A 46862-nucleotide genomic window follows, 5' to 3' on the forward strand; every position below is an offset into this window, starting at 1 on the left:
CAGTGGGCCGATGTATGATGCCATAGTTATAGGGTATATCAACCCCTCTGTTTGTGAGTTCTTCTGAAAGGAGCGTATCTAAAACATCAGGGTTAACTCTTGAAAAGAGGTTGTTGCTACCTAAGAGGTGGTTGAACCAACTTTCTTTCATTAGTTCTACCCGTCTATTCATTTGACGTTCCATATCAATCTGCCTAGCTGGAGAATTACCAAATTGACTTGAGTTAAAGCCACCTTGCTGCATTATTGACTCAAAGCCAAATTCAAAAACAACTTGACCAGTGGTCTCGTCAACCAATTGAAAGGAACCTTTCATGAACTCTTCCGAAGGAGCGATTTCTCCCTGAGGCATGGCCTCTCGATTGCTAACCAAAGTACCCATGGTGTCAATCACATTTCTTCTCGGTCCGGGGCGAGTGTTTGAAGCCATTCCCCGTTGCAGAAAACTAATGTCGTTTTCTATGGCTAATCTTTGGGTCACCTCATTAAGTGCCTCATTTACATTTTGGCTGAATCGCTCTTTGTTTACCTTGTTTACCTCGGTAATCCAATAGTACTGAAAGGCCACCAACCCAAGTAGGGCGCAGCTCAGTAAACCTATCAACCAACGAATTCGCACACGGCTCATGCCCAAAAGTACTCTAAATAACTACCTAGAGATGCATGGTTAACAATTATTAACATCGTTTAACCACCCTTTAACATCCTTTTGCAGTACTTCTAACTAAGTTTGAATCAGTACTTTAAAAGATGTCAAATATGAATTGGTCAAAACAACTAAAAAAAGCAATTACTCCACTCGGGTTGGCACTCGTCCTTACTTTGGGAGTGCTCCACAGTGCTAGTGCACAGGATGAAAATATCAAGGAGAGCCAGTCTGTCTCAATTTCCAATACCGAGGATGGCAAAGTCAAACTGAAGGTTATTATTAAGAAGGGTAATGACGAAACAACCTTCGAAAAGACCTATGATTCACATGATGAGATGAAGAATGATCCGGATTTGGAGAAATACGGAATCAATGTCGACTCATTTGGATTTGGAAGAGGGTTTGGGGGTCAGCCTAAGTTCTTTTTCCACAATGGCCCAGGCAAAAGCTTCTGGGATCACGATGACTTCGATATGGATATTGACTCACTAAGAAGTAGTATTAGAGGGATGATGCGCGGGTTTGGACCAGGGTCATTCTCTTTCGGTTTTAATGATGACGATACTTTTGATATGGACTCGCTGATGCAGCGTTTCAGTTTCGGAAATAACAATGGGCGATTTTCTTTCAATGGAGAAGAAATTGAGGATTTAGATTCCTTAAGAGCCGCTTTGAAAGACAAGTTTGGCAATATGATGTTCGACTTTGATTTTGGAGATGATGATGCTTTCAGCTCATTTAGTTTTGGAGGGGATGATGATGATGTGAGGGTGATTTCCAGGGTCAAAGTTTTCGTTAGGTCAGCGAGAGATGAAGACAAAGAAGCTGCGGGTACAGACGAAATGGAGGGCTTGGAGTTGAGAGATATAAATTTCTACCCAAATCCGAGTGATGGCAGGTTTGATGTAGAACTTGAAACGGGAAATGATTCGGCTATTCAAATATCAATTATTGATCCAGAGGGCAATGAAGTTTACAATCGAACAGGAACACCTAGGGATGGCAGATACGATTTTCGTGTTGACCTTAGCGATGAGCGCAAGGGAATCTACATCATGAAAGTAGTTCAAAACAACAAGGCCCTGACTAAGAGGGTGATTATAGAATAATATTATTACTTTCATTTTGGTTGAGGAGAGGAAGTTGTCAGAAAGCTTCCTCTTTTTGTATTAATAGCCCTTATATTTGGCCTTCAATTTATTACCATGCTTTTAGAGAAAGACAGATACAAGGTTCAAGGAGTCGATTTAATTGACTTAGCCAGTGAATATGGTACACCACTATATGTATATGATGCTGATAAAATTCATCAGCAATTTGATAGACTGAAAAACGCCTTTTCCGGTGTTAGGCTCAAGGTTAAGTATGCCACCAAATCATTGACAAACCTGTCTATTCTAAAGTTGTTGAAGCACTATGGCTCTGAGTTGGACTGTGTCTCCATACAAGAGGTAAGGTTAGGTTTGAAAGCCGGGTTCGAGCCCAATCAGATTTTGTATACTCCCAACTGCGTTTCTTTCGATGAAATTAAAGAGGCTGTTGAGATTGGTGTGATGATCAACTTAGACAACATTTCTCTGCTCGAACAATTTGGTCACGAATATCATGGATCGGTACCGGTTTGTATCCGCCTTAACCCACATATTATGGCTGGTGGTAATAAGAAGATTTCTACAGGTCATGCAGATTCTAAATTCGGAATTTCTATTTACCAACTAGCTCACGTTTTGAGGGTTGTTAAAACCTATGACCTAAATGTTGTGGGTCTGCATATGCACACCGGCTCAGACATCCTTGATTCTGAAGTCTTCTTGAGGGCTGCTGATATTTTGTTTGACACAGCGAAAAACTTTGAAAATCTTCTGTTTATTGATTTTGGAAGCGGTTTTAAAGTGGCTTACAAGGAAGGGGATATTACCACAGATATTGAAGACCTTGGGCAAAAGCTTAGCGCCTCCTTTCAAGATTTTTGCCAAGAATACGGAAGGGAGTTAGAAATGTGGTTCGAGCCGGGTAAATTCTTAGTGAGTGAATCTGGACTGTTTTTAGTGAAGACAAATGTGGTGAAGACCACTCCAGCAACTGTTTTTGCGGGGGTAGATTCTGGGATGAACCACTTGATACGGCCTATGATGTATGATGCCTATCATGAAATTGTAAATCTTTCTAATCCTTCTGGTACTAAGCGTGTGTATACTATTGTGGGCTATATCTGCGAAACGGATACTTTCGGCTTAGATCGTAAGCTGGGGGAAGTGAAAGAAGGTGATATCTTAGCCTTTAAGAATGCTGGAGCCTATGCTTTTAGTATGGCTTCTAATTACAATTCTCGTTTGAGGCCTGCCGAAATACTGATCTATGAGGGGGAAGCTCATTTAATTAGGAAGCGGGAAGTTTTCGAAGACTTAACAAGAAATCAGGTCGAGATAGATATTTAATCTTCGTTGAGACGAGCCCTTGTGGGTTCATATAGATAAATCAGTATTTTAGCAGAGCAGAAATAAGCGATAGAATAATCGAAACAGTCATGAAGAAACCCATACAAATTGTCTTTCTCTTAGGTATAATGATGGCGTCTTTCAGTATGAAGGATCAAGATGCTGCTCTTAAAAAGAGCATGGAAGCAGGAAAAGGCACTTATAGTGCAGTTTGTATCGCATGCCATATGGATAGTGGCCAGGGTATAGCATCAGTTTTTCCTCCGCTGGCTAAGTCTGACTATCTAATGGAAGATACCGACAGAGCTATAGCCAATCTCATCGAAGGATTGTCAGGTGAAATCACGGTCAATAAGACAAAATACAACCAAGTAATGCCTGCGAGTGGCTTAAATGACCAAGACATTGCTGATGTTCTTAACTACGTGATGAACTCATGGGGTAACAAAGCGAAGTCAACCCTTACAAAAGACAAAGTTGCCAAGGTAAGAGCAAGCTTAGACTAGGCAGGTCATAATAATCTTTATAGAGAGCAGTTAATAAAAGGAATGATGTACAGAGTTTCTGTTAAATCAATCGGTATCATCATGAAGAAATTATTAGCTGCTTTTTTCTGTTTAATGCTTTGCGCCAATGGGTGTAAGAGTCCTTCTGAAGATACCAACCCTCAAGTCGATAATCAGGAGGTTTCAACTCTTTTTACCGATCGGCAGTCATTAGGAGGAATTCAGATCACGGATCTAAATGAGGCTTCTGGTTTGGCCAGTAGCAGATCTAATCCAATTTATATTTGGTCACATAATGATAGCGGAGGAGCCCCACAGCTTTATCTGATGACCCAGGCTGGTGCTGATTCAGGTCGTTTTGTACTTGATGGTGCTCAAAACATCGATTGGGAGGATATGGCTATTGGTTCAGGTCCTACAGCAGGTCAACCCTACTTATATGCCGCAGATATCGGGGATAATCGTGCTGTGAGAGATAATTATACTATCTACCGAGTACCAGAGCCAGATTTGACAGTGGCAGATATACCTGCCACATCTACACTCTCTGGAGTGGAGGCAATAAACTTCGTTTATGATGATGGAAATGCCCGAGATGCTGAAGCAATAATGGTTGACCCAAATACGAGTGATATCTATGTGGTGTCTAAAAGAGAGGCCAGTGTGATTCTCTACATTCTTCCCTTTCCACAGAATACCGCACAACTAGATACTGCGGATCGACTGAGAGTGTTGCCATTTACCATGGTAACGGCTGCTGATATTTCACCCAATGGTAATGAAGTACTTATTAAGAATTATCTGAACGTTTATCATTGGTCAAAGTCCGGCACAGAGAGTATCTCTGACTTGCTCGGCACGGCCCCTTCCAGGCTTCTCTATACGGTAGAGCCTCAGGGTGAATCAATCGCCTGGCATAGCAGTTCAAGTACCTACTTCACGTTAAGCGAAGCAGGTAACAATGAACCTGTCATTCTGTATAATTACACACGTAATTGATTAGCTAGCGCTGATCGTATTGAGAGTGGCAGTAAATGCGTTGTAGTAAGATCTTCCGATAGGAATCTTTTTCTCTCCCAGATACACAAAGTTTGTATCAATGGCCGTTACAGCATCAACTAAGACCACAAAAGACTTATGAACCCTTAAGAAGCGATCTTTAGGTAGTTTGTCAGTGATCTCTTTTAAGGACTTTCTAATAGTATAATCCCGACCATCATTCACATGTATGGTGATATGATTTCCATCAGCCTCTATCCAGTGAAGGTTTTCGTATTTAATCTTTTCTAGAAGGCTCTTCTTTTTGACAAAAATAGAGTCATTGCTGTAAGTAGTAGGATTCGCTGCTATCAATCGGTCGGCACCTAAATTGGCAGCGAGCCTGTTTTTATTGAAAAGAGCTACTTCAATTGCTGCGTAAACATCATCTTTCGTAAATGGTTTTACAATGAAGCCTAAAGGCTGCGTATGCTTAGCGCGGTTGATAGTTTCCTTGTCAGAATACGAGGTGATATATACAAAAGGTACTTTGTATTGTTCTTTTATAATTGATCCAAGCTCGATTCCATCTTGATCTCCCTTAATCTTTACATCTAGGAGTACCAAATCAGGTCTGGAGCTCTTTATTGCTTTAATCGCTTGGTTGGCCGAATTGGCTAATTCTGTATCGTCATATCCGAAAATACTTAGCATTTCTTGCAGATTTTCCGCAATAAATGGCTCATCTTCAACGATCAAGATCCGAGGACTTTGGCTGTATGGCTGTTCCATATCAGTAATTTTGTTTAGGTGAATATCTGAAATTAATATTTTAATTGGCCTAATACCATTAAAATAGTATTTTAAAAATACTGAATTTCATATCTCTACTGGTAATAATGTGATGGAAAACATTTTTAAAGATACATTAAACGATTTTGCAGATGCAAAGGTCAGAGACATGGATTTGCAGTCTGTTGTTTCAAATCTGAGTGAAACCGTGTGGTCCATCAATTTGACCAACGAACCTTACGAAATACACTACCATAATGATCCATTGCTTGAATTTGGAGCTGTAGAGGGTCATGAGCCATCGCCTCACACCTTTGAAGATTGGCAGAAATTAATACATCCGGAAGACCGAGACAGGGTACTAGAAGAGGTGGTAAATGCACTGGGTTCTGGTGCCGCCAGCTACTCTTACAGAATCAAAAGAAATGGCAATGGATACAAATATTTCAGAGATAGAGTAAGTGTACTTTTCGAAGAAGGAAAGCCAATTCGACTGGATGGGATCAGTATTGATATAGACAGTATCAGAAGATCTCGATTGAATCTAGAATTAAGTCAACAGCGACTTAAAAGCATTGTTGATGCGTTACCCGATCCTGTATTTATCTCCACGAAAGAAGAGGGCAAGATTATTTTCGCGAACGAAATACTCTTCAAAGTTTATGAGATGACCCCTGCTGATTTTCTTGGGAAAAAGGCGGTTCAGTTTTATGAAAATTTTGAAGGAAGAAAGTCTTATGTAAAACACCTTCGAAAAGATGGGCATGTTCAAAACCACGAACTCTTATTAAAGAATAAGAAGGGTGAATCCTTTTGGGTGAGTGCTTCCACCATGCCACTCGACTTTCAGAATCAGGATTGCTTCATCACAATCCTCCAGGATGTCACTGTTCGTAAGAATCTTGAAAGGGAGATTCAAGAGAGTAATGCGCGTTACCAGCTCGCTGTAGAAGGGACCAATGATGTTATATGGGAATATGACTTTAAAACAAAACACTCTTACCTATCACCACAGTTTTGGGCAGGAATGGAACTAGAGCCTGTTGATAATCCTCTGGATGATGAACTGGTTGCCAAGTATTTGTTCGAAGAAGAAAAGGAAGACTTCCTAAAAAATCTGAATGAAGCATTCGAGAATCAAGTAGGTGATATGACTCTTGAGATACGCTTTGTAGCAAGTGACGAACGTATTATTTGGGTGCTCTTCAAGGCAAGAATACTCTATGATCATAATGGCAAACCGCAAAGGGGAGTAGGATCACTATCCAACATTACTTCTTTAAAGGAAGCTCAGTCTCAACTCAAGGAAAGTGAAGCGAAATACAAGTTAATTTCCGAAAATTCGAGTGACTGTATTTGCCTCCAAAAAGTTAACGGAGAGTTCGTCTTTGTTAGCCCTTCATCTACTGAAGTACTGGGATACTCTCCAGATGAATTGAGGAATATAAACCTTAGGGAATTTATTCATGAAGATTACCAACAACTGCTGAAGCAAAAAATTGTGGAGGTTGTTAAGGGCAATGAAAGAACAGCCTCTATTGTCTATAAGGCATACAGCAAGGGAGCCAAGCCAGAATGGTTAGAAACCATCGCGGGCGCCATTTTCGATGACCAAACGGGTCGAGCTATTTATGTTCAGACATCCACCAGAAATGTTACTGATCGAATTGAAGCTCAAACAAAACTTAAAGAGAGCCAGGAACGCTACAAGCTTATCACAGAGAATTCTAATGACATAGTTTCGTTGATGGACCCCACCGGGAAGTATCTTTTCTTATCCCCATCGATCAAAGATAAAATGGGATATGAACCTGAAGAATTAATAGGTAGAAATACCCTAGAGTTTATTCATCCTGATGATCAGGAACTGGTTGCGAACATCATTGGGGAGGTAGTTGAAGCAAAAAGGAAAGAAGATTCCGTCATTTTTAGAATAAGGCATAAATCCGGTGAGTGGCGTTGGATTAAAGCGACAGGTGGTGTAATACTGGATGATGATGATAATGTAATCTATATCAGGTCTAACAAAACTGATATTACAGAGAGTAAGCTGACTGAGGACAAACTTAAACAGCAGGAAGAGCAGTATAAACTGGTTTCGGAAAACTCTGGAGATGTAATTGCACTTCACGATTTACATGGTCAATTGACTTTTGTTTCACCTTCATGTTACCGAATGCTTGGATTGACTGTAGAAGAGACCATGGCTATTAAGGATTTTGTTGGTCTGGTTCATCCTGATGAAAGAGAGAAGATCAAGCATGCCTTTATCGATACTATAAAAAACACTAGAAAGGATACTATATCTTCGGTCAGATTAAAACGTGCCGAGGGAGAATATTTGTGGGTTGGTGTGTCGCTTTCGGCTGTTCTTGATGAAAATGGGAGAACGAAGTTTGTTCAGACCTCCACACGAGATATTTCGGAGATCATGAAAGTGATCGAAAAGGAGCGTCAGTTGAATAAGCTTAAGTCGAGTTTTATCTCCATGGCCTCACATGAGTTTAGAACGCCACTCACGACCATCCAATCTAGTAATGAATTGATTAGCATGTACTTGGATAGCACCAGAGAGCCTGTTGATACCAAGCTTTCAAAGCACGTTTTGAGGATTAGAACAGAGCTTGAACGCCTAAACTCTTTATTGAAAGACGTATTTACCTTAGGTAGGCTGGATGTTGGTAAGGCTAGATTGAACAAAGATATCACCTCACTTTCGGGGATTGTTAAGCAGGTGGTTTTAGAGAATTCTGTATCGTTTAAAGAAAGAGCAGTCAGCATACATACAGAGGGTGATGAGAGACAAGTGAAGTTAGATAGTCAATTGATTAGCCATGTGCTTTCTAATCTGATTAATAATGCTTTGAAATACTCTCAAGGAGGCAAAGATCCTCAAGTGACCATGCGATATGAGCCAGGCCATATTGAGCTTCAGGTTCAGGACTTTGGAATTGGTATACCTAAGAAAGACCAAGAGGGACTTTTCGAGTCTTTTTCAAGGGCTTCCAATGTTGGTGATATAGAAGGCACTGGTTTAGGGCTCGTGATTGTCAAGCAGTTTGTAGAAATGCACGGTGGTACTATCTCCTATGAGTCTAAAGTGAATAAAGGCACAATTTTCACGGTAGTTATTCCTGATTTGAATTAGAAATAGAAACCGAATTTCACTAGTGGTGCGAAGGATTCTTCAGACTTAGCTAATAATATATTGACAGCAAACGTGCTAAAAGGAGTGAGGTAAATCCCACCACCATAGCCATGGTGTAAAGTGTTAGAATCTTCTCCATCTACCCAAACACGACCCAAATCATTGAAAAGTATTAGACCAACTTTTGAAGGCAATATGTAGTTGTTCCATTCAAAAAGGTCTACCCTTAAATCCAGTTGATGCGAGAAACTACTTTCACCCGCAAATCGATACCTTCTAAACCCTCTAAGCGTATTGAAGCCATCTAGCTTGCTGGCCTGGAAAAACTCAAAGTCACCAAAGCTTCGCTGATAGTTCACCCTTGTGGCGATCGAAGTCCTGCTGAAGGCGCCTAAAGCCCACCTAAAGGTTACATCTGAATTCCACTGAGTGCTGTTACTCGAATTATTATTGAGCCCAGCGTTGTAGACGACTTCTGTATTAAATGTGATTCCTCGTTTTGGGACGATGGCATTGTCTTTCGTATCGAAGTGAAGCCCAATACTGGCCCCAGCATATTTTTTGGTTTGGAATAAGCCATTAGGGTCAAGACCGTTGTTAACAAAATCAGCGATGAAGCGATCATTGCTCCTTTGAATATCTATGCTCTGATAACGGGCACCGATGTTGATATTACCCTTATCTCCTAAGTTGAGATTAACTGAAGGATTTACTAGTAGCTCGGTAAATCGAGTTCTGTAAAAGGTCAGTTCTATATCATCATCATAGACAGTTTCATTGCCCAGGCCAAAGAAGTTGTTGACAAAGTTGGGAGCTTTGAGGCTAGCATCAAGAAGGAAGTCGGCCTTGCCAAAAACATCAATGAATTCTCCGTTATACTCTAGATTGTAAGAAGATGTAGCTAGGGCATAATTGGCAGTGAAGCTTTGTTGCGAAGCGAAGGGCTCTTTTCTAAATCCATCCTTCTTAAACATAAATCCAGCACCTAAGAACAGTCCATCATCAGGGTTGAAATTGAAGGAGAGAAGTGGCATTCGAACATCGAAATCAAACTCCTCCATGTTATATCTATTGATCGCAGGATCTGTATCCGATCTTAGGTCTTTAGTTTCTTTACTGGCCGTAAGCTCAGTTCCTGCGATGTTATCATATACTATTGTCTTCTTCTTGCCCTTCCTTACGCTACTCTCATCTATAATTTTATCATCGTCCTCACCGGCAATTATTCTGATAAGGATACCCTTGTCGGTATTTCCTCTAAGCTCAAACTCATCTTCTCCTCCAAAGCCAAATAACCTCACCTCATCGGTGACAGATGTCTTAAAAGTTCTCTGGTAGAGTACTTCATCTCTGTTGCCCTTTTTAGAGATTTTGTACATGGTAACCTTAGTGTTTTCATCATCTAACCTTTCGACAAGAAAGTACTCTCTTTTATCACTTCCTCTAACGTCTACACCTTTAGAAATAAACTTGTAATAGTCTGCTGCCCACTCAGGAAACTTATCTCTTCTGTTCTTCAGCTTTCTGATAATTTCTTCTCCTCTCAGATCGAAAATTTCCTTTGGCCATGAACCAATAGCCGATTCTATTACTTCATCCGTAAGCGCTGCTTTTAACTCATTTGCTTGATTGACCCAGTCTTCCAATGACGGTTCGGTCATAAAATAGCGGTCGAACCACCGGATGCGATAGAAGCCATAGGCAGGGGTATAGCTAATATTTTCTTCAAAGCCTTTGAACGCAGGTTGTGCCCACTTGGAGGCAGCGAGTTTCTTGAATGAACCTTCTCCGGCAAAAAACACCTGATCACGATCACGTGGGATGGGTTGATAGATGTTTTTGTCGTCTTTCTTATCGTATTCAATCCATCGCCATTGATCATCATGTCGATCCCAGTCGCCAAGCCACATGTCAAACAGTCGATTCCGAACCACAAATTTTTCGTCAACTTTATTGTCGTTGTCCTTTTTCAGTTTGATGTACAAATCGGGACTTGAGATAACATCGTCCCCGGCCCCAAACATCTCTTCCTTTACCTGTTTCTTGTTGACTCTTTCTTCAAACAGGGCTAATGAATTCGCTAACTCTTTGCGGTAAATACCGAATCGAGGATCATCTGGTATATAAACGATTTTCGGGTTGGCATGGAAAATACCAGCGGCATCGGCCAAGGCAGGAACAACAAGAGGTGCATAAGGGTGAGATGCTGAAATTCCATCTTGAACCACACTTTTGATAAAAGTATTCCGTAGTTCAGGTGGCAGTGTTAATGCCGGATTTTTGTCCATGGAACGTAGGACGTACTGTTTGCCATCAGAGGCCTCTAGTCGAAGGGATGTCGTTTGGTGGCCCCCACCTTTCTTAAGAATACGCAACCCACCTTTTTCAGTGGCAATATCGAAGATTGGAAACCTTAACTCAGTAGCCCATTCCTGACGGTGATTCTCACCGAGCAATGATTTATGAAACTTCGATCTTCCGATATATTTCTTACTGGCAGAAAAGAGAGTGTCCTTTCCTGCGAAGGAGATTCGGCTGTAGCGGGCCATCAAATCTTCCGGAGCGGGTGCAAATGGCCTTTCAGAAACTATATCTGTATATAATTCCTTTACATCTCCTTGGTCAGGAGTAAAGAAACTCAATTTGGTCTGACCATTGGCGAAGTAATCAAGACGTGCATAGCCCATGGTATTAGAGGCGAATTGCGCATCTCCCTTTTTCTTAACTCGCGCGTTATTCTTTGCGCCAGCACCACTCACCACAAAGTGCATTCCCTCCTTTTCTATATGTTCTAAGGCATGTTCGTGACCTGCCACGTGTATAATGTCAGGGTGCTTAGACATAAGTTGAACCATACCGTCTCTGAATCTTTTGTACTGTGGATGGGGAGTATCCTGGATATTACCAAACCATTTTCTATACAGTGGGTAAATCGATCCTATCACGGGGAGAGGTAGGTACGAGATCGGTGTAGGAATGCTTTTGGAGGCAGTTAATGGAAAAATATGGTCTTTAACACTAAACACCCCTCCATGAATGCCATAAGTATACATTGGGTGGTGGGAAGCTACGATCACTTTTTTGTGAGCATTTCTTAACAGTGCATCTTGAAATAGGGCCGCGACATCAGTGATGCTCGTTACCCCGCAAGCTTCAGTGGGTTTGTTGCCTTTGTGAAGAAACCATTGGGTGTCTATGGTGATCAGTGTGATTTTATCAGTGAGCTCAACTTCGAATGGCCCAGGGCATCCACCAGTCGGTAGCCATACATCTGCACTATCAAGTGCATTTTCAACATACTCCTCCTGTATGTTCAGCCATTCGAGACCATACGCTCTACCTTGTGCCCAATCGTGATTACCTGGAATAAATACTCGCCTACCCTGAAAGTCTTTTACTGCGTTGATCTGACCGTTGATGGCTACCTCTGCCTCAGCCCTTAGGGGATGTCCTTTTGGTGGAAGCCCCTGAGGATAGATATTATCTCCTAAATAAATGACTGCGCCTTTATCGCCAATTTTGGCCAACTCATCCTTAAGCTTAGTGAGTACAGGATTCTCAATGGGTTCTCCGGCATCACCAACTAGAAAAACCGAGTATACTGGGTCTTGTTGGAAGGCCATCAAGTTTATATTAGTAAGGAGTAGAGCAATAAGTATCGTGAGAAATCTATTTTTCATGGCACTGAGGTTTTTGGCTTGTTTATTAACGGAAATCATAGAAAATAAATTCACTATCAAAAATACTTATGAATACCTAAGATAGTATTTGAATGGTGTTTTAGTGTAGTCTAGAGTATAAACTTTGAAACCGCTCATTGATGAGTATCGATTAGGAAAAAAAGATATGGCAAAGGATAAAAGCGATTACTGATAGTGAGATTCCGATTGCAAAGATGTTGAACGCCTTTCTCAAATATCCAAATTTGACTTTAAGTCTTTTTCCGAGATGGTAGATGTCTTTTGAAATGGCGTCATACAAGTCGTCCCCTCCATACATTAACTTTTGCATGCCGCTGACATAAGTCCGCTCGTCTATATCTTGAAAATTACCATAAAAGAGCAGGCCAGACGCTTCATGATCTGTGCCATGGCTCAGATCAGGTCTGGTAGCTAATACTGCATATGTGATTGCAACTATGTTAGTCAATGTAATCAGTATCAGAGGGTAGACTAAGTGTGGGTCCGCATCTAATTGATTCATTACGGTTCCTATCATAATGGAAAGAATTATGGCATTGATAGAGATCATAATATTGGCCTTGCGATCTACCATAGTATTGAGGGTATAATGATTTTTAGAAGTCAGGCGAAATAAGGTTTCAGTCCCTCTTTCGGCTCTCGGAGCTACTTTCGAGAGTTTTTTCATGAGTTCATTTAACTTTTTCTTGTCAATGCCGAGCTCCTCCATTATCAAGGTGTTTTGAAGTTTCTGGCTTTCTTTATTCTCACTCATAAACTATGAATTGGTGGTAGGTGAAGGTAATGAGACTGCTTTGGACAGAATGTATTCTAGAAGTCAAAACTATCAGGGAGTGTAGCCTGAAGTACAAACTGGGATTTTCGTACTTGCTGAAAATGAGACACAAAACCAATTTCGTCCATGCGTGTTCAATTAGTATTAAATTGGAGATTCACGTAAGGCCCTTAAACTAATGAGATTGGTAAACTACTGGTATTTGGAAGAGTCCTTCAATATGATGAAGAGAATTGGTATGCGTGAAATGATGAATCTTTGCGAGCTTTTAGTGATGAAGAGCTATCGCAAAGGTCAGTATATCAAGACGGAGGATCAACCAGACGATACCATATTCTTTATCAAGAAGGGGCAGGTGAAAATTGGAGGCTTTGATGCTGAAGGGAATGAAACTCTCCGATACATCCTTGGTAAGGGTCATATTTTCGGAGAATCTAGACTTATGGGAGACTCACAACCTGAATACTTCGCTAAAACACAGAGTGAAACCCAGATTTGCTATATATCTGCTGATATGATGGAAAATCTAATGGAGCAATATCCCAAGCTGAACAACTCTGTTACTAAGGTTTCATGGAAAAAGGTAAGCAAGCTAGAGAGGCGACTGAATGGACTTTTATACAAAGATGCCAAGACTCGGATAATAGATTTCTTAAAAGATCATCTGCGCGAATATGGTATTGAGCAAGGCGATGGAAGCTTTAGCTCAAAGACTGTATTCTCACACTCCGATATCGCAAAGTTGACATCTACCAGTCGCCAGACAGTGAACAACGTAATCAGTAATTATCGTAAAGAAGGCCTACTTTTCTATGATCGAAGTGAATTTGGAATGAGGCTGTGAAGCCAGTTTAATTAGCTGTAAACCTTAAAATTGTACCACCCTCGCCTTCTACCTCATTTGAAATGTATAAGTCTCCATTGGGCATAAATGCAATGCCTTCAGGTTGTGGAAATAGGCTGCTTTTTAGTTTGGTCAGGTGCTTGGGCTTACCATCAGTACCGAACACTAAGAGTGAACGCTGTACGAAAGACAGAACATAGACTTCTCCACTTGTCGGATGAACAGCTACCGCTGATGGCTTAAACTTGAACTTGCTACCGACTACGCGCTTGAGCTCTTTGTCTTGGATTACATGGAGGGGAGTCTTTTTAAAACTCCCAGTAGGCAGGTGAAAACCGTAAATTGCTTTACCCTTAACATCGACATTTTTGATGTCGCCATCGGCTTTCAAGGCAATAAGAAGATGTTCAGTGTGAGGGTCATGACCTAGCCCTTCCACATCATTGCCAGAATCGAAGGGTGTTTTTATTTCTTCCACCACACCTTCCATTTGAACATTGAAGCGATAGAGCTTGCCATTACTTTTTATAGCATAGATATAATCTCCTACTCGTTCTATTCCCTCAAAATCTCCATCCCCATGAAACCTTACTCGGTGGACAATCTTTCTTGATCTAAGATCATAGACATACATTCTTCCTTGCTCGTCATTGAGCATTGCCAATTGATTGTCGTCATAATATGAGAGTGCTGAGACTTCCTCTAAGTACTCGGGGAGCACAAAAATCTCATCCGGATTCTTTAGGTCATAGGCAAATACGCTATCTGCCTGGCCAAAACACTCAGAATAAATTCCTGCTGTGAGTAAAATAAAGATGATCCTTAACGTTTCTCTCATGACTTATGGAACAAAAATACACATGTAATGATTCATGTAAGTAGAATGACTTATGGAATAACAAAATTGGTCATTGTATGTAATTTAAAATGAGCCCATTATATTTATAAGCTTTATATTCAAAATTGGTGGCAAGCGAGAATATTTTAATTGAAGTTGAAGAGTACGCAAAAGGAATCTTGACAAACGATGTTCCTAAGAAGTTTGTGTACCATGATGACTATCATACCGAACGAGTGGTGAGTGCCGCAAAAATGATCGGTCGTGAAAGTGGTCTTTCCGAGGATGAGATCGAGCTTGTTACGATAGCCGCTTGGTTTCACGATACCGGATACAAAGACGGTTGTGCTAACCATGAGGCGACTAGCCGAGAAATCGCCAAGTCCTTTCTAGAATCAAAGTCATATCAAGAAGAAAAGATTGCAATTATTGAAGGCTGTATTGAGGCAACTAAGATGCCTCAGAGCCCCAAAAGCCTCATTGAGCAGGTGCTTTGCGATGCCGATCTACATCACTTAGCGTGCAATGACTATCATGAGATGTCAGAGAAAATGCACAAGGAGATTGAGATGATGAAAGAAAAGTCCATTGATACGGACACTTGGAATGAGATGAATTTTGAGTTCTTCAAAGACCATGAGTTTTTCACCCCTTATGCTAAAACACAATTGCAGCCTATTAAAGAGCAGAATCTAGCTTCCATAAAGAAAGCCTATAAGAAGGCCAAAAAAGATAAAAAGTACATTGAGACGCTTGAAGCCAAAATTGTCAAGCTAGAAGGAAAAGTACAGTTAAAACCTGATAGAGGTATTGAGACTATGTTTCGAACCACTTCAAAGAATCACTTAGAACTGAGTGGTATGGCTGATAACAAGGCCAACATTATGATTTCCGTCAATACTATTATTCTATCTGTAGTCGTTTCGGTTTTGATCAGAAAGCTCAATGAGTACCCAAATTTGGTACTACCTACCATCATGTTAATCATTGTCTGTTTGACCGCCATTGTCTTGGCTATTCTGGCCACTAGACCTAATGTTTCTTCAGGTGTATTTACGGAAGATGACGTTTTGGGCAGAAAAACGAACCTGCTCTTCTTTGGTAATTTCCATAAGATGAAGCTAGATCGGTATGACTGGGCTATGAAAGAGATGATGAAAGATGGTGAATACCTTTATGGTAGCATGATCAAAGACATCTATTTTCTAGGAGTAGTACTGGGTAAAAAGTATAAACTGCTTAGACTTTGCTACACCACCTTTATGATAGGCTTTGTCCTGTCGATAATCGCTTTTGTGTGCGCAATGCTACTCTTTCCACCGCAGGAACAAACGGGCTTTTACACTTTTTAGAAAAAGCTTAGCTTAGTTAGCCTAAGTTCAGGGCTATGCTAAAGAATTACTTTTTAATCGTTCTCCGCACCATTCGAAAAAATCCTGGCTATGCAGGGGTCAATATTCTCGGGTTAACACTGGGTATCACTGCCTTCTTGATGATCGTATTGGTGGTTAGGTATGAGCTGAGCTACGATAAATTTCATTCAGAAACAGAGAAGATTTTTCGGATCAATAATGAGCTTAGATTATCCAGTGGTAATTATAAGTATCCGACAACAGCTTCGGCCTTTGGACCCGGCTTACTAAACGAAATGCCTGAAGTGACTGCCTTCACCCGGCTGGGCGGAGCAGGCCAACAAATCATTATTGAGGTAGAAACAGAGTTATTTAAAGAAGAGAATCACTTTTTTGCTGATAGCACTTTCCTTGAGTTTTTCAATTTTGACTTGTTGCGTGGTAATAAATCTGAGGTTTTGGACGACCCTAATACTGCTGTTTTTACCGAGTCAGCAGCCATGCGATACTTTGGTACACGGGATGTGATTGGTAAAGAATTTAAGGTAAAAGGAGGCAATGAAACCAATTATGTGGTCACAGGTCTATTGAAAGATATTCCCCAAAACTCTCATATTCAATTTCAAATCCTACTGTCTATTGAGACATTAAGAAACGGAGGCAATGGACTCAATAATTGGAATGCTCAGGGCTTCTATACTTTCATCAGGTTGACCGATCCTGTTCATGCTGAAAAGGTGATGACAACCATGTTGGACCTGAGGGACAAGAATGTCAATAAGGAGCAGCAGAATGTTGTAAACCCGGACCTAACCCCGTTCGAAGACATTCACCTGAAGTCGAATTTGAGAAATGAAATAGTACCAAACGGCAGCATGGATGTTGTCTATATCTTTTCTGCCATAGCCGTTTTTGTATTGGTGATCGCAGGGATCAATTATATGAACCTAGCTACTGCCAGATCTGCTCGAAGAGCCCAGGAAGTGGGTATTCGTAAGGTTTTAGGCGCGTATAAAAAGCAGTTGGTTAGTCAATTTCTGAGCGAATCAATTATGCTGACCTTGATAGCTACCTTACTTTCTGTTGGAATAGTAGCCTTGCTATTGGGACCATTCGGAGTGTATATCAATAAGTCCTTGACCTTGGATATGCTGCTAGATTTGGAAGTGATTGGTCTACTTGGAGGCGTCCTTTTAATCATCGGTTTTGGGTCGGGGATTTACCCCGCATTGTTTCTTTCTGCCTTTAGGCCAGCTATTGTATTAAAAGGGAAGCTCGTTCCAGGAATGGGAAGCTCGGGTTTCTTTAGAAAGGCTCTGGTTGTTTTTCAGTTCGTTATCTCGATCGTGATGATGATTGGCACCACAATGGTTTACAATCAGTTGAGCTTTATGAAGAACAAGTCATTGGGCTTTCGAAAAGACAATATCCTTGTTGTTTCAAACACCAATCAGGCCATCACACCTCAGCTCAACACTTTCAAGAATGAGCTGGTGAATCACCCGAATGTTGAGGCAGTGACAGCCACCTTAAGTAAGCCTGGAGGTCTTAGACCAATAATGTTTGTAAAGTCAGAAACAGTTATCGATGACGAAGGAGGGCTCAACCTTGCTGGAATCAATATTGATTTTGACTACATGAGTACCATGGAGATTGAAATTGTTGACGGCAGGGACTTCGATTCACAAACGCCTACAGATTCTACCGCTGCTATCATTGTAAACCGACAAGCTGCTCAAGAACTGAACCTCGAAGACCCTGTAGGTAAGATGATCGAGGTCCGAAACTTCCAGGGTCAGTGGGAGAGGAAAAGAATTATAGGCCTAATTGACAATATCAATTTCGAGCCATTACAGCGGAAAACAGAATCGTGTTTTTATGCCAACTTCTTGCCGAATTATCAACACCTATTTATCAAACTAGGAGAGGAGGATGCATCGCAAACAATACAACATGTAGAGGAGTTATGGGCGAAGTTTGCACCCGCTCAACCCTTTGAGTATTCTTTTCTTGACGATGATTTAAATGCCTTGTACAGCTCTGAAGAAGAGCTCAGCCAGATCATAATCTATTTTGCTTTTCTAGCGATTGGTATTGCTTGCCTTGGTCTTTTTGGCCTTGCCTCATTCTCTACTGAACAGCGAATTAAGGAGATAGGAGTGCGTAAGGTGCTTGGCGCTACACTAGGACAAGTGCTTTTCTTGCTGTCCAAAGACTTTGCAACGCTGATTGTATTGGCTATTCTAATTGCCTCGCCTGCGGCTTATTATTTGACCAACTTGTGGCTTCAAAACTTTGCCTTTGCCGTAGAGGTGACTGTCACCACCTTTTTGGTGGCCGGCTTGGGCGCTTTAGTGATTGCCCTCTTGACGGTGAGCTATAAAACTTGCATGGCAGCTATATCCAATCCAGTGAAGGCTTTGAGATCAGAATAAAAGTGTCATAATCGAACAAGGGTGATCGAAATTGTACATATTTCAATAGTGTACTCTTCGCCTAAAGCCTAAAATCAATATATTCGCTATTGGCATATAAATTGGTAAATGCATTGAGGTCAAAACATTAATCAAGACAAATGATAAAACTACAAGACATTGATAAATACATCGATTCTAAGTATCAGAGAACTTTCATTCTGAAGGGGATCGACTTAGAAATTGAACAAGGTGAGTTCGTAACCATCATGGGGCCTAGTGGAGCCGGTAAATCAACTTTAATGAACATCATTGGAATGTTGGACGAACCTTCGCAAGGAGAGTATTACTTCTTCGATGAACCCATCCATAAAATGAAGGAACGCAAGCGTTCTGAGTTACATAAACATCATATCGGCTTTGTATTTCAAGCTTATCACTTGATTGATGAATTGACGGTTTATGAAAACATTGAGACACCTCTCTTGTACAAGGGAGTAAAGTCTTCGGAAAGAAAAAGTCTAGTCGCAGAAATGCTGGATCGTTTCCAAATGGTAGCGAAGAAGGATCTTTTTCCAGAACAACTTTCGGGTGGTCAGCAACAATTAGTAGGTGTAGCAAGGGCATTGATTGGTCAGCCTAAGCTTTTACTTGCCGATGAGCCTACCGGTAACCTGCATTCAGATCAGGCTGAAGAAATCATGGAACTCTTCCAGAAACTGAATGAAGAAGGAATGACAATCATCCAGGTAACCCACTCTAAAGAGAATGCATCGTATGGAAAGCGAACCATCAACTTAGTGGATGGCGGACTTGATAGAGACGATAGGCACTAGAGTCTAGCCAAAAAAATTAAAAGTCATCTCATATCGAGATGACTTTTTTTATGCCTTGAAAGCGTAAGTCTTTTCGTTGAACTCCTCTTTAGTTTTATAAAGCTGCCACCAAGGTGTGCCAGGTGAAGCATGATGTTCATAGTGATAACCAAAGAAGTAACAGGTCAAAAATGCCCATAGATGATTAAGTTTTTGGCTACGCGATTTATGTATGTTTTCCGCCTTGTGGCTGCCTCTGTGAGGAAGGTATGTCCCAAAATAGAACAATTGAAAAGTGGCCAAAACACCCGGTAGCATCCAGATCAAAATCAGATTCTCTACAGGTAGGAATAGTTTTAGGACGTTAAAAGTAATCGCCATTAAGACAATTTGTTGCCAAGTGATGTACTGCTTCAGAAAACTGAAATACCAGGGGAAGAAGCTCCCTTTATGGTAGTCAGGGTCTTTATCCGTAGCTACAAACTTGTGGTGCTCATGATGCTTTGGAAAAAGCCTACCGTAGAAATTATAAGAGAACAGTAAAGCTGTTACCTGCCCCAGCGTCTTGTTCACGATCTTGTTCTTAGATACAGTCCCATGCATAGCGTCATGTGCTGTGATGAAAAGGCCGGTATACAAATGGGTTTGTATTAGTATTAAGATGTAGAGTAGTGGTGATCGGTAGTCAATGGTCCACTGGAGGCCAAATACTAGACATGTAAACCATAGTGCAATGATAGCCAATGCAATGATTACCCCAAGATGTGGCTTCGACTTACTCACACTCGAATTTACGGATTAAAGCTTTTCAAGGTGGCATTTAATATCCTCCATAAGCCACATTGGAGTGGAGGTTGCACCACAGATGCCCACGCTTTCGTTCATTCCGAACCATTCAGCCTTGACATCTTGAATCGAGGAAACGAAATACGTACGTTCATTTTGCTCTTTGCAGACTTTATAGAGCACTTTGCCATTGGATGATTTGGTGCCACTGACAAAGACAATCACATCGAAATTGGTCGCGAAATTTCTCAACTCCTTATCACGATTAGAGACTTGGCGGCAAATGGTATCATTCGTTTTCACCGAGATTCCATTCTCACGAAGAACCTCATTAATCTCATAGAATTTATCAGTACTCTTGGTCGTCTGGCTATAGAGGGTTATTTCCCTAGGTAACTCTTCCAAGTCGAGTTCCTCTAAATCTTGAAATACCACGGCATTATTGCTGGTTTGGCCCAAGAGACCTACTACCTCAGCATGACCATGCTTGCCGTAGATGTATATAGTTTCTTCTTTGTCGTATGAGTTTTTGATTCTATTCTGAAGCTTCAGAACCACAGGGCAGGAGGCATCAATAAGTTCAATATTATTTTCAAGCGCTAATTGATAAGTGCTTGGCGGCTCGCCATGGGCACGAATAAGGATTTTGCTATCTCTAATGTCCTTAAGTCGTTCGTGATTGATAATTTCTAAGCCTTGCTCCTCGAGTCTTTTTACCTCTTCGTCATTGTGAACTATGTCACCCAGACAGTATAATTGACCATCTTCCTTTAGAATATCTTCGGCCATTTCAATGGCGTAAACCACTCCAAAGCAGAAGCCAGAATTGATGTCGATATCAACGTTGAGGTTGAACATAAAGAAATAACATTGAGAAGGGAATTATGTTTGCATTCCTTCACGATTTCTAAGCTAAATACGAGTTGAAGCGGTCCTTTGGATTTTAGCCAGTTTTGAGTGCCTGCTGAAAATAGGTCTCTAGGAGTATGCTCATCTTTCTGGAATTTGGAATTCTGATGCGTTGCTCTTTGATTTTGGCCGAAGGACAATTCTTTATCTTCTTGAAGAGTTTGAGGTAGTATTTATAAGCGAGTAATACCCCTGTTTGTGCTCCTTTTGGTAATTTTTTTATGCCGATAAGTGCGTCATCAAAGTCCTTTTGAATATCGGCTTCAATGATTTCCTTGCTCTGCTGCGAAAAACTCTCAAAGTCTACACCAGGGAAGTACACCCTACCTCGATCTTCAAAATCACTTTTGATATCTCGAATAAAATTGACTTTCTGAAATGCCGAACCTAGGCTCTTGGCAGGCGGTAATAAGTCTTCATACATCGCTGTGTCTCCTTCACAAAATACCTGAAGACACATTAGTCCAACTACTTCTGCAGAGCCATAGATATACTCCTCATAGCCCGCTTTGTCATATGTGGTTTCATCCAAATCCATTTCCATACTGTGCAGAAATGCCTCAATCAGTGCATGATCAAGCTTATACTTATTAACCACCATTTGAAAAGAATGAAGAACGGGATTTAGACTTATTCCTTCCTCAATCGCTTGATAGGTGTCTTTTTTGAAGCGAGCTAGTAACTCAGCCTTGTCATGACTGTGAAAAGTGTCTACAATTTCATCGGCATAGCGAACAAAGCCATAGATGGCATAAATAGGGTAATGGAATTTCTTGCCGAGTGTTTTGATGCCCAAGGTAAATGAAGTGCTGTATAGCTGTGTAATAAGCTTACTGCACTCAAGGGTCGTTTGGTCAAATAATTCCATCATTTAAAAGTAACTAATAAAAGGTGTTCTGGTTTAAATCATGTCTTTCGCGATCTCATCAGCCACAACGATTCCAGAAATTAAACTTGGTGGTACACCGGGTCCTGGAACTGTCAACTGACCAGTGTAGTAGAGGTTTTTGAGCTTCTTTGACTTCATAGAAGGCTTTAAAATGGCTGTTTGGGTCAATGTGTTTGCAAGGCCATAGGCATTTCCCTTGAAAGAATTATAATCCTTTATAAAGTCCCTGTGGGCGAAACTTCTCTTGTATATGATATGCTCACTAATGGATTGCCCAGTATGCTCTTCCATTCTTTTGACAATCATATCGAAATACTTTTCTCGTATCTCTTCTGTTTCTTCCAAACCAGGAGCCACAGGAATAAGTAGAAATAGGTTTTCGCAGCCTTTCGGAGCAACAGTATCATCTGTCTTAGAGGTCAACGATGCATAGAATAGTGGTTTTTCTGGCCACTTCGGATTGGTGTAAATGTCATGTGCGTGAGGCGCAAAATCCGTGTCAAAGAATAAGTTATGATGTAAGAGGCCATCAAGTTCCCTGTCGAGTCCCACATAGTACAACAGCGAAGATGGGGCCATAACCCGCTTGTCCCAATAGTCGTCTGAGTAGTTGCGGGTTTCATTATCTAAGAGCTTAGTCTCAACGTGATGATAATCTGCACCAGCAATGATTACATCTGCAACAATCTCTCCATGATTTGTGGTAACAGAAGAGGCTTTACCGTTTTTATGATTGATCTTTGTGACTTCATGATCGGTAAGTAAGCTTACACCGAGCTCTTCTGCCAGAGCGCCTATTGCTTCCACGACTTTGTGCATTCCTCCTTTGGGATACCAAGTGCCGAGAGACATGTCTGCATAATTCATTAGACTGTATAAGGCAGGTGTATTCTCTGGAAGAGCCCCTAGAAAAAGTACAGGGAACTCCATCAACTGAATCAACTTTGGATGTTTAAAGAACTTGCGAACGTGCTTGCTCATGGATTGGAAGACATCCATTCGAACTACATCGACAAGCAGCTTTAAGCTGGCAAATTCAGTCAGCGATCTCCCAGGTTTATAGACGAGTTTATTGATGCCAACTTCATACTTATAGGCTGCCTGTTTGAGGAAGGCACGAAGCTGAAGACCAGCCCCGGGTTCAATTGATTCGAAGAGTGACTCAAGCTCCGACATTTTTGCTGGGATGGGCATGAAATCACCTCCTTCATAAATCACTTGATAGCTTGGGTCTAGCCTGATGAGCTCGTAATAGTCTGTCACCGACTTGCCGAACTTGTTGAAAAAGGATTCGAATACATCGGGCATCCAATACCAACTTGGCCCCATATCAAAAGAAAAGCCCGACTCACTAAAGTGTCGAGCTCTACCTCCAATGGTATTGTTTTTCTCTAGAACAGTAACGTCAAAATTCTTTGATGCCAGATTAATGGCTGCAGATAGTCCTGCAAAACCTGAACCTATAACTAGCGCCTTTTTCTTGTGCATGAGGGCTAAACTAGCCTTAGGCTCTATATGTTCGTAGCTTTTCTTTTAATTGTTTTCTGGCAATGTGAATTCTATTCTTTACAGTGCCGATTGGGATCTCTAACCTATCTGCAATTTCATGATATTTGAAGCCTCTGAAGTACATCATAAAAGGAGTTTTGTAAACATCCTCTAATCTGTCAATTGCTTGATTAATGTCTTTAAGAGCAAAATTGCCTCCCGCTCTGTTTTCTATGCGAGTATCACTAGAGTTTATGAAGTGAAGATTGTCGGTGGTATCAATGAAAGTACCTCTTCTCACCATTCTTTGGTAATTAGTGATGAAGGTGTTTTTCATGATTGTATAAAGCCAAGCCTTTAGATTCGTTCCTTCAGAAAACTTGTCTCTATTATTATATGCCTTCATCAATGTTTCTTGAAGAAGGTCATTAGCATCGTCAGTGTCCTTTGTAAGCTTCATGGCAAAGGGCTTTAATGACTTTGTCATCTGAGATAATGAGTAACTGAATTCTAAAGTGGTCATGTTTTAGAGATTTTTGTTAAACAAATATTGAGAAAGATTAAACAAAAAACAAATTCGTTTGTGTAATTATTTTGATCTAACGTTAAACAAAAATGAATGTTTCACTAGAAATACCTCTTTCTTGATTCAAAAATAGGTATATGGCTTAGACAAAGGAAAATGTTAATGAGTGTCTGAAGAGTGAAAAAGGAAGGCTTGTTTCAACTGTGTTGAAAAGTGTTTAACAAAATTGTAAAGTTAAGTTTACACTAGCGCCCTATAGGTTCGGACACGTTGTCCTCAATAAATGAGATCAAATGATTAGGGTTGGCGATTTGGACGATGTTGTCGTTCAGCTCTAAGTCCTGGCCTATAATCTGACTCCCAGAAACCAAGATTTTAGATTCGGGGAATTTTTCAGACAGGTTGTTGATATAGTCTTTAGGAGAGGTATTAGAATCTCGAGAGGTAATAATTGTCAACAAGTAATCCGGTTTGTATAACTCATAGGCAACGTTAAGATCATGAAACGGCATGTTCTGGCCCAGGTAAATACTTTTACTATCTCTTGCCCTTACTAAGAAATTTGCAAACAAGAGGCTAAGTTCGTGTAGCTCGTTCTCAGGTAAGAACATCATATACTTTTTAGCATTTACATCAATAGAAGGGTATTGGCCATCTATAGCTACTATCAGCTTTTGCCTAATGAGATGAGATATAAAGTGCTCTTGTGCGGGATTGATTGAATCCGTCATCCACATGATACCTATCTTAGATAAGAAAGGGTATACGATATTCAGCATGGTCCTTTCGAAGCCATGTTTTAGGGTATTTGAGGAAATGATCTTTTCGAAGCGTTGTTCGTCCAGGTCAATCATTGACAATGTAAGGGCATAGATTTGATCGGCATGACTAGTCGTCTTATCCGTTACCATTAAAACCGCTTCAGTCATCTCTTCACGAGACATACTGGCTATCTTAGAAATTTTGTAATTGTTGTCCTTTAATAGAGATACATTGAGCACCAGCTTTAAATCATCCTGATCATAATAGCGGATATTGGTGTCTGTACGTTTAGGATTGATAAGGTTATAGCGCTGCTCCCAAATACGCAATGTGTGCGCTTTGATGCCTGACAGGTGTTCTAAGTCTTTTATTGAATATTTTGCCACGCTTATATCTTTTCTCCTTCGTCCTTAAAGTATCTTTTTGGTATAAAAAACAACCCAAAAGAAACAGCGTCATCTTTTTCCATTGTTCGATGATGCTCTCTATGTGCCTTAGTTATGGCCTTTAAATATTTTGATTTGGGACGACCAAGCCATTTAAGTCTTTTGTGGATTAGAACATCATGAAGAATGAAGTACAACATTCCATAAAGACTGATCCCACAACCAATCCAAAAACGATAATCAAAACTTTCGACTCCTAGGAATATCAAGACAATGGCCGAACCTCCAAAGAGCAAAGTGAACAGGTCATTCAGTTCAAAATAGCCTTTTGTATGTTCATGATGTGATTTATGAATTTTCCATAACACACCGTGCATAACATATTTATGCACCCACCAAGAAAAAGCCTCCATTATTCCAAAACCCAAAAGGGTCCATGCAATTGCTTCTATCATTGTTCTGCTCCCTAACTCTGTGTGGTTAAGATTGTTTGAGGAATTTTCAAATAAAATTTAAAATCAAGAAAAAGCCTGCTTGTATATATAAAAGCCTAATAGCCAGTGAATTGTTTGAATCTGGCAATAGCCTATTGAATAATAGATGGAGTGCGGCACTAATTAAAAACCATGCACCATAATTCTGAAGCGGTATACTTACAGTTTCCCATGACCAAAAGTCATAGGATATTGCCACTGGCTCAATTAGTAAATCCAGGATTGTCATCATTAATGCGCCCATCACGATCCTCAAAGGGAGACTTTCAAATAGTTTTTTGGATTGTAGTCCAGTACAATAGATAAGTATAACCCAATTGAGCCCAATCGCTAAAGGCACATCTAGAAATTTAATACCTAGTGTACCTCCGTAGTTATATTCACCAAAAATCATTCCGGTACTCACTCCCAGAACCTCTACAAAGAAGCCAACAAGGAATGTAATGGTAATGAACAACCCGTAACGTGCATTCTTGGCTTTCTCAAAGTGTAATACTATGGCTGCAGTGGCGAGCAGGTTGAAAGGTGTCAATAGTTGAAATAGCTCTCTGGTTTCAGGCAAAGCTAAACCAATTACCCCTGCAGTATGCATGGCCAACATGAGACGGAAGGCGTTCTTTTGGTTGACAAAAGGAAGCGCATCTATTTTATCGAGCATAGCCTTCAAAACTTGGTCGATTCGTAAATGTTTGAATTCATATCCCTTAGCTTTGCCACAAATATATTGTGATGATTCTTTATAACGTAACAGTTGCTATAGATAAGAAAGTTGAGACCGAGTGGATCGCCTGGATGAAGCAGGTTCATATTCCAGAAGTGATGGACACGAACCAATTTGAGGAGTTTAAATTCTTTAAAGTGCTCAATACGGAAGATCCGGAATCTTCATCTTACAGTATTCAATACTTTGCCGCTGATATGAAGAACATTCAAATGTATATGGCTGCTTTTGCCCCAGAGCTACAGCAAAAGGCTTTGCTGAAGTTTCCTAATCAAATGGCTGCCTTTAGAACATTGCTTCAGTCTGTCTGATAGTTCTGAATTTGTTCCTCAGAAAGAGTACAGTTAATCCATTCTCCGTCTAGATCAGCACCAAGTTTTTTGTAAAAGTTAATTGCTGGTTCATTCCAGTCCAGCACTTGCCATCTCACCTGTTTTGAATTGGTGTCTTTTGCTTCCATGACAATCGCGTCAAGTAAAAGCTTCCCATAACCCTTTCCTCTTGCCGACTCTTTTACTACCAAATCTTCGAGGTAAATGGCCTTACCCTTCCAAGTAGAATAGCGGTAGTAGAAAATGGCTGTGCCCAGAATTTCTTGGTCTAATTCTGCCACGAAGAATTCGAAAACAGGTTTTTCACCAAAGCCATCGACAAGCATTCGTTCTACTGAGTTATTGACCTCCTCAGGTGCTTTTTCATAGATGGCCAATTCCATGATCAGGTCATATATGGCTTCCAAATCTGAGGGAGTTCCTTTTCTAATATTCATCTGAACACAATTTTGAGCTAAGTTAACCTCTTCTGCTTAAGTCAGAGGGGCACAACGATTATCATTTTGGCTGTTTTCTTATCTGATCAGCCGAATGACACCTTTTGATTGACCTGGGAGGAGTTTTCCGTTAGCTTCAACAGTCCATACTGCGATGTAACTGTACTTGCCAGGTGGTAATGGCTGGCCATTGAGCTGACCATTCCACTGTTCTTGAGCATTCTGAGTAGAAAAGATCACTTCACCCCAACTATTGTAGACCTCCATATTGAATTCAATTTGGCAAGGTGTGGTGGGGCCAAAGGTGTCGTTCATATTGTCCCCATTGGGACTGAATGCTGTGGGGAAATTGACTTTTGGAATGGCTTCATCGACACTTTGTGACGCACTTACTGTGCAGCCGTTCGCATCTGTAACCACAAGTCGATAAGTGCCTTTTGAAAAACCTGTAGCCAGCGCTGTAGCCTCAGAACTGCTTTGCCAAGCATAAGAATATGGAAGGACACCACCTGTGACAAATGCTTCTATTGTACCGTCATCGCCTTCAGGGCAAGAAACCAAAGTGGAGATGACATCGGTAATAACGAGTTGTTCCGGTTCATTGATCGTGAAGTCCAAAGTCAACACGCAATTGTTCTCATCGTATACATCGACTGAAAAGTCACCTCTGGGAATATTCGTCAGAATGGCTTGATTGGCCGAGGGATTAAAACTCCAAACATAACGATAGGCTCCTGTGCCACCTGTTATCATGGCTTCGGCCATACCGGTTGCCTCACCAAAGCACAAAACATCTTGAACATTAATAGAGCCCATCAAAGGTTGAGGCTCGGTAATTGTGAAGGGTATATTGACTACGCAGCCAGCGCTCGTAATGTCGACAGAGTAGGTTCCAGCTTTCAAGTCACTAACCGAATTGTCGATAACGGTAGCCGTATTATCCACATTCCATTGGTAAGAAAAGGGGGCGAGTCCTGTAATGGCAGAGATGCTAATGCTTCCATCTGACCCTTCGAAGCACTTGACGTTTTCAATATCAAAGGTGGGAATAACCTGCTCTCTTAAATCAATGGTGAGTAAAGGTGAATCACCATCACAGATGTCCGTGGCAGTTGTGGTTGACTCCGTGAAATAGAGTTGGCCAGTACCAGGGCCATCCCATAGTACGGTAATTTCATTTGTACCATTGCCACCCATTATTGTACCATTAGTAATGTGCCAATTGTAATTAGAGCCCGGGGTCGAAGGGGTGTTATATGTTTGCAGGTTCATCAAGTCCATAAAGCAGACGGCATCTGGTCCTAATGGCAGTGGAGGTTCCAATTTGACATTGACCTTGACCGGTAGGTCGAAAACCTTTTCACAAATCACGGCAGATTTGACTTTCAAAGAAACGCTGGCATTCGCATTGGTTGGTCCCCAATTGACTAGCAGCGTTGAAGTACCCTGACCACTGTCAATTGTTCCACCGACAACGGTCCATTCATAAGTATAGCCAAAGAGGTCGGGAGCTGTATAAGTAACCCCCATAAGATTAGGACAGACTGATGTGGTACCCACAACCTCAAGGTTTTGAGATAGGTCCAAAGTAGTAGTGCCAGTGATGGAAGAGAATACATCCGGGTCGCCTGATTGTCCCCCGTATTCTACTATGTAACCTGTTGGAGCATATTGGCCTCCGCCACCTTCATCTCGAAGATCGTTCCATTTTCCGGGAGGAGTTGACCAGTCCATCATATGGGCGAAATGCTCGGGGCCGAGATTATTAGGCTCGTCATTTTCCCAGTTGGTAAAGCCATCAGATAGAAGTCGTCCCTCACCATTGTTTTGTAATGCTTCAGGGCCAGTCACCCACCTCCAAACACCTTCGACCGCTGCATCACTTGCCCCAATCCACGCTGTGCCGCTCACACGGTCGAGTATAAACTGATTTTCGCCCGTTGTGGTAATTGTAGCCAGATATCCGTTTAGACCGAATAGGTTCTTATTGGCTGCTTCCGTAGCTGCAGCCGTCCATAGAATTCCGGGGTCGGAAAAGAATTTATAGAAATGACCCGTTTCTGGATAATAATCTAGGTTAGAAAGAGATATAGTGATGGCCCTTATACCCGTTGAATTATCGGTTGCGCTTGTGGTAAATGTTGCCCTGGTCAAAGCAAGGTTGTAGGTGTCCAAATCGGCACTTCCAGATAGCGTTAAAATTCCATTGGCACTGTCGAAGACGCCAGTTATTCCATCTGCATCGGTATATGATAGCTGATCTGTTGTAGCATCATAACTTTGAGAAATGGCTATTTGAATACCATCTAATAGGTCGGTGCCCGTTCCATCAATAGTGACAATATTGTTTAGAGAAAGTGGTTGTGACGCCTCAAAGCAAAATTTGTCTTCTGCTTTTACAATCGGAATGGTTTGCGCAGATAGCCCCTCTGTCATAAACAATAGGCATATGACCGAAATAAGGATTACCTCAAGAAATGGCGCGCGTCTAGCCAATCTATGTGGGAATTGAATTTGTCCGATACCTATAAAGGTATCATCATTATTTTGTAGGCCTAATCAATAAGATCAAAGCCAGTATATGGAATCAATACCTCAGGTATTTTAATGCCTCCTTCAGTTTGATTGTTTTCCAAAATTGCCGCCATAATTCTCGGTAATGCTAAAGCACTACCATTCAAAGTATGAAGCAAAACAGACTTCTTGTTTTCATCCTTGTATCGCAACTTCAATCTGTTGGCCTGGAAAGTTTCGAAATTTGAAACAGAACTCACCTCTAGCCATTTCTCTTGTGCAGCTGAGTACACCTCATAGTCGAAGGTAAGTACAGAGGTAAAGCCTAGGTCTCCGCTACACAGTCTGAGTTTTCTGAAGGGAAGTTCAAGCTTTGTCAAAATGCGAGAAACGTGATCACACATTTCTTGTAGTGCGTCATAAGACTCTTCAGGCTTTCTGATTTGAACTATTTCAACCTTGTCAAATTGATGCAGTCTATTGAGGCCTCTTACATGGGCACCCCAGCTACCTGCTTCTCTCCTAAAACATGGTGTAAAGCCAGCATGCCTTACGGGCAGTGCATCTTCCGTTAAAATGACGTCTCTATAAAGGTTAGTAATGGGTACCTCGGCCGTAGGAATCAGATACATGTTCTCTGATCCAATATGATACATCTGGCCTTCCTTATCAGGCAATTGGCCGGTGCCATAACCTGAGGCTTCGTTCACAACGATTGGAGGTTGTACTTCAGCATAGCCTGCCGCAACAGCTTCATCTAGGAAGAAGTTAACCAAAGCTCTTTGTAAACGAGCCCCCTTACCTTTATATACCGGGAAGCCAGCCCCCGTAATCTTTATACCCAGCTCGAAGTCGATGATGTCATACTTTTTGATCAAGTCCCAATGAGGCTGGGCATTGTCAGCGAGTTGCGGAAAATCTCCCACACGCTCAATCTCTTCATTGTCTTCGTCAGTTTTACCAACTGGAACTGAATCATGCGGAATGTTGGGAATGTTGTAGAGGGCTTGTTTAAGCCTTTCTTGAAAATCATTCAGTTGCTCACCTAAAGACTTATTGAGCGTTTTGAGCTCTGCAGTGCGAGACTTTACCACTTCGGCCTCACCGCGCTTCCCTTCTTTCATCAATGCGCCAATTTGTTTTGAAATGCTATTGGCTTCCGAAAGGTTAGTATCTAATTGTTGTTGTGTCTTCTTTCTGTCATCATCAAGAGCGATTACCTCGTTCAATAATGCCTCAGCATCGGCAATACCCCTTTTTTCGAGTCCTTTGATGAATCTTTCCTTTTCGGCAATGATGTTGGCTACTTGTAGCATTTTACTTGTGGATTTGAGGCGACAAATTAAGTGAATTCCATTCAATATTATGTTGAAAAACGGGTTATAACCTCGGATAGCGCATAAAAATAGACGGCATTCTTTGACAGTTTGGATTGTTTAGTCTAATATTGTGCAGTCCTAAGATGATGGGATGCATGTCCAACGTTCATCTCGAGCAACTATCACTAAATTATAATTCATTTTTATAATCCTCCTAAATGAGGATTCCAACCCAATTATTTATATGTACACCATTGACGAATTGAAGCTCATGCTTCTTTCTGAGCTAAAAGAAATAGCTGAGAAAATGGGGGTAAAAAATTTCAAAAAGCTGAACAAGCAAGATATCATCTATGCTATCCTAGATCAGCAAGCCATCACCCCAGAAGATAAACTACCCACAAAAACCGAAGAACCTAACGAAGCAGAAGCATCAGAAACTACTGATAAGAAACCTGCTAAAACAGAAAAGCCTAAGCGTAGGCCAAAAAGAGAAAATGTAACAGATGCTCCTGCTGAAGAAAAGAAAGAGGAAGTAGCTGAAGCAAAAGAATCAGAAGAAAAACCTGAAAGACCACCGCGTAAGGATAACAAATCCGAGAAACGTGAGCCAAGGCAAGATAGAGAGCCTAGACAAGATAAAGAGGGCGGAGAAGAAAGAAAAGAGAGAGATCAGAGAAGAAACAAGCGCCAGGAGTATAACCAGAACATCAAGGATTTTGATGGACTGATTGAAAGCGAAGGTGTATTAGAAATGATGCAAGATGGCTACGGCTTCTTGAGATCTTCTGACTACAACTACCTAGCAAGCCCTGATGACATATATGTTTCTCCATCTCAAATCAAACTATTTGGTTTGAAAACTGGAGATACTGTTAAAGGTCAGATCAGGCCTCCGAAAGAAGGAGAAAAGTACTTTGCCCTTCTAAGAGTTGCGTCTGTAAATGGCAAGACTACTGAAGAAATTAGAGATAGAGTTCCTTTTGAATACTTAACGCCACTCTTCCCTGAAGAGATGATCAAGTTGAGTACTAAGCCAAGCATGATGTCTACTAGAATTCTAGACATGTTTGCACCAATTGGTAAGGGTCAAAGAGGTATGATCGTAGCCCAGCCTAAGACTGGTAAGACGGTTCTTTTGAAAGAGATTGCCAATGCTATCGCAGAAAATCACCCTGAGTGTTATTTGATCATATTATTGATTGATGAACGTCCGGAAGAAGTTACTGACATGGCAAGAAGCGTAAAAGCAGAAGTCATTTCTTCAACTTTCGATGAGCAGGCCGATCGTCACGTGAAGGTTTCGAACATCGTTCTAGAGAAAGCAAAGCGTATGGTGGAATGTGGTCATGATGTTGTGATCCTTCTTGATTCGATTACGAGACTAGCTAGAGCATATAACACTGTGGTACCTTCATCAGGAAAGATCCTTTCAGGTGGTGTAGATGCAAATGCACTACATAAACCTAAGCGTTTCTTCGGTGCGGCACGTAACGTAGAGAATGGAGGTTCACTTTCAATCATTGCTACTGCCTTGATCGAAACTGGTTCTAAAATGGACGAAGTTATCTTCGAAGAATTTAAAGGAACGGGTAACATGGAACTTCAGTTGGATAGAAAACTATCTAACAAGCGTGTTTATCCTGCTATTGATGTACCTGCTTCTGGTACACGTAGAGAAGATCTATTAATGAGCAAAGAAGAACTTCAGCGTGTTTGGATACTCCGCAAGTTCATGAGTGATATGAACTCTGTTGAAGCAATGGAATTCCTACTGGACAGAATGAAAGGTACTCGTAGTAATGATGAGTTCTTGATTTCCATGAATAAATAAAAGATTCTAACAATAGGGAAGGCCTGTTTGAGATATCAAACAGGCCTTTTTGTTTTTGGACATAGCGTAAAGAATAGAAAATGGGTAGGTCATACTGACCCAAATAATTTGTTGATGAGTTTATTCTACAATCAATTTTTCGTAGTTTATATCAGTCTTTTTGTTGTTTAGATTCTGACTGAGCCCCAAAAATTACTTTACTGACTTTGGGAGAATCGATGAATGATGAGCTTATGTAATTAATGATTCTTGAGAATCTTTTGATTCCTACGAGATGATCAATTCAATCAACGCTTATGATAGATCGCCTACTTCTCTATTTCATTCTTGTTTTAATAGTTATACCTAGCGCTCATGGGCAGGAAGAACCTAGCACCGCTCTTGATGTTGTGATTGCTTATGAAAACAATGAGCATTGGCAACTGCTGGATGAGCTAAAACTGAGGGCAGATAGGGCCAAACAAAACAGCCTTGCAGAATGTAAAATCAACGGTCAAATAGTATTAATCTATGGCCTCATTGAAAACAAAGATTCATCACAACATTACCTGGATAAGGTAGAGGCCTTTTGGACAAACAATCAGGTTGATTCTGAGTCATCTGACCTCTATGGTCAGCAATTTTTGTCTAAGTTTTATCATTCCAGAAACAGGGTTTATCTGGATAGTGCTGACATTTATTTAAAGAATAGTGCTGACATCAATTATGTCAAGTACCAGCAATATCGTTTGTCGCCAGCGTCAAGAAACAATGGCGAATATACTGGCCTGACTTTCAACCAAATTGTCTTTAACCCTGATGTTCCTGAAGCAATCAAGGGGATGGCGGTAACTACTCATATGGGTGCACTCTTTAGATCCAATCGATTAGATAGCATGGTTTCTATGATTAACGATCTGGATAGATCTCAGTACACTCTGTTTAGACAAAACTTCATTTACTATGGGTCAATTTTGGCATACCTGGATCTTTATGACTTAGGAGCGGCCGAAAAGAGGTCACTTGAGTTCAAAGAATTTTTAAGTACTCATTCCTTAGATACTGTACCGAAATTTTTCACGCGTTATAACTCCGTAAAACGTGCGATTTTCAAACAAGTGGATATGCTAGATTCTGTACTAGTTTATCAGTTCGAACACATCGCCTATTTAAAGGAAGACACTACAAGAATACAATCAATAGCTGTTTCATTAACCGATATGGCCAATGTGCAAAAAGAGTTGGAGGAATATGAGAATGCAGAAAAGTTCTACTATGAGTCCATGAGTTATTTACCAGAAGGGTTGTATTTGTATGACAAAGCTGAGAACCTCTACGGTTTGGCTCTCGTCTGGTTTGAACAACATGAACTTACTGATGATCAGGCCGAAAAGCGAACCTTACTCAATAAGGTAAGGTCGGTTATGGAACAGCACAATGAGATCTCACTTACTTTGGACTCTCCACTACAACTGCTGAAAAGCAAGCTCATTGAGGCTAGATATCTCACGCTCAATTCTAGGTATAGGTTGGCTGAGAATGAACTAAAGGGCATACTTTCAACAGCAGAGTCTCAAGCGATTGCATTTCCTCTTGCATGGGGAACATACTTTCTTGCTGATTTATATTATAGAACTGAACGCTATCAATTGGCGAGTGAGACGGCCATTAAGGCACTGTCCTATGGTTGGAATACTAAGAATACTATTTTGATTCAGAAGCTGGTCATTAATTCTAACACTGGACTTGGCAAGAGAGCAGTAGTACAGGCTTATCTAGATTCTATCATATCACTAAAAGATGAGCAGAAAAGAGTCCAGACTGACATATTAATAGCAGGATATGAGATCAAGAATCAGCTCGATGAGCAGTTATTGGCCAACGAAAATTTGCAGATAGTCCAGAGCGCAAAGGATAGGGCATTAAGCCAGCAACGGCTTTTGTTAACCATCAGTTTGGTTGGTATCATCTTGATCCTACTTTTCTTACTAAGGACAAGACTTCTGAATAAAAAGAATAGAGAACTCTTAGAGGTGTTGAGACTGGAAAGTCAAGAATTGTCAGCCACCAACAATGAATTGGAAGGGAGTGTCAATGAGTTGGTATCCATGCAAGCCGACCATAACAAACTCACTGATCAACTTTCGGTGCATATTCAGAAGATACTCAAAGCTATTAAAGGCTTGGGTAGCTTTATTCCAGAGTTGGGAAAGTTAAATACAGAACAATCCAAATATTACAATCGACTCGTTGAGCTCACTTTGCAAGAAGAAGCATCAATAGGCTCATTGATGTCTGTCGGAACAATACTAGGCAACAGGGCAATTGACATAAGGCGTGTCTCTATTCTCAGTGTACTTGATACAGTCAAGAAAAACATGGCTAGTAGCCTTGACTTAAATGATGTCAGACTAAATGTCAAAATAGATGATGGCTTGGTTTTCTTAGCTGACCAATACTTGGTCGAACTACTCTTTACCTCATTGATAGAGCATGGTTTTGAGCAGCAGATTAAAAATAACAAGATCAATATAGGGGTGGACGCTGAAGATGGCTTAGTTGTAAAGGTTGACTTTGATGGTACACCAGTGGAGTCAGATATCATCAGCCACTGGCTGGACTACAACCCAAGAAGTGAAAGAAGCTATCTAACAAAAGCCTTACAAATTAAAGACTTGATGGATGGTGACCTGCAGTATTTGTGTGTCGGAGAAACTCACAAAATCTCCGTAAGCCTCAACCTAATAGAGTTGAAGTCTTCTCAGACCAAAAGTAGTGAACTCGAACCGGTCGAAATTGATGCGGTCTATGATCAAGTGATCGAGTTTCTGGTGAATCAAAATGGCCTTTCTAATCCGGACCTAAATCTGGCAGTACTCTCGGAAACTATTGGTGTTTCAAGGCGGAAAGTGTCGTATGTCATTAATACTAGGGAGAAGACAAACTTTAGTAAGCTACTTGCCAGATTAAGAGTTGATCAGGTGATTAAGAAACTCGATAATGGAGACTATAAACGTCTTAACATTGCGGGCATTGGCTATGAGGCAGGCTTTAATTCAAAGTCCACATTTTTCTCCTCGTTCAAAGAGTTTGTGGGGTGTACTCCGGGGGAATATGTCTCTTCTTTGGAGAAAAAAGCTTCCTGATGAAGTGTTGGAAATGAACCGACCTTAAAGACTCTTCCAAACCATTCGGACTAAAAAGGATCTTTCGTATATTTGATCTGGCTGGCATAATTATTATAAAAATCATTATAATATTATGCGCTTTCGTTTCCCTTCCAGAATCCATAACGTTTTCGATTCATTAGGCTGCTTTAGGGTTGAGTGTGTCAAAACGCTTCGCTTAAAAGCTAAACTAATAGTCCTTTGCTTTATCGGTATAAATGGTTCGCTATTCGGTCAGGATGTTCCAAAAAACATACTGGACACCTATAGGATACGAGCTAATAACCAGTCAGAGGATGCGATTGAAGGAATTCTAACATCAATGGAGAATGCTTCTGACTCAGATTTAGTAGCGCACTACTCAATCTACCTAAGTATCTTTTATAACCATATTGATGATACTACAAATGCAAGAAAGTACTTTCTGAGCGCTCGGGAATACTGGGGTGAGGCTGAAGTAAATGAGGCGAATCAAGACTACTTTGGTCAGCACCTATTGGGCTATTATGAGCTTAACAGAACGAAAATAGAGGTTCTGGACAGTGCGGCCAAATACATTCAGAATACACATGACCTACAGTATATCGAAGCTTTTAAGTGGGGTATGATTAGCCCATTTCGCCAACCTGAATCCTATAGTGAGACTTTAGAATCCCTCTTAACAAGTCAACCTCCAATTCCCGATGTTTTAAAGGGTAGAGTGCTACTGTTGCATATGTTCACTTTGGTTAGACTGGATTTATTAGATAGCGTACTATCGACTCAGAGCCAGCTGAAAGCGATGGAAATGACTTTGAGTGATCGCTTAAATTCCACTTATGTGGCAGTTGTTGCTCAGCTTGATTTGAACAAAATCAGCGAGGCCAAAAAATCAATCAATGACACAAGGGAATTCCTTGCTTCAAATAACCTCTTGGACAATGACGACTTTGTCAGGTTCTACTATACATCACAAGAGTCATATTACAGAGCAATTGCGCAATACGATTCAGCGATAACTTACAATTTGAGGCTGAAGGAAATATTTGCCAGACAGAAACAAATACAGCCCTTGGCAATGCTCAAACAGAACCTTGCGGACTACTATAGATATCAGGAGAAGTACGTTTTGGCAGAACAGTATTATATGGAAGCCATGGAAATGCTGGATAGAGAAAGGTTCAAAAACGACATCATCAGAATAATGACAAGTCTTAATAAGACCTGGTTAGAGGCTTCGGAGCTTGCTTCTGATCCTTCGGAGAAGCAGGGTTTGTTGGCTAAAGTCAGAGACTTGTTGTTAGAAGAGGAGCGGATCTTGCTGTCGTCCAACCTACCCCTCCTTGCCATCGACTATGATGCCATAAAAGCGAGGTTTTTAACCTTGACAGGACAATATAGGACGGCAGAAAACCTATTAAATGGTGCGATCGCTTCTTCAAATTCTGAAGGATATTACAATGGAAGATGGTGGGCCAGTATATATCTAGCGGAGCTCTATATTTTGCAAAACAAATTCGATGGGTCCATAGCACTTGCCTCGGGACTTCTAACTGATGAAGTCAATACTACTGATAGGATTAAGATACATCAGCTCTTGATGCGTGCACACATAGGAAATGGCGACACGGAAGAGGCCCTTAAGGAGTTCGATCTCATTTCCGAAAACATAAGGGCCGAGGACGATCAACGAGCGCTCAATCTGCTGGCTGAATATGAAGTGATGAGAGATCTGGAGAGGGAGAAAATAATTAATGAGAGTCTGGAAGCTCAGCAATTGGCCAATTCAAAATTGATTATTAGGCAGCGTATTATTATCGGGATTATTGTCTTCAGTATCTTGATAATAGGCTTCTTCTTAGTGAGACTCCAGTTCCTTAGAAAGAGAAATTTTAGGCTTTTTGGCAAGCTGACTAAGGAGCGAGAAGAGCTGCAGTTGACTAATTCAGAATTAAGCGAAAGTGAAGCTAGTTTGAAAACTGCGCAACTCTCTCAAAATGTTATTCTCGGACAGCTCACGGTTCACCTCAATAAGATGTTCAATAGCCTGAAAGTGCTCAGAAATTTTATTCCCGAGGCGGGTAAGCTGAATAGCGAACAACTTAAATATTTTGAACGCCTTACTGAATTGATAGAGGAGGAACGTTCATCTATTGATCAAATGATTTCTCTGAATTCGATTCTTGATGATCATGATATTGACATCAGAAGAGTTTCGATTAATGATGTTGTAATAGATGTCAAAAAGAACATGGATAGTAGCCTAAGACTCTATGAATCGAAGTTAGAGGTTAATATGAAAGAGGACTTACTTTTTTTGGCCGATCGGAAGCTGGTCGAGCTTGTATTTATCTCGCTCATTGAGCATGGCCGAAAGAACTTGGTAAAAAAGACGCTCTCAATCGATGTCAATGCCAACGATGGGTTAAGAATTGAATTTCAGTTTGAAGGCTCATCAGTAGAGGATGAAACCATAAGAGAATGGATAAAGCCTAAACCCGGAGCTTTTAAGAGTTATTTGCTAAAACTTGTTGAGTTGAAAGACTTGATGGATGGCGACCTTCAATACCTGACCATAGGAACTTTGCATAAGATTTCCGTCAGGCTAAATCTCATTGAGTTAAGTTCTGGTTCGAATAAGAGTCCTGTCCTTGAGCCACTTGAAATCGACTCAGTATATGATCGAATAGTGAGGTATTTGGTGGATGACAATCGCTTGGCAGACTCCGACTTGAATTTGGCTTCTCTGGCAGAAAACCTTGGTATTCCAAAGCGAAAAATTTCTTTTGTTATCAATACGCGTGAGAGAACCAATTTTAGCAAATTCTTGGCGCGGTTGAGAATCAATCAAGTCATTAACAAACTTGACAACGGTGATCATAGGCACCTCAATATTGCGGGTATAGGCTATGAAGCGGGCTTCAATTCAAAGTCTACTTTCTTCGCATCGTTTAAAGAGTTTGTGGGTTGCACCCCTGGGGAATATATAATTTCGATCGACCAGAAAGCTTCTTAGGAGTGCGACTTTATTCTTTTTGCCAAATCCGTACTACAATACACTTTCTAGGACGATCTGTGAAATCAGTATGCACTACATTAATTGAGCGATGGCGTTTTGAGTGGGTCCTTATTTTGTGACCCTTGAAATCTCACCTAAATAATATAAGCAACGCAATACTTAGCCCATGGATTCAAGATTTAATGGCATTCTAGAGCAGGTTTTTATAGAACAGGCAATCGATAAGCTTGAGGAGATGAAGTACAAGCTAGGTTCGGATACTTGTGATTCCGTTTGGCAAATTGAAGTATTATCTAACCTAATAGATCAATTCTACACCACTAATGTTGGTTCGAGATTCAATCACATTCTTAATCAAAGGCTGGATCAATTCTGGTTGGATCACTCTCATCTGTTGAAAAATGATATTCTTCTTTGCGGATCAATTGTTTCTCTCAATAACGATGATGATCAAGTTTTGACCTTTTTAAATGTAAGGGAAGAAGAGCTGTCTGAATACAAAAGTGTTGTTTCCGAGAAGTTAGAACTCAAGAAAGATCAGGACCTGTATGCTTATTTAAGCAATTACTTCGATCGCCCAATGAAGGTGGTTCGTTTGAGACCCTAGTTTTTGTATAACACAGTACGAATTTGGGTATTCATCCCAAATTCGAACCATGGAATTTTTTATCGCACTCCTATGCCGAGTGATTTTGTCTACTTCGATTATCGAGATCAGACGGATTACGATTTTAAGCTTGGTTGGAGAATAGGCAGTCGAAATAAGTGATTTGATGTTTAGGTCATTTTCGAGAATCTCTGAGGAGAGACTTCTGTTTGCCAACCCTCCAACCAGCTTAGGAATGATCGACTGTTAGATACAATCTTTTACAGTAGTCAATATAGTAGTGTCGATACTTGGACAACGATCATTCCTTGATTTACAGGATGCTTAGTCTTGAATTGACTCATGAGATTTCATGGGGCAAGTGAGGGGCAATTATTACTTTCCGCCAGCCAATTAATTATTGCCTGATCCCTTGGAGTTTGGATTATTTCCAAACCTCAAATCGCTAGGCTCCTGTAAATTTTTAATTCCCTTCAAAAACCCCACAACTTCATTAATCATATCAATAAATAGCACCCTTAGTTAAAACTAGATTGAGGAGTATTAAGACTAATCTTGCGATTAGGTGATGCGTTCTGATGTAGGCTGACTGAAGTTTCTTGTGAAGCAGGTCTCACTTTTTGACTATAGAAATCTTCAATTTGTTGCGCGTCTACGCCTATGAGTCCGACATTCAACCCAGCTTTGCTGAGCACAATCATTTTATCCAAACTACCAACCAGTTGATTTTGGTCAAGCTTATTCAATCCCCAGATCGGGAGTATCTCTAGGTTCAGACTTTTATTGATTTTATGACGATGAGCCGTCAGTTCAAGCCGGCTTCCAAAGGGTACTCTTTTTAATTTGTAATCGAGCACCGTATTCAATTGTAGGCGTATGCTTGAGGTATAACCTAGTAACTTGAAGAGTACTGCCCATGGCTTCTTTACGCTATAGATCCAAGTACAGCCGTCATTCTCGAACTCATAATACTTAACAAAACTCATTATCCGACTTTTTAAATTTTTCATATCCACCGCTTCTTTATTGTTTCACCAAGATTTTGAACTTGGTAATCTGCTGACCCAAGTTTATAGATAAGACATACAGTCCCGCTTTCAGCTTTTGGGTATCTATGGACAGTTCGTTTTGACTGTTTATTGTCATTGATCCTAATACTTGTCGTCCACCCACGGCATACAGGTGAGCTGCTTCGATACTCGAGTTTTCAGGTAGCTTTAGATAGACTTTTTCTCCAATCTGAACTGGGTTCGGATATGGTTTTTCTATGCTAAGACTTCCTGAATGTTTGATGTGTCTGATTTCTGAGTATTCGGTTTCTCCAGTAATATCATGTGACTTGAGGCGATAGTAGTTGTTTCCTGCTAAGGGGTTTTTGTCCTCATAGGTATAGGCCCTTGTTATCTCACTTGTTCCGGCTGCTGATACCTGACCAATTGCCGAATAGGTGCTGCCATTTCCTGATCTTTCAATTGTGAAGTGACTGCTATTCTCTTCATCGGCAGTAGCCCAGTCTAATTGCACTCCGTTTGCCGTGCTTGTAGCGTCAAAGGAAAGCAGCGTGATCGGTAAGGCATTATCTTCATTTGAGGCTAGCGTGAAATAGTTGCCATTTTGAAAGTCGACTTGAAAATTGACCAGATTGTCGCTAGCGGTAACGAATGACTGACTGACCATGGTTGCTCCGGCAGAAAAATCTCCATCTTGGTCTACTAAAAGCACGATTTGACTTTCGTCATTGGTGCCTATACCCGTTGGCCCGAGTAGACCCGAGACATCAAATTGAACAATCACTTCCCCAATGGATTGGCTATTGTTGTTAGTGTACTCTTGTACTCTCCATTCCCTATTGAGTCGACTGATTACTTGGAGTGGATCGAAATCAATATTTTCAGATTGATCATAAAGCGCTTCGCCATCATGACCCCAAAGCAAAGCTAGATTATCAGTCATGGTGCTTGGATTATCTGCATTGCTAGCCTCCAGACCATCGGAATCAGAATCTAATCCTATGGTAACTATTGCATCACTATTGGCACTTTTTGATTGTCTTTGGATTATGTTGGTGTAATTGTTTCTGAAAATCCCTGCTACGTTGTTGTGAAATTGGGTGTTGGCCGATGCATCCCAAATGACAAGGTCAGTTTCAGGCGCATTCTGCCTAATGATGTAATCACCTTCTCCACTCTCGAAGCTTGTATTGTCGCCATCAGTATCGTTTGACAGCGTAATGCCATATTTTAAGGCGAGGTAGCTTTCAATGCTTTGCCTTTCGCTGCTGTTACTAAGCAGTTGGTTGTATACAATGACTTCTGCTACCTGACCATTAAAGTAGTCGCCATTGTCACCAGAGGCAGCGATTTGGAGGGCGTTGGTGGTGCCACTGAAGCCGGAGGTAAAACTTCTTTTCACTTCGCCATTGACATAGACCTGAGAACCGTTGCTAGTCAGATCGTCATAGATAATCGTTGCCATGCTCAGTGTGTTCGTGCCATAGAGTTGATCGATGTCAGATTCAAAACCGCTTCCGGTACTCACGGCTTGGTTTTGGGTAGCTCCTACGGCATCGATCATATATCGGCCGGTTGTAGATTTTTCTCCCCAAACCGAGCCAGAATTATCTTGAGAGGGAAGGTATACGGCTAATACGGCAAGGTCTGGGTTGGCAGCTGCATTAATGCTTAAATCAGTATTGGCAGACTGAGCCCCGGTAAATGTATAGGCGGGTTGATAGTTAATGGCAGTGCTGAGTGTTGGAGATCCAGTGAATGTAATGTTTACATTGTTGCCTGAAAGGTCATTCCAGTCAGGTGAGGATACATCTCCTCTTAGCCAAAGCATCAGGTTTTCTGGTACACCGCCAGGAACCCCCTGAAAGTTATCTCGGTAGTCTAAGTCTCCAGCATGGAGATAGTCATTATCGAAATCTTTGATTCTATCATCAAAGGTGAAGACACCTCCTCCAGAATTTAGGTAATAGCTTCCTACAGGATCGCTGAAGTCAGTGGTGTTGGCAAAGATGATGATAGCCCCTCCATTACTTTGTAATAAACCGATGTTGAATTGACCTGAGCTTGCACCTAAATTTGTGTTGACGGCACTAATGTCGAATACTCCGTCATTGTTGGAGTCTAGGTCGAGAAAATCTGGGTTGTCGGTGCCGTCAGTATTTACGGGGTTGCTCAATGATGTTCCTCCATTATCAATATCATAACTGTCTCTAATACCGTCTGCATCTGTGTCGGTGCTGCTTGGACTGATGTATGTACTAGTAGGCTGTGCTTCTATGGTGTCTGAAATGCCATCATTATCACTGTCAAGATCAATTCTATTTTTATGGCTATCACCATCAGTGTCGGCATCAGCAAGTGCGGTGCCGCCATTGTCTGAGTCCAGTAGATTGGCCCAGCCATCTGAGTCTGTATCAGTTATGTCATCAATTCGGCCATTTGAATCTATGTCTACACCGCCTGCTTCAACAATATCAGGAATGCCATCGCCATCGCTGTCTAGATCAAATTTATTTTTCAGGCCATCTGCATCAGTATCGGGATTTGCTAAGACAGTACCTCCTTCACTGGGGTCAAATGTGGCATACCATCCATCGCCATCACTATCTGACACCGTAGCAATATTTACTCTACCCAGCCCACCAGCATCTGTGCCACCAGCTTCAATAATATCAGGAATGCCGTCATTGTCACTATCCAGATCTGTGACATCTGTAATTAGGTCGCCATCTGTGTCTGGCCTTGGAAGTAGGTTTGCGCCACCCGGAGACTCATATGAGTCAGACCAGCCGTTGTTGTTATTGTCTTGAAATGTGTCAACAACTCCATTGTTATCGGTGTCACTTCCACCTGCTTCAATAATGTCAACAATACCATCATTGTCGCTATCTAGGTCTACTCTATCATCTAACCCATCCCCATCGCTGTCGCAGCTACTTGAGGCAATATAAAACCAATCGAAGGGGACGTTAATTTGGCTTTGTGTGGCTGTAGAATAAGCCAAAGCCAAGATACCTACGAAGCCCGAATTGTAGAAAACTTCAAAGGTAACTGTATGCTGCCCACCAGATAATAAACGCGATCCACTGGTGCTAGAAACGGCTGGTGCTAAGCCATCATTATCTATTAACAAAGTGCCATCTACATAAAACTTGGAGCCATCACTAGAGTGTAATGTGAAAGTGTAGGTGTCAGTTGTAGGAATGTTAATAAAGCCTGTAAACCTTAATGCATAGTTTTCTGGGTTTGAAGCGCTCTCGACTGCTTGTGCAATGGTCTGGATGCCAAAACCAACTGAAGTACCTATTGCTGTAGGGTTGATAGTGGGTATGTTATCAACACTAGTATCGGTAAAGTTGCTAAAGTAAGTATAGTCTAATTGTCCAATGATTATGCAGCCTTCGTCCATATCCTGGAGCCCGTCATTGTCACTATCTAGGTCTAATCGATTCTTTAAACCGTCAAGGTCTGTATCTGGGTCAGCTAATGCGGTGCCTCCATTGGCGACATCAAAGGCATTGGCTCTGCCATCCTGATCAGTGTCTGTTGTGTCATCAACTTGTCCATCTTCATTACTGTCGATGAGCGCAGTCCCGCCAGCTTCAAAAAGGTCAGGCACTCCATCTTGATCACTATCAACGTCTATTCTGTTTTTGAGGCCATCGTTATCAATGTCTTGATCTTCCAATAGTGAACCCCCAACTGCAGGCTCAATTGTATCAGACCATCCATTACCATTGACATCCGTAAGGGATGAATCTTCAACTCGACCATTGTTGTTTGAATCTGTGCCCGAGGCTTCAACAACATCTGCAATACCATCATTATCACTGTCTATGTCCAGTCGATCTGGAATATTGTCGTTATCGCTGTTGATATCTACCAGGCGTGTACCTCCGTTGTCAGGGTCGAAAACATCTGACCATCCGTCATTATCAGTATCGGTAAAGGTTCCGTCTACTCGACCATCATTATCGATATCTACGCCTCCGGCCTCAACAATATCAGGTATGCCATCGTCATCACTGTCTAGATCAAAGGAAGGATCTATACTGTCTAAGTCAGTTGCCGGATCATCTATTGCAAAAAGAAGAGAAAATGGCAGAGAGGTCTTTGTAATTGTGGAGCTCTGGTAAGAAACGGATAAGCTGGCCGTGCCTTGTGTTTCAAAAAAGTATAAAACCATGAATTCATGAATTCCTTCCGATAGAGTAACTGTACCCTGTTGCTCCTGAAGTGCATGTATGTCATCATTGTTTACCACCTCAACCCCATCAATAAACAGTTTGGACCCATCATCTGATTCGGTATAAAAGGTATATGTATCTGCTGCCGGAATGACAATGCCACCGGTAAACCGGATGGCGTAATTAGTGGCTGGAGCACCTGAAATAGCAGCTTGTAGTGCTGGAATATTGAAGTCTAAAGAGTTAGCTTCACTGAGGGCGCCAGTGGTAGGGATGTTATCCACAGTGTTGCCTGAAGGAAGCCCACTGTAGAACTCATAGTTTATTGAAGCCGTGGTTCTGGTAAATTCTTCAATATCCATCAGTCCATCGTCATCATTGTCAAGGTCAATTTGGTTTTGAATGCCATCACCATCAAAATCGTCAAGGGCTTGAAAACAGTCACCATCAGATGGACCATCCCTAAAGTTAATTTCGCCCGCAGGGCAAACCAGGTAGTCCATATCGGCATCACCGAAAGTCTGAGCTAGGTTTACGGCCTGGAAGTTTCCCAAAGGATGGGCATAGTTATCAGAACCATGATCATTATCGAGCCCGTTAGTACCGATAAACCCATCAGTCATACCATCGTTGTTGTTGTCGGTCAGTAGTCCGGTAGACTCATCAATGTCGAAAGTACCATCATTGTCAGAATCAAGGTCCAGATAGTCCGGGTTGTCAGCTCCGTCTGTATTGACAGGATTGTTTAGGAGAGTACCACCCGCATCACCATCATATGAGTCTTTGAGTCCATCATTGTCACTGTCATTGTTAGTGAAACTGGCTAAGTCAGTTGAGAGCTGAGCTTCTAAATTATCGGGTAGTCCGTCATTGTCGCTATCAAGATCTAAGCGGTTGTCATAAGTGTCGCCATCGGTGTCTGGGTTGGCTAGGGCAGTGCCTTGGTCAGGGTCATATGTATCTGCCCATCCATCATTGTCGGTATCATTGAATGTGCCATCTACTCGTCCATTGCCATCGGTATCAACTCCGCCAGCTTCAATGAGATCTGTTATTCCATCATTGTCGCTATCCAAGTCAAGGTAATTGGCAATACCATCACCATCTGAGTCACAAACATAGGAGGGTGAGGAAAAGGAAGTGAAAGGAAAAGTGGTGAAACTCACGCTAGGCGAGAAATAGGCTAGCTCCAAAAATGGGTCTACTCCCGTAGTAAAGAATAATTCTATGGTGACGGAATGCCGACCGCTGGATAGTAAGCGACTGCCAAATGCACTACCCACTCCGGCTTGTAAGCCATCATTGTCTACAAGTATGGTTCCGTCTACATAGAGCTTGGCTCCGTCACTGGAATACATAAGAAAGGAGAAAGTCTCCGTTTCAGGAATATCGATAAAGCCCGTAAATCTAAAAGAGAGGTTTTCTATGGGGGCTGTAGGCCCCTCGATGGATCTAAAAAGAGCTTCGATATTTAGTGAGGTGGACTTTCCCGTATGATCAGGGTTTGTGGTGGGTATATTATCTACAGTATTGCCTGAAGGTGCACTGGCAAAATATTGATAGTCTAGGGAGCCAGATAGCGTACAGCCTTCTTCACCTTCCGGTAAACCATCGTTGTCACTGTCCACATCGAATCGATCTTTTTTACCATCTGTATCACTGTCTAAATCGGCCAATACGGTGCCGCCATTGTCAACATCAAAAGTGTCTGCCCAGCCATCACCATCTGTATCCGCGGGATCATCAACTACGGAATCAAAATTGGTGTCCGTTCCGCCCGCCTCGATTATGTCTGGTATGGTATCTCCATCGCTATCGGTGTCTTCCCTGTTTTTGAGGCCATCAGCATCCTCATCTTCATCGGCTAAGGCGGTACCACCATTGTCCGGATCGTAGGCATCCGTCCAACCATCACCATCAGTATCAACGAGGTTATCACCTCTTCCATCCAAATCGGCATCTATATCACCGGCTTCTATCAGGTCAGGTAGACCATCATTATCGCTGTCTAGGTCTAGTCGATCGGGAAGCCCATCTTGATCTGAATCATTATAAGAAAGTGCCGTTCCGCCATTATCAGAATCAAAGAGGTCTGACCAACCATCCCGGTCTTTATCAGTGAAAGCACCGTCTATTAATCCATCGCCATTGCTGTCTGTTCCACCGGCTTCTACATAATCTATGATGCCGTCATTGTCACTATCCCGATCTATTCTGTTTTCGATGCCGTCATTATCAGTATCTATGGCCGCGAGCGGAGTGCCGCC

32 protein-coding genes (1 of these 32 only partly in view) are annotated in these 46862 nt (G+C 41.4%); 14 read left to right on the top strand and 18 right to left on the bottom strand.

Annotated features, from left to right (window positions below; translation table 11 throughout):
* Positions 1-628, bottom strand: partial view of a cell wall metabolism sensor histidine kinase WalK gene (locus J4E76_RS15940; protein WP_208505780.1) — the start only. It extends 944 nt beyond the left edge of the window; only the first 628 of its 1572 coding nucleotides appear in the window; it begins with the start codon at positions 626-628; its stop codon lies off the left edge, out of view.
* Positions 629-759: 131 nt separating this feature from the next.
* Between J4E76_RS15940 and J4E76_RS15945 the strand changes: the two genes are divergently transcribed.
* The 4 genes from J4E76_RS15945 (at position 760) to J4E76_RS15960 (ending at position 4592) form a co-directional block, all read left to right on the top strand.
* Positions 760-1758: a T9SS type A sorting domain-containing protein gene (locus tag J4E76_RS15945; RefSeq protein WP_208505781.1), complete on the top strand. Its 999-nt coding sequence runs from the start codon at positions 760-762 to the stop codon at positions 1756-1758.
* Between the two features lie 96 nt (positions 1759-1854).
* A complete protein-coding gene (gene lysA / locus J4E76_RS15950) occupies positions 1855-3087 on the top strand; it encodes a diaminopimelate decarboxylase (protein ID WP_208505782.1) in 1233 nt (410 codons plus the stop codon).
* Between the two features lie 89 nt (positions 3088-3176).
* On the top strand, positions 3177-3593 hold the full coding sequence (locus tag J4E76_RS15955) for a cytochrome c (protein WP_208505783.1): 417 nt from the start codon (positions 3177-3179) through the stop codon (positions 3591-3593).
* Between the two features lie 81 nt (positions 3594-3674).
* Entirely contained in the window at positions 3675-4592 is a 918-nt protein-coding gene (locus tag J4E76_RS15960; RefSeq protein ID WP_208505784.1) for a hypothetical protein, read from the top strand.
* Here J4E76_RS15960 and J4E76_RS15965 read toward each other — a convergent pair whose 3' ends face one another.
* Complete coding sequence (locus tag J4E76_RS15965) at positions 4593-5363, bottom strand: response regulator (protein ID WP_208505785.1); 771 nt, start codon at positions 5361-5363, stop codon at positions 4593-4595.
* A 112-nt stretch (positions 5364-5475) separates the two neighbouring features.
* On the opposite strand from J4E76_RS15965, the gene J4E76_RS15970 reads away from it, so the two are divergent.
* A complete protein-coding gene (locus J4E76_RS15970) occupies positions 5476-8511 on the top strand; it encodes a PAS domain S-box protein (RefSeq protein WP_208505786.1) in 3036 nt (1011 codons plus the stop codon).
* Here the strand turns inward: J4E76_RS15970 and J4E76_RS15975 are convergent.
* Positions 8508-12191 carry a BamA/TamA family outer membrane protein gene (locus J4E76_RS15975; RefSeq protein WP_208505787.1) on the bottom strand — a complete coding sequence of 1228 codons (3684 nt, stop codon included), beginning with the start codon at positions 12189-12191 and terminating at the stop codon, positions 8508-8510. The two genes, J4E76_RS15970 and J4E76_RS15975, sit on opposite strands and share 4 nt — an antisense overlap.
* A 151-nt stretch (positions 12192-12342) precedes the next feature.
* Complete coding sequence (locus J4E76_RS15980; protein ID WP_208505788.1) at positions 12343-12966, bottom strand: Pycsar system effector family protein; 624 nt, start codon at positions 12964-12966, stop codon at positions 12343-12345.
* Between the two features lie 199 nt (positions 12967-13165).
* Between J4E76_RS15980 and J4E76_RS15985 the strand changes: the two genes are divergently transcribed.
* Positions 13166-13831, top strand: a complete 666-nt coding sequence (locus J4E76_RS15985; protein ID WP_208505789.1) for a Crp/Fnr family transcriptional regulator — start codon at positions 13166-13168, stop codon at positions 13829-13831.
* 7 nt (positions 13832-13838) lie between these two features.
* Here J4E76_RS15985 and J4E76_RS15990 read toward each other — a convergent pair whose 3' ends face one another.
* Positions 13839-14669 carry an SdiA-regulated domain-containing protein gene (locus tag J4E76_RS15990; RefSeq protein WP_208505790.1) on the bottom strand — a complete coding sequence of 277 codons (831 nt, stop codon included), beginning with the start codon at positions 14667-14669 and terminating at the stop codon, positions 13839-13841.
* 128 nt (positions 14670-14797) lie between these two features.
* Between J4E76_RS15990 and J4E76_RS15995 the strand changes: the two genes are divergently transcribed.
* The 3 genes from J4E76_RS15995 (at position 14798) to J4E76_RS16005 (ending at position 19271) form a co-directional block, all read left to right on the top strand.
* On the top strand, positions 14798-16021 hold the full coding sequence (locus J4E76_RS15995; RefSeq protein WP_370592816.1) for a Pycsar system effector family protein: 1224 nt from the start codon (positions 14798-14800) through the stop codon (positions 16019-16021).
* A gap of 35 nt (positions 16022-16056) precedes the next feature.
* Entirely contained in the window at positions 16057-18456 is a 2400-nt protein-coding gene (locus J4E76_RS16000) for an ABC transporter permease (RefSeq protein WP_208505792.1), read from the top strand.
* Positions 18457-18596: 140 nt separating this feature from the next.
* Positions 18597-19271 (top strand): ABC transporter ATP-binding protein, encoded by a 675-nt coding sequence (locus J4E76_RS16005; protein WP_208505793.1) that lies wholly within the window; start codon positions 18597-18599, stop codon positions 19269-19271.
* A gap of 48 nt (positions 19272-19319) precedes the next feature.
* On the opposite strand, the gene J4E76_RS16010 is transcribed toward J4E76_RS16005, so the two are convergent.
* The 8 genes from J4E76_RS16010 to J4E76_RS16045 all read right to left on the bottom strand — a co-directional run bounded on the left by J4E76_RS16010 (position 19320) and on the right by J4E76_RS16045 (position 26148).
* Complete coding sequence (locus J4E76_RS16010; protein ID WP_208505794.1) at positions 19320-20033, bottom strand: fatty acid desaturase; 714 nt, start codon at positions 20031-20033, stop codon at positions 19320-19322.
* A gap of 15 nt (positions 20034-20048) precedes the next feature.
* Positions 20049-20894 (bottom strand): 4-hydroxy-3-methylbut-2-enyl diphosphate reductase, encoded by an 846-nt coding sequence (locus tag J4E76_RS16015; RefSeq protein ID WP_208505795.1) that lies wholly within the window; start codon positions 20892-20894, stop codon positions 20049-20051.
* Between the two features lie 85 nt (positions 20895-20979).
* Positions 20980-21816: a phytoene/squalene synthase family protein gene (locus tag J4E76_RS16020; protein ID WP_208505796.1), complete on the bottom strand. Its 837-nt coding sequence runs from the start codon at positions 21814-21816 to the stop codon at positions 20980-20982.
* 30 nt (positions 21817-21846) lie between these two features.
* A complete protein-coding gene (locus J4E76_RS16025; protein WP_208505797.1) occupies positions 21847-23322 on the bottom strand; it encodes an NAD(P)/FAD-dependent oxidoreductase in 1476 nt (491 codons plus the stop codon).
* 16 nt (positions 23323-23338) lie between these two features.
* Positions 23339-23845: an RNA polymerase sigma factor gene (locus J4E76_RS16030; protein ID WP_208505798.1), complete on the bottom strand. Its 507-nt coding sequence runs from the start codon at positions 23843-23845 to the stop codon at positions 23339-23341.
* A 248-nt stretch (positions 23846-24093) separates the two neighbouring features.
* The gene (locus J4E76_RS16035; protein ID WP_208505799.1) at positions 24094-24996 is read right to left on the bottom strand and encodes a MerR family transcriptional regulator; all 903 of its coding nucleotides are present in this window, start codon (positions 24994-24996) and stop codon (positions 24094-24096) included.
* Between the two features lie 2 nt (positions 24997-24998).
* Positions 24999-25451, bottom strand: coding sequence for a sterol desaturase family protein (locus J4E76_RS16040; RefSeq protein WP_208505800.1), 453 nt, complete (start codon positions 25449-25451; stop codon positions 24999-25001).
* A 46-nt stretch (positions 25452-25497) separates the two neighbouring features.
* Positions 25498-26148, bottom strand: coding sequence for a carotenoid biosynthesis protein (locus J4E76_RS16045; protein WP_208505801.1), 651 nt, complete (start codon positions 26146-26148; stop codon positions 25498-25500).
* 71 nt (positions 26149-26219) lie between these two features.
* On the opposite strand from J4E76_RS16045, the gene J4E76_RS16050 reads away from it, so the two are divergent.
* Positions 26220-26522, top strand: coding sequence for a DUF4286 family protein (locus tag J4E76_RS16050; protein WP_208505802.1), 303 nt, complete (start codon positions 26220-26222; stop codon positions 26520-26522).
* On the opposite strand, the gene J4E76_RS16055 is transcribed toward J4E76_RS16050, so the two are convergent.
* The 3 genes from J4E76_RS16055 to serS form a co-directional block, all read right to left on the bottom strand.
* Complete coding sequence (locus J4E76_RS16055; RefSeq protein WP_208505803.1) at positions 26510-26980, bottom strand: GNAT family N-acetyltransferase; 471 nt, start codon at positions 26978-26980, stop codon at positions 26510-26512. The genes J4E76_RS16050 and J4E76_RS16055 overlap by 13 nt on opposite strands.
* A gap of 78 nt (positions 26981-27058) precedes the next feature.
* The gene (locus J4E76_RS16060; RefSeq protein ID WP_208505804.1) at positions 27059-29476 is read right to left on the bottom strand and encodes a gliding motility-associated C-terminal domain-containing protein; all 2418 of its coding nucleotides are present in this window, start codon (positions 29474-29476) and stop codon (positions 27059-27061) included.
* 59 nt (positions 29477-29535) lie between these two features.
* Positions 29536-30810: a serine--tRNA ligase gene (gene serS, locus J4E76_RS16065; RefSeq protein WP_208505805.1), complete on the bottom strand. Its 1275-nt coding sequence runs from the start codon at positions 30808-30810 to the stop codon at positions 29536-29538.
* 247 nt (positions 30811-31057) lie between these two features.
* Here serS and rho point away from each other — a divergent pair, with 247 nt between their 5' ends.
* The 4 genes from rho (at position 31058) to J4E76_RS16085 (ending at position 39398) form a co-directional block, all read left to right on the top strand.
* Positions 31058-32647, top strand: coding sequence for a transcription termination factor Rho (gene rho / locus J4E76_RS16070; RefSeq protein ID WP_208505806.1), 1590 nt, complete (start codon positions 31058-31060; stop codon positions 32645-32647).
* A 296-nt stretch (positions 32648-32943) separates the two neighbouring features.
* Positions 32944-35772 carry an AraC family transcriptional regulator gene (locus J4E76_RS16075; protein WP_208505807.1) on the top strand — a complete coding sequence of 943 codons (2829 nt, stop codon included), beginning with the start codon at positions 32944-32946 and terminating at the stop codon, positions 35770-35772.
* Positions 35773-35887: 115 nt separating this feature from the next.
* Positions 35888-38788 carry a helix-turn-helix domain-containing protein gene (locus tag J4E76_RS16080; RefSeq protein WP_208505808.1) on the top strand — a complete coding sequence of 967 codons (2901 nt, stop codon included), beginning with the start codon at positions 35888-35890 and terminating at the stop codon, positions 38786-38788.
* Between the two features lie 169 nt (positions 38789-38957).
* Positions 38958-39398, top strand: a complete 441-nt coding sequence (locus J4E76_RS16085; protein WP_208505809.1) for a hypothetical protein — start codon at positions 38958-38960, stop codon at positions 39396-39398.
* A gap of 518 nt (positions 39399-39916) precedes the next feature.
* On the opposite strand, the gene J4E76_RS16090 is transcribed toward J4E76_RS16085, so the two are convergent.
* Both J4E76_RS16090 and J4E76_RS16095 read right to left on the bottom strand, forming a co-directional pair.
* Positions 39917-40384, bottom strand: coding sequence for a hypothetical protein (locus J4E76_RS16090; RefSeq protein WP_208505810.1), 468 nt, complete (start codon positions 40382-40384; stop codon positions 39917-39919).
* Positions 40385-40421: 37 nt separating this feature from the next.
* A partial coding sequence (locus tag J4E76_RS16095; protein WP_208505811.1) for a PA14 domain-containing protein occupies positions 40422-46862 on the bottom strand: 6441 nt, incomplete at its 5' end.

The sequence above is a fragment of the Roseivirga sp. E12 genome, assembly GCF_017592825.1.
Taxonomy (GTDB): Bacteria; Bacteroidota; Bacteroidia; order Cytophagales; family Cyclobacteriaceae; genus Roseivirga.

What these genes read in the sequence shown, in the direction of transcription:
- J4E76_RS15945 (WP_208505781.1), top strand. Translation starts at nt 760, where the DNA reads ATGAATTGGTCAAAACAACTAAAAAAAGCAATTACTCCACTCGGGTTG.
- lysA (WP_208505782.1), top strand. Translation starts at nt 1,855, where the DNA reads ATGCTTTTAGAGAAAGACAGATACAAGGTTCAAGGAGTCGATTTAATT.
- J4E76_RS15955 (WP_208505783.1), top strand. Translation starts at nt 3,177, where the DNA reads ATGAAGAAACCCATACAAATTGTCTTTCTCTTAGGTATAATGATGGCG.
- J4E76_RS15960 (WP_208505784.1), top strand. Translation starts at nt 3,675, where the DNA reads ATGAAGAAATTATTAGCTGCTTTTTTCTGTTTAATGCTTTGCGCCAAT.
- J4E76_RS15965 (WP_208505785.1), bottom strand. Translation starts at nt 5,363, where the DNA reads ATGGAACAGCCATACAGCCAAAGTCCTCGGATCTTGATCGTTGAAGAT.
- J4E76_RS15970 (WP_208505786.1), top strand. Translation starts at nt 5,476, where the DNA reads ATGGAAAACATTTTTAAAGATACATTAAACGATTTTGCAGATGCAAAG.
- J4E76_RS15975 (WP_208505787.1), bottom strand. Translation starts at nt 12,191, where the DNA reads ATGAAAAATAGATTTCTCACGATACTTATTGCTCTACTCCTTACTAAT.
- J4E76_RS15980 (WP_208505788.1), bottom strand. Translation starts at nt 12,966, where the DNA reads ATGAGTGAGAATAAAGAAAGCCAGAAACTTCAAAACACCTTGATAATG.
- J4E76_RS15985 (WP_208505789.1), top strand. Translation starts at nt 13,166, where the DNA reads ATGAGATTGGTAAACTACTGGTATTTGGAAGAGTCCTTCAATATGATG.
- J4E76_RS15990 (WP_208505790.1), bottom strand. Translation starts at nt 14,669, where the DNA reads ATGAGAGAAACGTTAAGGATCATCTTTATTTTACTCACAGCAGGAATT.
- J4E76_RS16000 (WP_208505792.1), top strand. Translation starts at nt 16,057, where the DNA reads ATGCTAAAGAATTACTTTTTAATCGTTCTCCGCACCATTCGAAAAAAT.
- J4E76_RS16005 (WP_208505793.1), top strand. Translation starts at nt 18,597, where the DNA reads ATGATAAAACTACAAGACATTGATAAATACATCGATTCTAAGTATCAG.
- J4E76_RS16015 (WP_208505795.1), bottom strand. Translation starts at nt 20,894, where the DNA reads ATGTTCAACCTCAACGTTGATATCGACATCAATTCTGGCTTCTGCTTT.
- J4E76_RS16020 (WP_208505796.1), bottom strand. Translation starts at nt 21,816, where the DNA reads ATGATGGAATTATTTGACCAAACGACCCTTGAGTGCAGTAAGCTTATT.
- J4E76_RS16025 (WP_208505797.1), bottom strand. Translation starts at nt 23,322, where the DNA reads ATGCACAAGAAAAAGGCGCTAGTTATAGGTTCAGGTTTTGCAGGACTA.
- J4E76_RS16030 (WP_208505798.1), bottom strand. Translation starts at nt 23,845, where the DNA reads ATGACCACTTTAGAATTCAGTTACTCATTATCTCAGATGACAAAGTCA.
- J4E76_RS16040 (WP_208505800.1), bottom strand. Translation starts at nt 25,451, where the DNA reads ATGATAGAAGCAATTGCATGGACCCTTTTGGGTTTTGGAATAATGGAG.
- J4E76_RS16045 (WP_208505801.1), bottom strand. Translation starts at nt 26,148, where the DNA reads ATGCTCGATAAAATAGATGCGCTTCCTTTTGTCAACCAAAAGAACGCC.
- J4E76_RS16050 (WP_208505802.1), top strand. Translation starts at nt 26,220, where the DNA reads ATGATTCTTTATAACGTAACAGTTGCTATAGATAAGAAAGTTGAGACC.
- J4E76_RS16055 (WP_208505803.1), bottom strand. Translation starts at nt 26,980, where the DNA reads ATGAATATTAGAAAAGGAACTCCCTCAGATTTGGAAGCCATATATGAC.
- serS (WP_208505805.1), bottom strand. Translation starts at nt 30,810, where the DNA reads ATGCTACAAGTAGCCAACATCATTGCCGAAAAGGAAAGATTCATCAAA.
- rho (WP_208505806.1), top strand. Translation starts at nt 31,058, where the DNA reads ATGTACACCATTGACGAATTGAAGCTCATGCTTCTTTCTGAGCTAAAA.
- J4E76_RS16075 (WP_208505807.1), top strand. Translation starts at nt 32,944, where the DNA reads ATGATAGATCGCCTACTTCTCTATTTCATTCTTGTTTTAATAGTTATA.
- J4E76_RS16080 (WP_208505808.1), top strand. Translation starts at nt 35,888, where the DNA reads ATGCGCTTTCGTTTCCCTTCCAGAATCCATAACGTTTTCGATTCATTA.
- J4E76_RS16085 (WP_208505809.1), top strand. Translation starts at nt 38,958, where the DNA reads ATGGATTCAAGATTTAATGGCATTCTAGAGCAGGTTTTTATAGAACAG.
- J4E76_RS16090 (WP_208505810.1), bottom strand. Translation starts at nt 40,384, where the DNA reads ATGAGTTTTGTTAAGTATTATGAGTTCGAGAATGACGGCTGTACTTGG.